The sequence below is a fragment of the Pseudomonas petroselini genome (assembly GCF_045037875.1).
In the GTDB taxonomy this organism is placed as follows: domain Bacteria; phylum Pseudomonadota; class Gammaproteobacteria; order Pseudomonadales; family Pseudomonadaceae; genus Aquipseudomonas; species Aquipseudomonas petroselini.
The window spans coordinates 4,027,017-4,081,425 of record NZ_CP173614.1; the positions used below are offsets into that span (position 1 = coordinate 4,027,017).

Annotated in this window: 63 protein-coding genes and 5 pseudogenes (2 of these 68 only partly in view); 36 read left to right on the forward strand and 32 right to left on the reverse strand. The window is 58.2% G+C overall.

The window, feature by feature from the left end:
• Both ACI512_RS18460 and ACI512_RS18465 read left to right on the forward strand, forming a co-directional pair.
• Positions 1-317: the final stretch of an EAL domain-containing protein gene (locus ACI512_RS18460; RefSeq protein ID WP_236381522.1), read on the forward strand. The gene continues 1,225 nt to the left of window position 1, outside the view; 317 of the gene's 1,542 nt are visible here — the last part of the coding sequence; its start codon lies beyond the left edge, outside the window; the stop codon is at positions 315-317.
• Positions 318-515: 198 nt separating this feature from the next.
• A complete protein-coding gene (locus ACI512_RS18465) occupies positions 516-881 on the forward strand; it encodes a histone-like nucleoid-structuring protein, MvaT/MvaU family (RefSeq protein ID WP_012724173.1) in 366 nt (121 codons plus the stop codon).
• Between the two features lie 123 nt (positions 882-1,004).
• On the opposite strand, the gene ACI512_RS18470 is transcribed toward ACI512_RS18465, so the two are convergent.
• Complete coding sequence (locus ACI512_RS18470) at positions 1,005-1,541, reverse strand: DUF4946 domain-containing protein (protein ID WP_236381486.1); 537 nt, start codon at positions 1,539-1,541, stop codon at positions 1,005-1,007.
• A 195-nt stretch (positions 1,542-1,736) separates the two neighbouring features.
• Between ACI512_RS18470 and gloA the strand changes: the two genes are divergently transcribed.
• Positions 1,737-2,258: a lactoylglutathione lyase gene (gene gloA, locus ACI512_RS18475; RefSeq protein WP_012724171.1), complete on the forward strand. Its 522-nt coding sequence runs from the start codon at positions 1,737-1,739 to the stop codon at positions 2,256-2,258.
• A gap of 50 nt (positions 2,259-2,308) precedes the next feature.
• Here the strand turns inward: gloA and ahpF are convergent, their stop codons facing one another.
• The 3 genes from ahpF to ACI512_RS18490 all read right to left on the reverse strand — a co-directional run bounded on the left by ahpF (position 2,309) and on the right by ACI512_RS18490 (position 5,642).
• On the reverse strand, positions 2,309-3,874 hold the full coding sequence (gene ahpF, locus ACI512_RS18480; RefSeq protein WP_012724170.1) for an alkyl hydroperoxide reductase subunit F: 1,566 nt from the start codon (positions 3,872-3,874) through the stop codon (positions 2,309-2,311).
• A 127-nt stretch (positions 3,875-4,001) separates the two neighbouring features.
• Complete coding sequence (gene ahpC / locus ACI512_RS18485) at positions 4,002-4,565, reverse strand: alkyl hydroperoxide reductase subunit C (protein WP_010210361.1); 564 nt, start codon at positions 4,563-4,565, stop codon at positions 4,002-4,004.
• Positions 4,566-4,709: 144 nt separating this feature from the next.
• A complete protein-coding gene (locus ACI512_RS18490) occupies positions 4,710-5,642 on the reverse strand; it encodes a site-specific integrase (protein WP_064052082.1) in 933 nt (310 codons plus the stop codon).
• Positions 5,643-5,812: 170 nt separating this feature from the next.
• Between ACI512_RS18490 and ACI512_RS18495 the strand changes: the two genes are divergently transcribed.
• Entirely contained in the window at positions 5,813-6,820 is a 1,008-nt protein-coding gene (locus tag ACI512_RS18495) for a DNA-binding protein (RefSeq protein ID WP_236382952.1), read from the forward strand.
• On the opposite strand, the gene gorA is transcribed toward ACI512_RS18495, so the two are convergent.
• Both gorA and galU read right to left on the reverse strand, forming a co-directional pair.
• Positions 6,821-8,179 (reverse strand): glutathione-disulfide reductase, encoded by a 1,359-nt coding sequence (gene gorA, locus ACI512_RS18500; RefSeq protein ID WP_236382953.1) that lies wholly within the window; start codon positions 8,177-8,179, stop codon positions 6,821-6,823. It abuts the gene before it with no gap.
• 105 nt (positions 8,180-8,284) lie between these two features.
• Complete coding sequence (gene galU, locus ACI512_RS18505; RefSeq protein WP_003173830.1) at positions 8,285-9,124, reverse strand: UTP--glucose-1-phosphate uridylyltransferase GalU; 840 nt, start codon at positions 9,122-9,124, stop codon at positions 8,285-8,287.
• Positions 9,125-9,434: 310 nt separating this feature from the next.
• Here galU and ACI512_RS18510 point away from each other — a divergent pair, with 310 nt between their 5' ends.
• Positions 9,435-9,620, forward strand: coding sequence for a hypothetical protein (locus ACI512_RS18510; RefSeq protein ID WP_012724166.1), 186 nt, complete (start codon positions 9,435-9,437; stop codon positions 9,618-9,620).
• A 142-nt stretch (positions 9,621-9,762) separates the two neighbouring features.
• A complete protein-coding gene (locus ACI512_RS18515; RefSeq protein WP_012724165.1) occupies positions 9,763-10,044 on the forward strand; it encodes a hypothetical protein in 282 nt (93 codons plus the stop codon).
• Positions 10,045-10,053: 9 nt separating this feature from the next.
• Here the strand turns inward: ACI512_RS18515 and ACI512_RS18520 are convergent, their stop codons facing one another.
• The 4 genes from ACI512_RS18520 to ACI512_RS18535 all read right to left on the reverse strand — a co-directional run bounded on the left by ACI512_RS18520 (position 10,054) and on the right by ACI512_RS18535 (position 12,456).
• Positions 10,054-10,284 (reverse strand): hypothetical protein, encoded by a 231-nt coding sequence (locus ACI512_RS18520; protein ID WP_012724164.1) that lies wholly within the window; start codon positions 10,282-10,284, stop codon positions 10,054-10,056.
• A 77-nt stretch (positions 10,285-10,361) separates the two neighbouring features.
• A complete protein-coding gene (locus ACI512_RS18525; RefSeq protein WP_064052079.1) occupies positions 10,362-11,285 on the reverse strand; it encodes a c-type cytochrome in 924 nt (307 codons plus the stop codon).
• Positions 11,282-11,929, reverse strand: coding sequence for a c-type cytochrome (locus tag ACI512_RS18530; RefSeq protein WP_064052078.1), 648 nt, complete (start codon positions 11,927-11,929; stop codon positions 11,282-11,284). Before ACI512_RS18530 ends, ACI512_RS18525 begins: the two co-directional genes overlap by 4 nt.
• Positions 11,930-12,102: 173 nt before the next feature.
• Positions 12,103-12,456 (reverse strand): hypothetical protein, encoded by a 354-nt coding sequence (locus ACI512_RS18535; RefSeq protein WP_012724161.1) that lies wholly within the window; start codon positions 12,454-12,456, stop codon positions 12,103-12,105.
• Between the two features lie 213 nt (positions 12,457-12,669).
• Here ACI512_RS18535 and ACI512_RS18540 point away from each other — a divergent pair, with 213 nt between their 5' ends.
• From ACI512_RS18540 to ada, 4 genes are all read left to right on the forward strand, one after another.
• Positions 12,670-12,972, forward strand: coding sequence for a DUF1883 domain-containing protein (locus ACI512_RS18540; RefSeq protein ID WP_003191319.1), 303 nt, complete (start codon positions 12,670-12,672; stop codon positions 12,970-12,972).
• A 23-nt stretch (positions 12,973-12,995) separates the two neighbouring features.
• The gene (locus ACI512_RS18545) at positions 12,996-13,163 is read left to right on the forward strand and encodes a hypothetical protein (protein ID WP_012724160.1); all 168 of its coding nucleotides are present in this window, start codon (positions 12,996-12,998) and stop codon (positions 13,161-13,163) included.
• 4 nt (positions 13,164-13,167) lie between these two features.
• Complete coding sequence (gene alkB, locus ACI512_RS18550; RefSeq protein WP_012724159.1) at positions 13,168-13,833, forward strand: DNA oxidative demethylase AlkB; 666 nt, start codon at positions 13,168-13,170, stop codon at positions 13,831-13,833.
• 75 nt (positions 13,834-13,908) lie between these two features.
• A complete protein-coding gene (gene ada, locus ACI512_RS18555; RefSeq protein ID WP_064052077.1) occupies positions 13,909-14,955 on the forward strand; it encodes a bifunctional DNA-binding transcriptional regulator/O6-methylguanine-DNA methyltransferase Ada in 1,047 nt (348 codons plus the stop codon).
• Here the strand turns inward: ada and ACI512_RS18560 are convergent.
• Complete coding sequence (locus ACI512_RS18560) at positions 14,952-15,530, reverse strand: CGNR zinc finger domain-containing protein (protein WP_405121260.1); 579 nt, start codon at positions 15,528-15,530, stop codon at positions 14,952-14,954. The genes ada and ACI512_RS18560 overlap by 4 nt on opposite strands.
• A gap of 173 nt (positions 15,531-15,703) precedes the next feature.
• Here ACI512_RS18560 and ACI512_RS18565 point away from each other — a divergent pair, with 173 nt between their 5' ends.
• From ACI512_RS18565 to ACI512_RS18600, 8 genes are all read left to right on the forward strand, one after another.
• A complete protein-coding gene (locus ACI512_RS18565) occupies positions 15,704-16,582 on the forward strand; it encodes an alpha/beta fold hydrolase (protein WP_122256045.1) in 879 nt (292 codons plus the stop codon).
• 109 nt (positions 16,583-16,691) lie between these two features.
• Entirely contained in the window at positions 16,692-17,750 is a 1,059-nt protein-coding gene (locus ACI512_RS18570) for a nitronate monooxygenase family protein (protein WP_236383455.1), read from the forward strand.
• 119 nt (positions 17,751-17,869) lie between these two features.
• Entirely contained in the window at positions 17,870-18,628 is a 759-nt protein-coding gene (gene modA / locus ACI512_RS18575; RefSeq protein ID WP_405121261.1) for a molybdate ABC transporter substrate-binding protein, read from the forward strand.
• The gene (gene modB / locus ACI512_RS18580) at positions 18,629-19,309 is read left to right on the forward strand and encodes a molybdate ABC transporter permease subunit (protein WP_046034197.1); all 681 of its coding nucleotides are present in this window, start codon (positions 18,629-18,631) and stop codon (positions 19,307-19,309) included.
• A gap of 5 nt (positions 19,310-19,314) precedes the next feature.
• A complete protein-coding gene (gene modC / locus ACI512_RS18585; protein ID WP_236383462.1) occupies positions 19,315-20,394 on the forward strand; it encodes a molybdenum ABC transporter ATP-binding protein in 1,080 nt (359 codons plus the stop codon).
• Positions 20,395-20,472: 78 nt separating this feature from the next.
• Complete coding sequence (locus ACI512_RS18590; RefSeq protein WP_012724151.1) at positions 20,473-21,510, forward strand: DNA topoisomerase IB; 1,038 nt, start codon at positions 20,473-20,475, stop codon at positions 21,508-21,510.
• Between the two features lie 124 nt (positions 21,511-21,634).
• A complete protein-coding gene (locus tag ACI512_RS18595; protein ID WP_405121262.1) occupies positions 21,635-23,257 on the forward strand; it encodes an ABC-F family ATP-binding cassette domain-containing protein in 1,623 nt (540 codons plus the stop codon).
• A gap of 69 nt (positions 23,258-23,326) precedes the next feature.
• A complete protein-coding gene (locus ACI512_RS18600; protein WP_012724149.1) occupies positions 23,327-24,031 on the forward strand; it encodes a YoaK family protein in 705 nt (234 codons plus the stop codon).
• Between the two features lie 143 nt (positions 24,032-24,174).
• Here ACI512_RS18600 and ACI512_RS18605 read toward each other — a convergent pair whose 3' ends face one another.
• From ACI512_RS18605 to ACI512_RS18620, 4 genes are all read right to left on the reverse strand, one after another.
• Positions 24,175-24,528, reverse strand: a complete 354-nt coding sequence (locus ACI512_RS18605) for a hypothetical protein (protein ID WP_043205334.1) — start codon at positions 24,526-24,528, stop codon at positions 24,175-24,177.
• 174 nt (positions 24,529-24,702) lie between these two features.
• Complete coding sequence (locus tag ACI512_RS18610) at positions 24,703-25,014, reverse strand: AzlD domain-containing protein (RefSeq protein WP_012724147.1); 312 nt, start codon at positions 25,012-25,014, stop codon at positions 24,703-24,705.
• On the reverse strand, positions 25,011-25,706 hold the full coding sequence (locus tag ACI512_RS18615; protein WP_012724146.1) for an AzlC family ABC transporter permease: 696 nt from the start codon (positions 25,704-25,706) through the stop codon (positions 25,011-25,013). Before ACI512_RS18615 ends, ACI512_RS18610 begins: the two co-directional genes overlap by 4 nt.
• Positions 25,707-25,777: 71 nt before the next feature.
• Entirely contained in the window at positions 25,778-25,993 is a 216-nt protein-coding gene (locus ACI512_RS18620; protein WP_043205333.1) for a hypothetical protein, read from the reverse strand.
• 250 nt (positions 25,994-26,243) lie between these two features.
• On the opposite strand from ACI512_RS18620, the gene ACI512_RS18625 reads away from it, so the two are divergent.
• The 7 genes from ACI512_RS18625 to ACI512_RS18655 all read left to right on the forward strand — a co-directional run bounded on the left by ACI512_RS18625 (position 26,244) and on the right by ACI512_RS18655 (position 34,223).
• A complete protein-coding gene (locus tag ACI512_RS18625) occupies positions 26,244-27,527 on the forward strand; it encodes an arsenic transporter (protein WP_012724144.1) in 1,284 nt (427 codons plus the stop codon).
• 13 nt (positions 27,528-27,540) lie between these two features.
• Complete coding sequence (locus tag ACI512_RS18630) at positions 27,541-28,011, forward strand: arsenate reductase ArsC (RefSeq protein ID WP_250948840.1); 471 nt, start codon at positions 27,541-27,543, stop codon at positions 28,009-28,011.
• Between the two features lie 43 nt (positions 28,012-28,054).
• Positions 28,055-28,846 (forward strand): AraC family transcriptional regulator, encoded by a 792-nt coding sequence (locus tag ACI512_RS18635; protein ID WP_405121263.1) that lies wholly within the window; start codon positions 28,055-28,057, stop codon positions 28,844-28,846.
• Positions 28,847-28,918: 72 nt separating this feature from the next.
• Entirely contained in the window at positions 28,919-29,530 is a 612-nt protein-coding gene (locus ACI512_RS18640) for a LysE family transporter (RefSeq protein ID WP_064052032.1), read from the forward strand.
• A 725-nt stretch (positions 29,531-30,255) separates the two neighbouring features.
• A complete protein-coding gene (mgtA, locus tag ACI512_RS18645) occupies positions 30,256-32,970 on the forward strand; it encodes a magnesium-translocating P-type ATPase (protein WP_405121264.1) in 2,715 nt (904 codons plus the stop codon).
• 65 nt (positions 32,971-33,035) lie between these two features.
• Positions 33,036-33,383 carry a DUF2493 domain-containing protein gene (locus ACI512_RS18650; protein ID WP_236383141.1) on the forward strand — a complete coding sequence of 116 codons (348 nt, stop codon included), beginning with the start codon at positions 33,036-33,038 and terminating at the stop codon, positions 33,381-33,383.
• 18 nt (positions 33,384-33,401) lie between these two features.
• Positions 33,402-34,223 carry a hypothetical protein gene (locus ACI512_RS18655; RefSeq protein ID WP_236383133.1) on the forward strand — a complete coding sequence of 274 codons (822 nt, stop codon included), beginning with the start codon at positions 33,402-33,404 and terminating at the stop codon, positions 34,221-34,223.
• Positions 34,224-35,510: 1,287 nt separating this feature from the next.
• Here the strand turns inward: ACI512_RS18655 and ACI512_RS18660 are convergent.
• Positions 35,511-36,200 (reverse strand): tellurite resistance TerB family protein, encoded by a 690-nt coding sequence (locus ACI512_RS18660; protein ID WP_236379541.1) that lies wholly within the window; start codon positions 36,198-36,200, stop codon positions 35,511-35,513.
• Positions 36,201-36,325: 125 nt separating this feature from the next.
• On the opposite strand from ACI512_RS18660, the gene ACI512_RS18665 reads away from it, so the two are divergent.
• From ACI512_RS18665 to ACI512_RS18675, 3 genes are all read left to right on the forward strand, one after another.
• Positions 36,326-36,853: a DinB family protein gene (locus ACI512_RS18665; RefSeq protein ID WP_236379540.1), complete on the forward strand. Its 528-nt coding sequence runs from the start codon at positions 36,326-36,328 to the stop codon at positions 36,851-36,853.
• A gap of 205 nt (positions 36,854-37,058) precedes the next feature.
• Entirely contained in the window at positions 37,059-37,340 is a 282-nt protein-coding gene (locus ACI512_RS18670) for a hypothetical protein (protein ID WP_043205329.1), read from the forward strand.
• 214 nt (positions 37,341-37,554) lie between these two features.
• Positions 37,555-37,773 (forward strand): hypothetical protein, encoded by a 219-nt coding sequence (locus ACI512_RS18675; protein WP_231808870.1) that lies wholly within the window; start codon positions 37,555-37,557, stop codon positions 37,771-37,773.
• A 135-nt stretch (positions 37,774-37,908) separates the two neighbouring features.
• Here ACI512_RS18675 and ACI512_RS18680 read toward each other — a convergent pair whose 3' ends face one another.
• The 3 genes from ACI512_RS18680 to ACI512_RS18690 form a co-directional block, all read right to left on the reverse strand.
• Positions 37,909-38,295, reverse strand: a complete 387-nt coding sequence (locus tag ACI512_RS18680) for a hypothetical protein (protein ID WP_236379539.1) — start codon at positions 38,293-38,295, stop codon at positions 37,909-37,911.
• A 46-nt stretch (positions 38,296-38,341) separates the two neighbouring features.
• Entirely contained in the window at positions 38,342-38,764 is a 423-nt protein-coding gene (locus ACI512_RS18685) for an RDD family protein (RefSeq protein WP_236379538.1), read from the reverse strand.
• 72 nt (positions 38,765-38,836) lie between these two features.
• Positions 38,837-39,262: a hypothetical protein gene (locus tag ACI512_RS18690; protein WP_236379537.1), complete on the reverse strand. Its 426-nt coding sequence runs from the start codon at positions 39,260-39,262 to the stop codon at positions 38,837-38,839.
• Positions 39,263-39,711: 449 nt separating this feature from the next.
• On the opposite strand from ACI512_RS18690, the gene ACI512_RS18695 reads away from it, so the two are divergent.
• A complete protein-coding gene (locus ACI512_RS18695) occupies positions 39,712-40,038 on the forward strand; it encodes a DUF2388 domain-containing protein (RefSeq protein ID WP_231808874.1) in 327 nt (108 codons plus the stop codon).
• Between the two features lie 147 nt (positions 40,039-40,185).
• Here the strand turns inward: ACI512_RS18695 and ACI512_RS18700 are convergent.
• Positions 40,186-40,602: pseudogene (locus tag ACI512_RS18700) on the reverse strand (putative metallopeptidase); the annotation flags it as partial.
• A gap of 76 nt (positions 40,603-40,678) precedes the next feature.
• Between ACI512_RS18700 and ACI512_RS18705 the strand changes: the two are divergent.
• On the forward strand, positions 40,679-41,125 hold the full coding sequence (locus ACI512_RS18705) for a hypothetical protein (RefSeq protein WP_064052395.1): 447 nt from the start codon (positions 40,679-40,681) through the stop codon (positions 41,123-41,125).
• Positions 41,126-41,185: 60 nt separating this feature from the next.
• On the forward strand, positions 41,186-41,533 hold the full coding sequence (locus ACI512_RS18710) for a hypothetical protein (RefSeq protein ID WP_064052396.1): 348 nt from the start codon (positions 41,186-41,188) through the stop codon (positions 41,531-41,533).
• Here ACI512_RS18710 and ACI512_RS18715 read toward each other — a convergent pair.
• A complete protein-coding gene (locus ACI512_RS18715; RefSeq protein ID WP_236379535.1) occupies positions 41,526-41,936 on the reverse strand; it encodes a proteasome subunit beta in 411 nt (136 codons plus the stop codon). The two genes, ACI512_RS18710 and ACI512_RS18715, sit on opposite strands and share 8 nt — an antisense overlap.
• Positions 41,937-42,009: 73 nt before the next feature.
• Here ACI512_RS18715 and ACI512_RS18720 point away from each other — a divergent pair, with 73 nt between their 5' ends.
• Positions 42,010-42,450: a hypothetical protein gene (locus tag ACI512_RS18720; RefSeq protein ID WP_064052398.1), complete on the forward strand. Its 441-nt coding sequence runs from the start codon at positions 42,010-42,012 to the stop codon at positions 42,448-42,450.
• Positions 42,451-42,494: 44 nt separating this feature from the next.
• Here the strand turns inward: ACI512_RS18720 and ACI512_RS18725 are convergent, their stop codons facing one another.
• The 7 genes from ACI512_RS18725 to ACI512_RS18755 form a co-directional block, all read right to left on the reverse strand.
• Entirely contained in the window at positions 42,495-42,674 is a 180-nt protein-coding gene (locus ACI512_RS18725) for a hypothetical protein (protein ID WP_082893868.1), read from the reverse strand.
• A gap of 115 nt (positions 42,675-42,789) precedes the next feature.
• Positions 42,790-42,987 carry a hypothetical protein gene (locus ACI512_RS18730; RefSeq protein WP_043205324.1) on the reverse strand — a complete coding sequence of 66 codons (198 nt, stop codon included), beginning with the start codon at positions 42,985-42,987 and terminating at the stop codon, positions 42,790-42,792.
• 186 nt (positions 42,988-43,173) lie between these two features.
• On the reverse strand, positions 43,174-43,794 hold the full coding sequence (locus ACI512_RS18735) for a hypothetical protein (RefSeq protein ID WP_405121265.1): 621 nt from the start codon (positions 43,792-43,794) through the stop codon (positions 43,174-43,176).
• Between the two features lie 494 nt (positions 43,795-44,288).
• On the reverse strand, positions 44,289-45,545 hold the full coding sequence (locus ACI512_RS18740; RefSeq protein ID WP_231808880.1) for an NADH:flavin oxidoreductase/NADH oxidase family protein: 1,257 nt from the start codon (positions 45,543-45,545) through the stop codon (positions 44,289-44,291).
• Positions 45,535-46,248 carry a winged helix-turn-helix transcriptional regulator gene (locus tag ACI512_RS18745; protein WP_231808881.1) on the reverse strand — a complete coding sequence of 238 codons (714 nt, stop codon included), beginning with the start codon at positions 46,246-46,248 and terminating at the stop codon, positions 45,535-45,537. Before ACI512_RS18745 ends, ACI512_RS18740 begins: the two co-directional genes overlap by 11 nt.
• 20 nt (positions 46,249-46,268) lie before the next feature.
• Entirely contained in the window at positions 46,269-46,667 is a 399-nt protein-coding gene (locus ACI512_RS18750) for a helicase (RefSeq protein ID WP_231808882.1), read from the reverse strand.
• A gap of 36 nt (positions 46,668-46,703) precedes the next feature.
• Positions 46,704-47,549 (reverse strand): alpha/beta fold hydrolase, encoded by an 846-nt coding sequence (locus ACI512_RS18755; protein ID WP_231808883.1) that lies wholly within the window; start codon positions 47,547-47,549, stop codon positions 46,704-46,706.
• Between the two features lie 184 nt (positions 47,550-47,733).
• Between ACI512_RS18755 and ACI512_RS18760 the strand changes: the two genes are divergently transcribed.
• From ACI512_RS18760 to ACI512_RS18775, 4 genes and pseudogenes are all read left to right on the forward strand, one after another.
• Positions 47,734-49,377: a GMC oxidoreductase gene (locus ACI512_RS18760; protein ID WP_231808884.1), complete on the forward strand. Its 1,644-nt coding sequence runs from the start codon at positions 47,734-47,736 to the stop codon at positions 49,375-49,377.
• 248 nt (positions 49,378-49,625) lie between these two features.
• Positions 49,626-50,996, forward strand: coding sequence for an outer membrane protein transport protein (locus tag ACI512_RS18765; RefSeq protein WP_231808885.1), 1,371 nt, complete (start codon positions 49,626-49,628; stop codon positions 50,994-50,996).
• 515 nt (positions 50,997-51,511) lie between these two features.
• Positions 51,512-51,988 carry a TetR/AcrR family transcriptional regulator gene (locus tag ACI512_RS18770; protein WP_405121266.1) on the forward strand — a complete coding sequence of 159 codons (477 nt, stop codon included), beginning with the start codon at positions 51,512-51,514 and terminating at the stop codon, positions 51,986-51,988.
• Between the two features lie 250 nt (positions 51,989-52,238).
• Positions 52,239-52,448 (forward strand): annotated as a pseudogene (locus ACI512_RS18775) (hypothetical protein).
• Positions 52,449-53,208: 760 nt separating this feature from the next.
• Here ACI512_RS18775 and ACI512_RS18780 read toward each other — a convergent pair.
• The 4 genes and pseudogenes from ACI512_RS18780 to ACI512_RS18795 all read right to left on the reverse strand — a co-directional run.
• A pseudogene (locus ACI512_RS18780) lies at positions 53,209-53,367 on the reverse strand (cupin domain-containing protein); the annotation flags it as partial.
• A gap of 26 nt (positions 53,368-53,393) precedes the next feature.
• A pseudogene (locus ACI512_RS18785) lies at positions 53,394-53,603 on the reverse strand (hypothetical protein); the annotation flags it as partial.
• An 18-nt stretch (positions 53,604-53,621) separates the two neighbouring features.
• A pseudogene (locus ACI512_RS18790) lies at positions 53,622-53,768 on the reverse strand (carboxymuconolactone decarboxylase family protein); the annotation flags it as partial.
• An 18-nt stretch (positions 53,769-53,786) separates the two neighbouring features.
• Positions 53,787-54,409, reverse strand: partial view of an NADP-dependent oxidoreductase gene (locus ACI512_RS18795; protein ID WP_231808887.1) — the 3' portion only. Its footprint extends 379 nt past the window's final position; only the last 623 of its 1,002 coding nucleotides appear in the window; the start codon falls outside the window, past its right edge; its stop codon occupies positions 53,787-53,789.

Consider the following 54,409-nt stretch of genomic DNA (forward strand, 5'->3'; position numbering starts at 1 on the left):
TGGGGGTTATGATTGCCATTGATGACTTCGGCACCGGGCATTCCAGCCTCGGTTACTTGCGTAATTTCAATGTGGACTATTTGAAGATCGACCAGAGTTTTGTCGCCATGATCGGCGCAGATGCACTATCAGGGCATATTCTTGACAGCATCATAGAACTGTCCGGGAAGCTCGACTTGGGTATCGTCGCCGAAGGTGTGGAAACCGCTGAACAGTGTGAATACCTGGCGGCCCAGGGCGTGGATTTCCTGCAGGGCTACCTGTTCGGGAAGCCATTACCCTGCAATGAATTTATTAAATCCCTGGTCGGCCATTGAATAGCCATGCACTACCGGTGTTGAAATAATTCTATTTAGACAAAAGACATGATTTACTCGTAGCGGATTAACTACTACAATTTTTCCTGCCTGTGCAGAACTCGCGGGACGACTTCTTTCTTGAGTCGCCTTAAAGCGCTTGGCTTATAGCTTTGTCTGCAGTTGATATCAGCCAAATACACTATTGGAGTACAGATTTTGTCCAGACTCGCCGAATTTCGCGCAGCAGAAAAAGCCCTTCAAGAACAGCTTGCCCAGCTGGAATCCCTGAAGAACGACGCCGGCCTGAAGAAAGAAATCGAATTCGAAGAAAAGCTTCAAGCCCTGATGAAGACCTATGGCAAAGGCCTGCGCGACATCATTTCCATCCTTGATCCAAACCCGGGCAAGTCCAGTGCTGCTGCCGTTGCCGCACCAAAACAGCGCCGCGCTCGCGTGGTCAAGGTTTACCAGAACCCGCACACTGGTGAACTGATCGAAACCAAAGGTGGCAACCATCGCGGCCTCAAGGCCTGGAAAGAACAGTACGGCGCCGCCACTGTAGACTCCTGGCTTCGCGGCTGATTGCACTGCACTAACAAAGAGCCCCGCCTAAGCGGGGCTTTTTCATTTCTTTTTCATTTCAATGGTTCGAAACCGAACTTAAATAACGTTTCATCATGTTCAGAACCCACGGGCATTACATACTTAAAGTTTCAGGCTATCGCGCACCGAACTGACTTCGTCCTTGCTGGCGTCGTACGCTTGCGCCTGACCGGCGTATGAAAAAACATAGGCGTTATCGGTATCGACCGCACACACCAATGTTTGTGAAAGCACGTGACGGCCGTTTTCGGTAATCACACAAGTAGTTTCCAGTGCTTCAAGGCGACTCAAGGTTGTAGGGTGCATCTTGCTGCACACACTTTGATAACCCCCCTGGGCAAAATCTTTCTGGATGGACTTGCGCATCTCCAGCAATACACCTGGGAGATTAACCTTATGGCCCGGCTCAATGGGCGTGCCGGTCAATTCGATGACCATCAAGGTCGCACCATTTTCATCATTCTTGATCGCGCGCTGCCGGGACACGGGCCGTGGTGTGGCCGGCGCTTCTCCATCCGCCACGACTTCTTCGACTTGCCAGCCGCTGGGCCAATGAATTTCAGGGTCGGCCGCCATGACGAAGGGGGCGGCCAACAGCAAACACACAGCACTCAACAGCGGTTTACGAGGTTCGATCATGACAAAAAACACCCAAGGTTCAAGCGCCAAAGTTTGAGCCCCAGGCCCATGGGTCGCAAGGCCTGCGTGGGCTTTTTCATTTGGCGCCGGGCGCGCGCCTTGCGTATCATGGCCCGGCTGCACGGATGCCAGCCGCAAGCCAAGGAACCGCTCACGTCTTAGAGCCGCGTTTGCCCCATTTTTTCTGGAGGGCCCATGAGCCTGCACGAACTGAACACTTTCCCGGGCGTCACTGCCCAACCTGACACCGCCACCGCCAACTTCGTGTTCAACCACACCATGCTGCGGGTCAAGGACATCACTAAGTCGCTGGACTTCTACACGCGCGTCCTGGGCTTTTCCCTGGTTGAAAAGCGTGACTTCCCGGAAGCCGAATTCAGCCTGTATTTCCTGGCCCTGGTGGACAAATCCCAGATCCCGGCCGACGCCGCCGAGCGCACCCAGTGGATGAAGTCGATCCCGGGCATCCTGGAACTGACCCACAACCACGGCACCGAAAACGACGCCGACTTCGCCTACCACAACGGTAATACCGACCCCCGTGGCTTTGGCCATATCTGCATCTCGGTGCCGGATATTGTCGCGGCCTGTGAACGTTTCGAAGCCCTGGGCTGCGATTTCCAGAAGCGCCTGAGCGATGGCCGCATGAAGAGCCTGGCGTTCATCAAGGACCCGGATGCCTACTGGGTCGAGATTATCCAGCCCGCACCGCTGTAACGAAAAAACCCCATGATCGCTCATGGGGTTTTTCATTTCCGGGCTCGGTATTACGCCGGAGCGGAGGTGCGGATCAAATGGTCGAACGCACTCAAGGAAGCCTTGGCGCCCTCGCCCACCGCAATCACGATCTGTTTGTACGGCACCGTTGTTACGTCACCGGCAGCGAACACACCGGGCAGTGACGTTTCGCCACGCGCATCGACAATGATCTCGCCGCGAGGGGTCAGTTCCACGGTGCCTTTGAGCCAGTCGGTGTTGGGCAGCAAACCGATCTGCACAAAGATCCCTTCCAGGTCGATGGTCTTGAACTCGCCGCTGTCGCGATCCTTGTAGGCCAGGCCGGTAACTTTCTGGCCATCACCTTTGACTTCACTGGTCAGCGCGCTGGTGATCACGTCAACGTTCGGCAGGCTGTAGAGCTTGCGCTGCAACACGGCGTCGGCGCGCAATTTACTGTCGAACTCAAGCAAGGTGACGTGGCTGACGATACCGGCCAGGTCGATGGCCGCTTCAACGCCGGAGTTACCGCCGCCGATCACCGCCACACGCTTGCCCTTGAACAACGGACCGTCGCAGTGCGGGCAGAAGCACACGCCCTTGGCTTTGTATTCCTGCTCACCCGGCACCCCCATTTCGCGCCAGCGGGCACCGGTGGCGAGGATCACGGTTTTGGACTTGAGGGTCGCACCGCTTTCGAAACGAATTTCGTGCAGGTCACCGGCGTTTTTCGCCGGGATCAGGCTACTGGCGCGCTGCAGGTTCATGATGTCCACGTCGTACTGGCGCACGTGGGCTTCCAGGGCGCTGGCCAGTTTCGGGCCTTCGGTTTCCTGTACCGAGATGAAGTTCTCGATGGACATGGTGTCCAGCACTTGACCACCAAAGCGCTCGGCAGCGACGCCGGTACGAATACCTTTACGTGCGGCGTAGATCGCCGCCGCCGAACCGGCGGGGCCACCGCCGACGACGAGCACATCAAAGGCGTCTTTGGCGCTGATTTTTTCGGCGGCTTTTTCAATGCCGCTGGTGTCGAGCTTGGCGAGGATTTCTTCCAGGCCCATGCGGCCCTGGCCGAAGTTCACACCGTTCAGGTAAACGCTGGGCACTGCCATGATCTGGCGTTCGTCGACTTCTGCCTGGAACAGCGCGCCGTCGATGGCGACGTGGCGGATGTTCGGGTTGAGCACGGCCATCAGGTTCAGCGCCTGGACCACGTCCGGGCAGTTCTGGCAGGACAGCGAGAAGTACGTCTCGAAGCTGAACTCGCCTTTAAGGGCGCGGATCTGTTCAATCACTTCGACACTGGCCTTCGACGGGTGGCCACCGACTTGCAGCAGGGCCAACACCAGCGAAGTGAATTCATGGCCCATGGGGATGCCGGCAAAACGCAGGCTGATATCGGCACCCGGGCGGTTGATGGAGAACGAAGGCTTGCGCGCATCATCACCATCGGTTTTCAGGGTAATCAGCGTAGTGAGGCTGACAACATCCTGCAAAAGGGCAAGCATTTCCTGGGATTTCGCGCCGTCGTCGAGGGAGGCGACGATCTCGATCGGCTGGGTGACCCGTTCCAGGTATGACTTCAACTGAGCTTTAAGATTGGCGTCCAACATACGGGCGATTTCCTGTTCATTCGGTTTATTGCAGACAAAAAAACGCCCGAGCGAATCTCGCCCGGGCGTTTTGAGGGCGGATGCAGCTTACTTAAGTGCGGATTCCCGCCCTTGAGACTTCACAGACTTAGATCTTGCCGACCAGGTCCAGGGACGGAGCCAGGGTGGCTTCGCCTTCTTTCCACTTGGCTGGGCACACTTCGCCTGGGTGGGCAGCGACGTACTGGGCAGCCTTGATTTTGCGCAGCAGCTCGGAAGCGTCACGGCCAACACCGCCGTCGTTCAGCTCAACGATCTTGATCTGACCTTCTGGGTTGATCACGAAAGTGCCGCGGTCTGCCAGGCCAGCTTCTTCGATCAATACGTCGAAGTTGCGGGAGATGGTCAGGGTTGGGTCGCCGATCATGGTGTACTGGATTTTTCCGATGGCTGGCGAAGTGTTGTGCCAGGCAGCGTGGGCAAAGTGAGTGTCGGTGGACACGCTGTAGATTTCGACGCCCAGCTTCTGGAATTCGGCGTAGTTGTCAGCCAGGTCTTCCAGCTCGGTTGGGCAAACGAAGGTGAAGTCGGCTGGGTAGAAGAACACAACGGACCACTTGCCTTTCAGGTCGGCGTCGGACACATCTACGAAGTTGCCGTTTTTGTAGGCGGTCGCTTTGAACGGTTTTACTTGGCTGTTGATGATAGGCATCGTTGACTCTCCGTCAGGTTTGTAAAAGGGGTGAAGAAGTTGATGAAGTGAATCCTACCCACTCTCTCGGCGGATGGCTCATTGGCAAACCTGATGCTGACGATTGGTTTTCCCTATCAGGTGACTGTATTAATAGAAGAAATCTCAAAGCAGCGGCTGGGTCGCCAAGGTCATGCCAATAAAGGGCGTGGATTCAACATAGCGCATGGCGGATTTCATGTCGCTCCAGCCGACGTAACTCATCAACGACTTCAAATCCCAGCCACTGCGATGCGCCCAAGTCGCAAAGCCACGGCGCAATGAGTGGCTGGTGTATTGCTCGGCAGGGATGCCGGCGCGCTCCAGCGCCTGACGCAGCAGCGGGATCACACTGTTGGGGTGCAAGCCCTCCTCCCCCAGGTTGCCCCAGCGATCGATGCCGCGAAACACCGGGCCGCGTACCAGGGCCGAGGCGCTGAGCCATTCGCTGTAGGCCTGCACCGGACACAACCGCAACAGTGCCGGGGTGTGGTAGGTCTTGCCGAGGTTGTCGCGGTCGCTTTTGCTGCGCGGCAGATACAGGCTGATCCCGGCGCCGGGCGTCGCCTGCACGTGTTCGATGTCGAGGCGGCACAGCTCATCGCTACGGAAGCCGCGCCAGAAGCCCAGCAGGATCAGCGCCGTGTCGCGCTTGGCGCGCAGCAATCGAGGCTGATCCTGCGCCTGCGTTGCCGCTGTCGCCTCAACCTCAAGAGACGCCACCACCTGCTCCAGATGCTTGAGCTGCAAAGGCTCGGCTTGCTTCTCCTGCGCCGGGTGCACGGCGCGGATGCCCTTTAAGACCTTGCGCACCACGGGCGCTTTAGTCGGGTCGGGAAAGCCCTGGCTTGTATGCCACTGCGCCAAGGCCGAGAGCCGCAACTTTAAGGTATTCACCGCCAATACCCCCGCGTAAGCGACCAGATAGCGCGCCACGCTATCGCTGGTCGCCGGCAGGAACCCGCCCCAACTCACTTCGAAGTGCTCGATCGCCGCGCGATAGCTACGGCGGGTGTTATCGCGGGTGGCGGCGTTGAGGTAACGATCCAGATCGCTCATGGGAGGCCTTTGTGTACTGCTGGCAGGTGTATGTGCCGCTTAAATGCGCATGACACGGGATAATACGCCAATATCCCATCTGTTAATTGATGAATTTCAACAGGTTTTTATTCGTGATATAGTATGTATATACATACCATGTACCACACTACGAAATCGACGGAGACCCCATGGCTCGCGGCGGCATCAATAAAGCAGTAGTTCAAACGGCACGCCTGGCGATCCTCGCCCGCGGCGAGAACCCCAGCATCGACGCTGTACGCATCGAGATGGGCAACACAGGCTCGAAAACCACGATTCATCGCTATTTGAAGGAGTTGGATGAGAGCGAAACCCGCGTCACCATCACCGAAGCACCGATCGACGACGAGCTTGGCGAACTGGTGGCGCGACTGGCTCAACGCCTGAAAGAGAAAGCCCAGGAGCCAATCGACTTGGCCTTGGCACAGTTCGAGCAACAAAAGAACGCCCTGCTCGCCCAAGTAGAGGCGCTGGAAGCCGCCCAAAGCCAACTCCAGCAACAACTCGATATCCAGGCCGCTGCCCTGGCAGAAGAAAGCGCCGCCCTGCAAACCGCCACTACCAGCCTGCAGACCGAACAAACCCGTAACGCCGGGCTTAACCAGGCGTGCAGTGATTACGAGTTACGGATCAACGACAAGGACGAACAGATTCGTTCGCTGGAAGAAAAGCACCTGCATGCCCGCGACGCCCTGGAGCATTACCGCAATGCGATCAAGGAACAGCGCGAACAGGAACAGCGCCGCCACGAAGGCCAATTGCAGCAGGTACAGGCCGAGCTGCGCCAGGCACAGCAGAGCGCCATGGTGCGTCAGGATGAAATCACCCAACTGCATCGCGACAATGAGCGACTGTTGATCGAGCATCGGGTGACGGCGAAGGAATTGACGGCGCTGCAGGAGCAATCCCGCAAGGATCAGGCCCAACAGCTCAAGCTAAGCGAACAGGTCAGCCTGATTGATAACGAACGCACCCTGCTTCAGGAACGCCTGCGGGTGGCAGTGCTGGAGAGCCAGTCACGCCAGGAAGCGCTGACCGAACACCAGCACACCACCAAGACCTTGGAGCTTGAGCTGATCAAGGCCCAGGCAAGTATCGAGGCGTTGCGCCTGGCAGCCACCGTTGCGGCGGCGCCAGAGGCAACCCCCAACGCCTGATCAGCCCGCCACAGCCGTGCGCAGGGTGACGAACTCTTCCGCCGCCGTGGGGTGCACGCCGATGGTTTCATCGAAATGCCGTTTGGTCGCGCCGGCCTTGAGCGCGATCGCCAGGCCCTGCACGATCTCACCCGCGTCCGGGCCGACCATGTGGCAACCCAGCACTTTGTCGGTGTCGGCGTCGACGACCAGCTTCATCAGGGTCTTTTCCTGGCACTCGGTCAGGGTCAGCTTCATTGGCCGGAAACGGCTTTCAAAGATCTGTACCTTATGGCCCTGCTCTTTCGCTTCTTCTTCGGTCAGGCCCACGGTGCCGATGTTCGGCAGGCTGAACACCGCCGTCGGAATCATCGCGTAATCCACCGGGCGATACTGCTCAGGTTTGAACAGACGACGCGCCACAGCCATGCCTTCGGCCAGGGCAACCGGTGTCAGTTGCACACGACCGATCACGTCGCCGATGGCCAGGATCGATGCCTCGGCGGTCTGGTACTGGTCATCCACCTCAACGAAGCCGCGCTTGTCGAGTTTGACGCCAGTGTTCTCCAACCCCAGGTTGTCCAGCATCGGACGACGCCCGGTGGCGTAGAACACACAGTCGGCTTCCAGCACGCGGCCGTCTTTCAACGTCGCCTTGAGGCTGCCGTCGGCCTGCTTGTCGATGCGTTCGATATCGGCATTGAACTGCAGGTCCAGGCCGCGCTTGGTCAGCTCTTCCTTCAGGTGCGTGCGCACCGCACCGTCGAAGCCGCGCAGGAACAGGTCGCCGCGATACAGCAGGGTTGTCTGGGCACCCAGGCCATGGAAGATCCCCGCGAACTCGACGGCAATGTAACCCCCACCGACGACCAGCACGCGCTTGGGCAACGCCTTGAGAAAGAACGCTTCGTTGGAGCCAATGGCGTGCTCACGCCCCGGAATCTCAGGAATCTGCGGCCAGCCACCGGTAGCGATCAGAATGTGCTTGGCGGTGAAACGTTCGCCGTTGATCTCGACCTGGTGCGGATCAACCAGGCGCGCATGCCCTTCATGCAGGGTTACGCCGCTGTTCACCAGCAGGTTGCGGTAGATGCCATTGAGACGGTTGATCTCACGATCCTTGTTGGCGATCAGGGTCGCCCAATCAAAGTTCGCTTCGCCCAGGGACCAGCCAAACCCGCTGGCCTGTTCGAAATCTTCGGCAAAATGTGCGCCGTACACCAGCAGCTTTTTCGGCACGCAGCCGACGTTCACGCAGGTGCCACCCAGGTAGCGGCTTTCCGCCACTGCCACTTTAGCGCCAAAGCCTGCGGCAAAGCGCGCCGCGCGAACACCGCCGGAACCGGCGCCAATTACATACAGGTCAAAATCGTAGGCCATTTCACTCTCCTCGGCAGGACATCAGCATACCGACTTAGATGGGGCTGAAAAACGAAAAAGCCACCCGAAGGTGGCTTTTTCAGAGCAGGCGACGTTTACCGTGAATCAGTAAGCCTTGCCAGTCTTGTAGAAGTGCTCGTAGCAGAAGTTGGTCGCTTCGATGTAGCCTTCAGCGCCGCCGCAGTCGAAACGCTGGCCCTTGAACTTGTAGGCAATCACGCAACCGTCTTTGGCTTGCTTGAGCAGGGCGTCGGTGATCTGGATCTCGCCGCCTTTGCCTGGCTCGGTTTCTTCGATCAGCTTGAAGATATCCGGGGTCAGGATGTAACGGCCGATGATCGCCAGGTTCGAAGGCGCGTCTTCCGGTGCTGGTTTTTCAACCATGTCACGTACGCGGATCAGGCCATCGCCAATGTCGTCACCGGCGATAACGCCGTACTTGTTGGTTTCGGTCGGGTTCACTTCCATCACTGCAACGATGGTGCAACGGTATTTCTGGTAGAGCTTGACCATCTGGGTCAGCACACCGTCGCCTTCCAGGTTCACACACAGGTCGTCCGCCAGTACCACGGCGAACGGCTCGTCGCCGATCAGTGGACGGCCGGTGAGGATGGCGTGGCCAAGGCCTTTCATCTGAGTCTGACGGGTGTAGGAGAACGAGCACTCGTCGAGCAGTTTGCGGATACCGACCAGGTATTTTTCCTTGTCGGTGCCCTTGATCTGGTTTTCCAGCTCATAGCTGATGTCAAAGTGGTCTTCCAGTGCGCGCTTACCACGACCGGTCACGATGGAGATTTCGTTCAGGCCGGCATCCAGTGCCTCTTCGACGCCGTACTGAATCAGTGGCTTGTTCACCACCGGCAGCATCTCTTTGGGCATGGCCTTGGTCGCTGGCAAGAAGCGAGTGCCGTAACCGGCTGCTGGGAACAAGCATTTCTTGATCATATGAGTCCTTACAAAGGGCTGTGCGTACGGAATTCGGCGCAGTCTAATCAGGCCGCAGTCACCTTACAATGGGTCCTGCTGGCGTTGCGATGTCATCATAGAGAAAAAATGTCGGCGTAAGTTCCGCTCACGTTGTTGAGGGAATTTTCACCGGCACGGCAAAAAATGCCTGCACCTCGTGTTTTCAGAGGGCTGCAACCTTTTTAGCATGCTTTCAGGCTCAGAACACTGACCGAGAATAACTTGCGCGGCCCCGCGACATTTGGCGCTATCATTACGCCCTTGAACCAGACCACGAGATACTTGATAGATGTCAGAACCAAAAGGCGTGAACGGCTACCTGATCACCAAGCGAGCGGACGGCTGGCACCTGATCAACTTCCACGGCGACAGCGTCGCTGGCGCATTCGCGAGCGAAAGCCAGGCTATTGCCGTAGCCGAAGTGTTTGTGGATGAAGCGGGCCACGCATCGAGCAAACGGCCCAAGGGCAAGTAAGCGTCAACGCCCTGCGAAAAAAGCCCCGATGAACGGGGCTTTTTTGTGTTTGTCTGTACGTAGATGGCAGTTCGCTATAATCTCGCCGGAACGCCCCACGACAGTGTCAGCGCCCCTCCAACACCCTCGATGATGAACCTATATGAACAAGATTCTGGCACTGACCGCGGTACTGACCCTGGCCGGGTGCACCACCACTTCCGACGTCTTCCTGAAAAACGGCGAACAAGGCCTGACCATCGACTGCTCGGGCGAAGCCAATTCCTGGGCCAGTTGCTACGAAAAGGCTGACGCTTCGTGTGCGGGCACCGGCTACCGTATCGTCGGCACCGAAGGCACACCCTCGCTCAAGGAAAGTGAAAAGACCCTCGGCCAGGACGTGGGCAACTTCAAAAGCCGCAGCGTGGTGGTGGTCTGCAAGTAAGCGTTACGCCTACAGCTGAATATCGGCAAACTTGATTCCCAGGCCACGGATAGTCTCCACCAGCTCATCCAGACGCGGGAAAGACTCGACTTCATCCTGATCGTCCACCAGGAAAAAACTGCGGCCGCCGCTTTTCTTGAAGAAAACGATCCACTCCCCCAGGTCGGCTGGGTTCTGGATGATGTGAGTGGCCGATATCTGGCCTTCGGCCTGGCGCGCCCTGACGTGTTCACGCTTCATGAAAGACTTCCCTAAAAAGACAAATGCCGCACAAACCGAGAGTTTGCGCGGCATTTTTGCATTGATTGACCGAGAGTTTAACGGATGCCCTGCCCAATCAGCACGCCTTCTACGGTTTGGCCGTAAAGATTGATCCCGTCATTGGCATGGAATTTAACCCGGGTTTTCTCCACGGAACCCTCCACCAGTCGCGGATCCTGCGGCCGTTCGCGGCTGTTTATGTAGGCGGCCACATCCCAGGCTTGCTGATCACTCAGGCTGCCGCCCTTGCCCAGCGGCATGTTGTGCTTGATGAAAGAAGCCGCCGTATTGATACGGTGCATCCCCGCCCCCCAATTGTAGGAATCCTTACCCCAGAGCGGTGGCATTACGTAGCTGTCACCCACTTTCTGGCCTTGCCCCTCGGCACCGTGGCAGACGGCGCATTGCTCTTTGTACACCTGCCCACCTTGGGACAGGTCATAACCCTTGGCCGGCTGGACCACGTCCGGGTAACCACGGCCCGGTAACTCCACGCCCAAAGGTGCCTTGCTCGCCAGCCAGTAGGCATACACGGAGAGTGCGGTAATTTCGGGGCTATCAGCAGCCGGCGGGGTGCCACCGTTCATGCTGAACTGGAAACAGCCCTGCAACCGCTCGGCGAAGGTATTGACCTTGTCATTCTTCTTTCGATAGGCCGGGTACATCGGGTAGGCCGCCCACAGCGGCGCCGAATGGGCCAACCGGCCCTGGTCCAGATGGCAATTGCTGCAATTGAGTCCGTTACCGACAAATGTCGGCGCCAGGCGCTTGGTATCCACGAACAGCGCGTAGCCTTGCTTGACCAGCTTGCCGTAGGCGTTGTCAGGCAGCTCGCGCTCTTGAGGCGGTTGGAATTGAGCGACCGCCGCGTGGCTGGCGGATGGCGGCAACTGCGACTGATCTTCCATGGCAATCGTGGCGGCATACGCTGACGACAGACCGTACGCCGCCAGCGCCAAGCCATACATAAACGGGCTCATGGCTTGGCCTCCTGTTTAAGCGACGCGAAATATTCGGCCACGCCCTGTACTTCCTCCGGCGTGAGGGATTTGGCGATGTGACCCATCAAGTCATTCGGGTCATTGTGACGAGTTCCGTTTTGCCACGCCGTCAACTGGGCGGCCAGGTAGGCTGCGGGCTGGCCCACCAGCGGTGGAAACGCGTCGCCTACCCCCGTACCGGCGGGGCCATGGCAACTGGCGCATGGCGGAATCTGTCGCTCCCACGCGCCCTGCTGTGCAAGCTTTTGCGCAGCACCGAGGGGCATCTCGCTGCGCTGGATCGGTTCGGGGACAAAGGCCGGCATCGCCGCCAGTGCCTCGCTGACGGCTTCGACTTCAGCGTCGGTGAGGGCGTTCGCCAGCGGCTGCATCACCGGATTGACGCGACTGCCGTGCTTGAAGTCCTCCAGTTGTTTACGCACATACGCCGCCGGCAGCCCCGCAAGCCTGGGGAAACCCGCTGCGGCAAGCCCCGCGCCATCGGCACCATGGCAGGCGACGCAGGGCATGGCGCCCGGTTGCGAGCCGCCCTCGGCAAAGATCTTCTTCCCCTCCAGCGCGTGAGCGTTGCCCAACAGCAACATCAGCGTACTGCCCATCAGCACTCGTCCCAGAGACATCATCCCCCCTCCATTTTATAGTTATAAGCTTAGGCGTTTATGGCATAAGCCTACAAATGGTAGGGGAATGAGCCCGTCGCGACAACACTCAAAACGTGTCATGAAAAAAGCCCGGCCCCACGCGTGCGGGGCCAGGCTCTTTTATCGGATTCGAATCGCGGGTGAAGCGCGCTGTATCAGCCGGAAATGCACTCTTCGCCAGCCTTTTTAACGTCACCCGGACGGATCGGCACATTGGACATGCTCTCGTAGAGCTTGATGCTGCTACCGCTGGAACGTTCATCAATTTCAAAAATCGCCGAAGGGTCGGCTGAAAACTTCTGCGGTACGATCACCTGCACGCCACCGTCCTTATGCGGTTCGATCTGCGGCGGCCGGCGGGTCGCCGACAGTTTCTGTACCACACACGCGGCGTATTCCTGAGGTTTCTTCCCGGAAATGACCGCCAAGGTCGGCGGGGTCTGCTTGATATCTGCAACCGAAGCACACCCACCAATCGCCAGGGCCAGAACCAACACACTCCACTTCATATAAAACCTCCGATAAAGACCCTACGACAGCGGGGATGGTATTTTTCTCCCGCCCACGTAGGATTTATCCCTGATAACTCGGTAAATAACTGTTTTAAATTGTCGACGTCGTTGAAGACGGGCCGATAATAAACGCGCTGGGGCTGATAAACTCCATCTTAACCTACGTATCGTTCTGATTTTTCAGAAAAAGCCCTTCTGGAGACACCCCCAATGAAATTCATCCACCAGCGCGAGCACCTCAACGAGGGAGACATTGTTGTCATCGAATGCTCGCAGACTTGTAATATTCGTCTGATGAGCGATGCGAATTTTCGCAGCTTCAAGAACGGCGGCCGCCACACTTACCACGGTGGCGCATTTGACAAATTCCCAGCCAAAATCACCGCGCCGAGCACCGGGTTCTGGAACATCACCCTGGACGTCGTCACGCGCCGCGCCATTAGCGTGACCCGCAAACCCGCGCTGTCCCACAAGATCCGCATTGTGCGTCGTACCAGCTCCAAGCTGAGCTGATCCGCCATTTAAAGGAAATAGCCGTGACTGCCACCACCAAATACGTGATCAAGTACAAGCTCAACGGCGAACGCCGCTTTGAGTTCGCTCAACTGCAGACCAACAGCGTCGAAGAAGCCAAGCAAGCCCTGGCGAAGATTCACGATGCCAGTGATGAAATCACCGACATCAATGTGAGCAAGGCGCTGTAAGCCTATGCCCGGCCCCACCGCTGACCTGTTCGCCGATGACGCCTTGCAGCAACCCGCTGGGCGCGAACAAATTGGCGAACAGTCCTACGTGCTCAGGGGCTACGCCCTGCCCTGGATTGAGCGCCTTCTGCCGGAGTTACGGCAGGTGCTGGCTCAATCACCGTTCCGGCAAATGGTCACACCCGGTGGCTTCACTATGTCGGCCGCATTAAGCAGCTGCGGCGATCTGGGCTGGACCACCGACACTTCCGGTTACCGCTACTCACCACTCGACCCGCGTACCCAGCAGCCCTGGCCGCACATGCCGGACACCTTGCGGCAATTGGCTGTGCTGGCGGCGGCAGACGCCGGCTTTGTCGACTTTGCCCCCGACGCCTGCCTGATCAACCGTTATGTACCGGGTGCAAAGATGTCCCTGCACCAGGACAAGAACGAGCGCCGCTACAGCGAACCGGTGGTGTCGGTGTCGCTGGGGTTACCGGCGATTTTTCTGTTTGGCGGGCATGAGCGCAGTGCCAAGGCTCAGAAAGTCTCGCTGTTCCATGGCGACGTGGTGGTCTGGGGCGGTGTGGACCGCCTGCGTTTTCACGGCGTGATGCCGATCAAGGACGGCGTGCACCCAGTCATGGGGCCGCAACGCATCAACCTGACCTTTCGCACCGCCGGCTGATTTGACCGCAAGCTTCAGAGTGCCATGGGCTCACGGCACGACTAATCTGGCCAGGAACCGTCAAGAGTGCCGACCATGAGTATCGAACAAGATCCGCGCTGGGCAGCCATTCTCGCCCGCGACCCCAAGGCCGATGCGCTGTTCGTCTACGGCGTGAAGACCACCGGCGTGTACTGCCGCCCCAGCAGCGCTTCACGCTTGCCGCGCCCGGAAAATATCGAATTCTTCGACACCCCGGCACAGGCCGAAGCTGCGGGTTATCGCGCCAGCAAGCGCGCGGCCGGGGACCAGACCCAGCTTGCGGCGCACCATGCGCAACTGGTGGCCAACGCCTGCCGCCATATCGAACAGGCCGACACCCCGCCCAGCCTGAACACGCTGGCCACGCACGCCAAGCTGAGCCCCTTCCATTTCCATCGCGTGTTCAAAGCCATCACCGGCCTGACCCCCAAGGGCTACGCCAGTGCCCATCGCTCACGCAAAGTACGCGATGGCCTCAAGGGCTCGCACTCGGTGACGGATGCGCTGTATGACGCAGGCTTCAATTCCAACAGCCGTTTTTATGAATCGGCCAATCAATTGCTCGGCATGACGCCCAGTGACTACAAGGCCGGAGGCACTAACAACGCGATTCTGTTTGCCGTCGGGCAGTGCTCGCTGGGTGCGATCCTGGTGGCACAAAGCGCCCGTGGCGTGTGTGCGATTCTGCTGGGGGATGACCCGGACCAACTGGTGCGCGACCTGCAGGATCAGTTTCCCAAGGCCGAGCTGGTCGGCGCCGACCCGCGCTTCGAACAGTTGGTCGCACAGGTCGTGGGGTTTATCGAAGCGCCCGCGCTCGGCCTGGACCTGCCGCTGGACCTGCGCGGCACGGCGTTTCAGGAGCGGGTGTGGCAAGCCTTGCGTGAGATTCCTCCGGGGAGCACAGCCAGCTACGCGCAGATCGCTGAGCGCATCGGCGCACCAAAGTCCTTCCGCGCCGTGGCCCAGGCCTGTGGTGCAAACAGCATCGCGGTGGCAATCCCCTGTCACCGCGTAGTACGCAGTAATGGCGAGCTCTCCGGCTACCGCTGGGGCGTGGAGCGCAAGCAGCAATTGCTGGCGCGTGAAAGCGAGGCCTAACCCAGCTTGCGCTTGCGAAACTCGGCGACTTTATGACGGTTGCCACACAACGCCATGCTGCACCAACGACGCTTATGCGCCTTGGTACGGTCGTAGAACCACAACACGCAGTCGGGATGCTCGCAGGTGCGAATCAAGTTGAAATCTGCGTCCACCAGCAAGGCGGCAGCCGCTTCGGCAATCGGTGAAAGAAACTGCTCCGGCGTCTGCCGTTTGCGTTGACGCACCAGGTGCACTTCACCCGGCGCCGGCCAGTTGAGCTGCGGATGACTGACCGCCTTGCGCAAAAAACCATTGAGCGCGGCGGGGTCGGCCTGCTCGCCCGCCTTGCGTGCCTCAAGCAACACTCGAATCACTTCCCGCAGCGTCCTGGCCGTCGCCAGTAAAGCCCCCGCGTCAAACGCCGGCACCTCGCCCTCTCCCACCCAGCCCAAGCGCACCAGCCAGTGCTCGACATCGGCGTCGGCCTGCCAGAACTCAACGGGCTCACCGTCGACATTGGCGCGGGTATTGAGCATGTCCAGTACCGGGTCATCGGCAAGGACGTAGGGTTCCAGAAGTACGTGGGTGGTCATGTCTGATCCTCTTGAGCGTCTGCGGATCGTAACCTGTATTTCTTCTGAAGGGTAGTTACAGAAAATGATTTTATAACCTGAATAAAACGTTTGACAGGTTACCTATTCAGGCGCAGCTTTTAAAAACGGTAACCCGTAAATCAATCCAATCAAGTTACTAAGGTACAAACCTCATGACCACTCCAGCCCCCGTCATCCATTACCGTCACGTTGATGTCGACGGCGTACGCATGTTCTACCGTGAGGCCGGTGCTCCGTCGGCCCCGGTCATGTTGTTGCTGCATGGCTTCCCCAGTTCGTCGCATATGTTCCGCGACCTGATCCCTTTACTCGCCACACGATTCCGGGTGATCGCCCCGGATTTGCCGGGTTTCGGGTTTACCGAGGTGCCGGCCGAACGCGATTACCTCTACAGTTTCGATAACCTGGCGATCACGGTGGGGCATTTTGTCGAGGCGTTGGCGTTGAGCCGCTACGCCCTGTACGTGTTCGATTACGGTGCGCCGGTCGGTCTGCGCCTGGCGGTGGCGCACCCGGAACGGGTCAGCGCGTTGGTGTCGCAAAACGGCAACGCCTACCTGGAAGGCCTGGGCGATGCCTGGGCGCCGATTCGTACCTACTGGGCCGAGCCGAGCCAAGCCAACCGTGAAGTGATCCGCAACGCCGTGATCAGCCTCGAAGGCACGCGCTACCAGTACCTGCATGGCGTGAATCAGCCCGAACGGGTGGCGCCGGAAGCCTACATGCTCGACGTACTGCTCATGCAGCGCCCCGGCAACGACGAGATCCAGCTGGACCTGTTCCTCGACTACCGTAACAACCTGACGCTCTACCCGGCATTCCAGGCCTTCTTCAACGCCACGCAAGTGCCGACACTGGTGATCTGGGGCCAGAACGATCCGTTCTTCATCCCGCCAGGTGCGCACGCCTATAAAACCGACAACCCCAACGCGGTGGTGGAACTGCTGGACACCGGCCACTTCGCCCTGGAAACCCATGCGGCGCATATCGCCGAGCGGATTCACGCGGTACTGGGCAACGCCATCAACTGATGGCGCACCACGAACGCACACGTTCGTCCAGTGAATAAAACAGACTGGCCGGGTGCCAATGGCCCTGTTACAACAGCGAAAAGCCTCACTGACGCTGGAGACGCATCCCATGAGCACCTGGCCAGACACCCGAATTCTCGACCTGCTGGGCATCGACGTGCCGATCATCCAGGCCCCCATGGCCGTCGGCACCACCACGGCCATGGTCATCGCCGCCAACGCTGCGGGTGCGCTGGGTTCATTACCGGCCGCCGCGCTGAGCATCGAGCAACTGCGCGACGCGCTGAGCACTATCCGCCAGGCCGGCGCACGGCCGATCAACGTCAATTTCTTCTGCCACCAACCGCCCGCGCCCGATGCAGCGCGTGATCAACGCTGGAAGGCGTTGCTGGAGCCCTACTACCGCGAATTGGGTGCCGACTATGACGCGCCAACCCCGGTCTCCAACCGCGAACCGTTCAACGAGGCGGCTTGCCAAGTGGTTGAGGAGTTTCGCCCGGAGGTGGTCAGTTTCCACTTTGGCCTGCCGGAAAAATCCCTGTTGGACCGAGTAAAAGCCACGGGTGCGAAAGTGCTGTCCTCGGCCACCACCGTCGAAGAAGCCCTCTGGCTGGAACAGCACGGCTGCGATGCAATCATCGCCATGGGCAGTGAAGCGGGTGGGCATCGTGGCTTGTTTCTCAGCGATGACATCAACACCCAGATCGGCTTGTTCGCCCTGGTGCCGCAAGTGGTCGACGCCGTCAGCGTGCCGGTGATTGCCGCCGGCGGCATCGGTGATGCACGTGGGATTGTCGCGGCATTCGCCCTGGGCGCCTCGGCGGTGCAGATCGGTACGGCGTACCTGTTTACCCCCGAAGCCCATGTCACCGCGTCCCACCATCACGCACTGCGCCACGCCCAGGCCAGCGAAACCGCGCTGACCAACCTGTTCACCGGTCGCCCGGCACGCGGCATCGTCAACCGGGTCATGCGTGAGCTCGGTGCAATCAACCCGGCCGCGCCGGCCTTCCCTACCTCCGGCGGTGCGCTGATACCGCTCAAGGCCAAGGATGAGGCCGGCTTCAGTAACCTGTGGTCCGGCCAGGCCCTGCGCCTGGGCAAAGACATCACCACGTATGAGCTGACCCGCGAACTGGCGGAGCAGGCGTTGGCCAAGTTCAACTAGAACCTTCACCTGTGGCAACTTTGCACTGTACCGGCAATGGCCAACCGCTATATATTCCCATACATAGCGGTAAGGCCTTCTCCCTATAACAAGCCGTACAGACTCAAAGGAGCTGCTTCATGAAGATTCACGCCCCACGCTTGGCCGTCCTGGTCGCTGCCCTCGCCTTCGGTTCGGCGCAGGCCGATGAAGTCCAGGTGGCCGTGGCCGCCAACTTCACCGCACCGATCCAGGCGATTGCCGCCGACTTCGAGAAAGACACCGGCCACAAGTTGGTCGCCGCCTACGGTGCCACCGGCCAGTTCTACACCCAGATCAAGAACGGCGCGCCCTTCGAAGTGTTCCTGAGCGCCGACGACACCACGCCGCAAAAACTCGAAACCGAAGGCGACACCGTCAAGGGCTCACGCTTCACCTACGCCGTCGGCACCCTCGCGCTGTGGTCGGCCAAAGAAGGCTACGTGGACGCCAAAGGTGACGTGCTGAAGAAAAACGAATTCCAGCACCTCTCCATCGCCAACCCCAAAGCCGCACCCTACGGCCTCGCCGCCACCCAGGTGTTGGCCAAGGAAGGTCTGACCGAGAAGGTCAAAGACAAGCTCGTCGAAGGCCAGAACATCACCCAGGCCTATCAGTTCGTGTCCACCGGCAACGCCGAGCTGGGTTTTGTCGCCTTGTCGCAGATCTACAAAGACGGCAAAGTCACCAGCGGGTCGGCCTGGATTGTTCCAGCCGCGATGCATGACCCGATCAAACAGGACGCAGTGATCCTCACCAAGGGCAAGGACAGTGCGGCTGCCAAGGCACTGGTTGAGTACCTCAAAGGGCCTAAAGCCGCTGCCGTCATCAAGTCCTACGGTTACGAGCTGGCCAAGTAAATGCCGTTATCGAGTGCCGATTTTTCCGCTATCTGGCTGACCATCAAGCTGGCGTCACTGACCACCGTGATCCTGCTGGTCATCGGCACTCCGATTGCCCTGTGGCTGTCGCGCACCCGCTCCTGGTGGCGCGGCCCTATCGGCGCCGTCGTCGCCTTGCCGTTGGTGTTGCCGCCGACGGTGATCGGCTTCTACCTGCTGTTGACCATGGGGCCCAATGGTTATTTCGGCCAGTTCACCCAGTGGCTGGGCCTGGGCACTCTCACCTTCAGCTTCGCCGGGCTGGTCATCGGTTCGGTGATCTATTCCATGCCGTTTGTGGTGCAGCCGTTGCAAAACGCCTTCTCCGCCATCGGCACGCGCCCGCTGGAAGTGGCGGCGACCTTGCGCGCCAATCCCTGGGATACGTTTTTTAGCGTGATCCTGCCCCTGGCGCGTCCAGGCTTCATCACCGCTTCGATCCTCGGTTTCGCGCACACCGTCGGTGAATTCGGCGTGGTGCTGATGATCGGCGGCAATATCCCGGACAAGACCCGGGTGGTGTCCGTACAGATCTACGACCACGTGGAAGCCATGGAATATGCCCAGGCCCATTGGCTGGCCGGTGCCATGGTGGTGTTCGCGTTCCTGGTGTTGCTGGCGCTTTACTCCAGCCGTAAAACCAAGATGGGCTGGAGCTGATGTCGATGATCGATGTACGCCTGCACCTCCAATATTCGGGCTTTGCCCTCGACGTCGACCTGCACCTGCCCGGCCGCGGGGTGACCGCGTTGTATGGGCATTCCGGCTCCGGCAAGACCACGTGCCTGCGCTGTATAGCCGGGCTGGAGCGCGCCGAAGACGGTTTTATCCAGATCAACGATGAAGTCTGGCAAGACAGCCGCAACGGGCGGTTTGTACCCCCGCATAAGCGCGCGCTGGGTTACGTGTTTCAGGAGGCCAGCCTGTTTGCGCATCTGTCGGTGCGGGACAACTTGGCGTTCGGCCTCAAGCGCATTCCTCGGCAGCAGCGCCGTGTGGACATGGCCCAGGCCACCGAGCTGCTGGGTATCGGTCACCTGCTTGACCGCCATCCCCAGCACCTCTCCGGCGGTGAACGCCAACGCATCGGCATCGCCCGCGCGCTGCTCACCAGCCCAAACCTGCTGTTGATGGACGAGCCGCTGGCCGCCCTCGACAGCCAGCGCAAAGGCGAGATCCTGCCGTACCTCGAACGCCTCCACGATGAGCTGGATATCCCGGTACTGTATGTCAGCCATGCTCAGGATGAGGTGGCGCGCCTGGCCGATCACATCGTGTTGCTCAGCGACGGCAAGGCCTTGGCCAGCGGCCCCATCGGCGAAACCCTGGCGCGGCTGGACCTGCCCCTGGCGTTGGGCGACGACGCAGGTGTGGTGATCAACGGCACGGTCAACGCCTACGACGATCACTACCAGTTGCTCACCCTGCAACTGCCCGCCAGCGACCTGCACATGCGTGTGGCCCATGCACCGCTGGCCGTGGGCAAAGCGCTGCGCATCAAGGTGCAGGCGCGTGATGTCAGCCTGAGCCTGCAGGCCGAGGAACACAGCAGCATCCTCAACCGCTTGCCGGTGACGGTCATTCAGGAGATCTCGGCGGACAACAGCGCGCACGTGCTGGTGCGCCTGGACGCGGGGGGCACGCCGTTGCTGGCGCGCATCACGCGCTTCTCCCGCGACCAACTGCAATTGCACCCCGGCCAGACGCTGTGGGCGCAGATCAAGGCGGTCGCCGTGCTGGCGTGAACAACCTTTTGGCACGACCGCATACGGCTGCGGTCAATCAGACATACCGGCCTGATTTGTTGCCAAGGAACCCGTCCCATGTCCGACTCTGCGCTGCCCCGCGACCTGCATTACGTTGACGACACCCAGCCTGGCATCCGTCGCAAGACGGTGCGCGGCAAGTTCCAGTATTTCGACCCCAAGGGCGTACGCATCACCGACGCCGATGAGATCAAGCGCCTCAACGCCCTGGCGGTCCCACCGGCCTACACCGACGTGTGGATCTGCGCCGACCCGCGCGGCCACCTGCAAGCCACCGGCCGCGATGCACGTGGGCGCAAGCAGTACCGCTATCATGCGCGTTGGCGTGAAGTGCGCGACAGCGACAAGTACGCCCGGTTGCAGGAATTCGGCAACGCCCTGCCGACATTACGCAAACAGTTGGAAGCGAAAATCGCCGAGCCTGGCTTCACTCGCGAAAAAGTCTTGGCCACCGTGGTGATGCTGTTGGACGCCACGCTGATCCGCGTCGGCAATACCCAATATGCGCGGGACAACAAATCCTACGGGCTGACCACCCTGCGCACCCGCCATGTGGATGTGAAAGGCAGCGAGATCCAGTTCCAGTTTCGCGGCAAGAGTGGCGTGGAGCATCAGATCAGCGTCAAGGACCGGCGCCTGGCCACGGTGGTCAAGCGCTGCCTGGAATTGCCGGGGCAGAACCTGTTCCAGTACCTGGACGAAGACGGCGAGCGGCACACTGTCAGCTCCCAGGACGTGAATGAATACCTGCACAGCCTCACTGGTGCGGACTTCACCGCCAAGGACTACCGCACCTGGGCCGGCACGGCCATGGCGCTGGCGGTGTTGCGGGAATTGGAGTGGCAGCCTGAGTCCGATGCCAAGCGACACGTCGTGGCGATGGTCAAGGACGTCGCCAAGCAGTTGGGCAACACCCCGGCGGTGTGCCGCAAGTGCTACATCCACCCCGCCGTACTGGAGCATTTCAGCCTGGGCGAACTCTCCAAGCTGCCTAAGCCGCGACTGCGCAAAGGGCTCAAGGCCGAAGAGGTTGCCTTGGCGATGTTCCTTGAACAACTGGCGGCGGACTTGCCGAAAAAAGCCAAGGCGGGTTAGGCTTTGCCTCTCTTCTGATTCGCAGGACGATCGCCGACGTGAACCACTAAGCCTTCCAAAATGTATCTGCAACAAGCCGCCTGGCGCGCTTGTTGGCCTGTCCGACATTTTTTTGGAGGTGCTGATGACTGACGTCAACCGGCTGCCCGCGCTTGTTTCCCTGCAACACCTGAGTGTCCAGTTCGCCAGTGGCGAGACCTTGCTGGACGACCTGAGCCTGTCCATCGATCACACCCCCACCGGCATTGTGGGGCGTAACGGATGCGGTAAAAGTCTCCTGGCCCACGTGATCGCCGGGCTGCTATCGCCCTCCTCCGGCACCCGCAATGGTACGGCCACTGTGGTCTATGTGGCGCAGAACCCCGTGGTTGCGCCAGGCGCGAGCATTGCCGACCTCACCGGCACCGCCGCGATCTTGTCAGCCCTTGGGCGCATGGCCCAAGGCACGGCGCAGGTCGATGATCTTGAGTTGATCGACGACCGTTGGGACCTGGCCGAGCGCTTGCGCAACGCCCTGGATGCAGCGGGCCTGGAAGCGCTTGGTGTCGACACCCCGGCCGACACACTCAGCGGCGGTCAGTTGGCGCGGATTGCCGTTATCGGCGCGCTATTGGCTGCGCCACACCTGCTGGTGCTCGACGAGCCCACCAACCACCTCGACAGCGATGGCCGTGTATGGCTGCTGCGCCAGCTCAGTGAGTGGCGCGGCGGCCTGGTGGTGGTCAGTCATGATCGACAATTGCTCAACACCATGGCACGCATCGTTGAACTGTCGCCCCTCGGCGTCCACGTGTATGGCGGCAACTACGATGCCTATCGGCACCAGCGCAATGCCGAACAACAGGCCGCCGTCTGCGCACTGGAACACGCCCGCCTGGCGCGCAGCCGCGAACGTCGGCGCCTGCAAAAAGATCATGACAGCCTGCAGCGCAACGCCGCTCGCTCACGCAAACACGCCGAGACCGCCAACGTCGACCGATTCACCCAGGCACGCTGGAAAGGCGCCGCCACGGAAATCGTCAACACCCTGCGCAGCGCGCACGGGCAGCGCAAACATGACCTGGATGCCCAGGTGCGCGAGGCCTACGAACGGGTCATGGAGGAAACGCCGACGCTGTTGGCGTTGCCCGCTTGCGCAGTGCCCGGCGGTCGCCAGGTGGTGTCCCTGATAGACGTAGAATTGCCTTGGCTGCCGTCGAGCCGCCTCAACGTCCAACTCGCCGGCCCGGTGCGCGTCGCGGTACGTGGGCCCAACGGCTGTGGCAAGTCCACACTGCTCAAGGTATTGGCGGGAAAATGGCGGGCGGTGAACGGGGAATGCCGGGTGACGGTGCCCACTGCCTACATTGATCAACACCTCGCACTGCTGGACGATCGACGCTCCATCGTTGAACAGCTCAACCTGCTCGCCACGCCACTGGCCGAAGCCCCATTGCGCACGCGCCTGGCTTTGCTGCAACTGGATGCCTTGCGGGTGACCCAGCCGGTCGGGCAGCTCAGTGGTGGCGAACGGTTAAAGGCAGCCATGGCCATTGCCCTGTGGCGCGAGGAGCCCGCGCAGCTGCTGTTGCTGGACGAGCCGACCAACCACCTGGACTTGGAATCGGTGACGGCGGTTGAGCAGGCGCTGCAGGGGTTTACCGGGGCAATCATTGTGGTATCCCATGACCCGGCGTTTGTGCAAACGATCAGGCCGACGCATTACCTCGACTGGCATCGCACGGGTTGGTCCCTGCAGTGTGTTTGAGGTCATTGCATACGCGCTGAAAGCGTCCTACGGTAGTGGCCGTATAATCTCACCGAGGAACCCGGTCCTATGCTGCCTTCGCCCCGCAAGCCCTACGCCAACGCTGCACTTGCCCATCGACAGCGCTGGCGTGGTCGGGTCGGGCTGATGCTGGTGGCCAGCCTGTCGGTACTGGCGGGCATGACCGATGCCATCGGTTTCATGGCAAGCGGCGACTTTGTTTCGTTCATGAGCGGCAATACCACGCGCCTGGCGGTGGCGATCAGCGCGGGAGAGCTTGGCCTGACCGGGCGCCTGTTGTTGCTGGTTGCGACATTTATCGTCGGCAACGCCTTGGGGGTAGTGGTCAGCCGGCTGAGCCGCCGCCATGCGTTGCCCTTGCTGTTGTGTATTGCCGCCCTGTTATGCGGTGCGGCATTCCTGCCGTTCGCCGATACGTTGCCCGCGCTGCTGGCGGCGATCGTCGCGATGGGCATGCTCAATGCCGCTGTGGAAGAGGTCAACGGGCTGCCGGTAGGGCTGACTTACGTCACCGGCGCGCTTTCCCGCTTTGGTCGCGGGCTGGGACGCTGGCTGCTGGGGGAGCGCCGCAGTGGCTGGCGTGTGCAGTTGATCCCGTGGGGCGGGATGTTCGTGGGGGCAGTCATTGGCGCGCTGTTGGAGCAGCAGCTGGGCCTGAAGGCGCTGCTGGTCAGCGGCGTACTGGCGGGGTTGCTAGGGCTGATCTCGCTGAAAATCCCGCGCCGTTGGCACCTGGGTTACATGCCGCGCTGAAAAAAGAAGAGGCTCGCCCGACGTTTAGGCCTCGACGTCCGTGTACTGGTAAAGAGCCATCATGTCGGGCGAGCCGGTGAATCATAAGCTAATGCCTCGCGGCTGTCGTGCCAGGCATTTCCTAAAACGACTAAGGCATTCGCCTACAGGCAGGTCGCGAGTGCGGCCAAACGACGCTTGGCCGGCATGTTGTCTTGTGCGGCGTAGTAGTTGATGGTCGAACCGGTACCCGCGCTTTGCACATCGGCGAAGTAATCACCCGCGGTGGTGTAGACGGTAAAACCGCCCGCGCCGATCGGCTCCTTGAAGCCGCCGGCGTCAACGCCGAAGACGCTTTCGTCCTGCCAGCCGAACTGGACGCATTCGGCAACTACCAGGGTGGCCTTGTCCGAAGCCAGGGTCTTGTAGGGCGTGCCTGCACGCGCCTCTTTCATCTTCGAACCCGCGCAACCGGCCAGGGCCGCCAGTACCAGTGCGCCAATTACCACCTTGTGCATGCCATTGCTCCGTTGGAAAAAACGCGACTGTACCATTGCCGCGCGCCGGACTGCCGGATGCATGAACTTTGTTTCACTGTAAAGACGGAAAACGCGGCCTATAGTGGCCACGCTCATTTTTAGAAGTATCCCTTCTGCCCGCTCTCCCGCGGGCTTTTTTTCGCTGGGTGGTTGTCAGAGCAACCAGCGGAACAGGTAGAACAACGTCATGCTCAGCAGCACGGTCATCAGCACGTTACGCGTCCAGAACATCAACGCCACCGCGCTGATACCCGCCAGCAAATAAGGGTTGGCCGGGCTCAGGTTAAGCTGGTGGTCGGCGAGAAAGATGATCGGCCCGCAAATCGCCGTGAGCATGCCCGGCACCGCAAACCCGAGAAACTCCCGCGCACCGCGGTTGAGGCGCACCGGCAGACGCGGTTCGATAAACAGATAACGGTTGAGGAAGACCACCAGGCCCATCGCCACAATCATGATGTAGATCATCGCTGCCCCACTCCCAGTCGCTTGCAGGCATACCCTGCGCTCATGCCCAGCACGCCGGACACCACCACCGCCGATTCCCACTGCAGGAAACTCAGCCACACCGAAAACAGCAGCGACACCGCCACGCAGACCACCGTGGGGATGTCACGCACCACCGGCGTAATCAACGCGATAAACGTCGCAGCGATGGAAAACTCCAGGCCCAGTTGATCGAGGCCGGGAATGCTTTTACCGAGCACGATGCCGGCCAGGGTGAACAGGTTCCAGGCGATATAAAACGTCAGGCCCACGCCCAGGGCGTACCAGCGATTGAACGTCTCGCGGTCGTAGTGACTGACCAGGGCGAAGAATTCATCGGTGAGCAGAAAGCCCAGGCTCATGCGCCAGCGGGTGTTGAGGGGCGACAGGATCGGGCGCAAGTGCATGCCGTAGAGCAAATGCTGGGAGGTGAGCAGCAAGGTGGTCAGCACAATGGAAATCAGGCTGGCGCCGCTCTTGACCATGCCGATAGCGACCAGTTGCGCAGCGCCGGCAAACACGATGGCGGACAAGCCCTGGGCTTCCAATGGGCTGAACTGCGCATCAATGGCCATGGAACCGGCGAGCAGCCCCCATGGCGCACAGGCCAGGGACAGCGGAATCACGGCGATTGCGCCGCGAGCGAAGGCGTAATGAGGTAAGGCGGTAGGCATGGAAACGGCTCATCGACAGACAGTCGACAAGCATGCCAGCGCAACAAGGGACTTGTCTTGAACGATCTTGCTCAGGCGAGCCTGACAGACACTTGCTCCACCGAGTCGCGTGCTTCGCGCAATTCGTGGGCGTCCTGGTTGAGCCGGTGAATGGTATTGAGCAGGCGCTGGCGCAGCACTTCATCACCGAGTTTTTCGACCGCGCGCATCAGGTCGAATGCCGCGGTTTCGTTATTATCCGCGACGGAATCCAGGGTCTTGCGCAGGTTGCGAGTGGCACGGGTCACGCGGGGTCTTCCTTCATCAGCAATGGGGAGGCACTTTAGGACATTCATGTTTCATTTTAATTTCAAACACTTGTGGCGGATTTCAAGGGATTTGATCCATATCAATTGATACAGCATTTGACCGATACTTCAGCCATGCCGCTATCGACCCCACTGGCATGCGAACTTTGCGTCCGCGAACTGATCCATGCTCTGCACCACCTACCACAGCGCGCCAGCAGCACCTGCTGAGCCATCGGAGCGTTAACCCATGCTTGTCGCAATTGGCATTTTCATCTTCACCATCGTACTGGTCATCTGGCAGCCCAAGGGCTTGGGCGTCGGCTGGAGTGCAACAATGGGCGCCATCCTGGCCCTGGCCTCTGGCGTGATCAGCCTGGCCGACATCCCGGTGGTGTGGCACATCATCTGGAATGCCACCGGGACCTTTGTCGCGTTGATCATCATCAGCCTGTTGCTGGACGAGGCCGGCTTCTTTGCCTGGACCGCCTTGCACGTCGCGCGCTGGGGCCGTGGCCGCGGCCGACGCCTGTTTGCTTATATGGTGTTGCTCGGCGCGCTGGTGTCGGCCCTGTTCGCCAACGACGGCGCGGCGCTGATCCTTACGCCGATCGTGATGTCGATGCTGTTGGCCCTGCGCTTCTCCCCGGCGGCGACCCTGGCATTCGTCATGGGAGCAGGCTTTATCGCCGACACCGCGAGCCTGCCGCTGGTGGTGTCGAACCTGGTCAATATCGTCTCGGCGGACTATTTCAAGATCGGCTTCAACGAATACGCGGCGGTGATGGTGCCGGTCAACTTTGTCAGCGTCGCAGCTACGCTGGCGGTGTTGCTGTGGTTCTTCCGTCGCGATATCCCCCAGACCTACGACCCAGCCGACCTCGAAGACCCCGCCAGCGCCGTCCACGACCGCGCCACCTTCCGCGCCGGCTGGTGGGTGCTGGGCATCCTGCTGGTCGGTTGCTTCGCCCTGGAGCCGCTGGGCATTCCCATCAGCGCGATTTCCGCCGTCTGCGCCGTGCTCCTGCTGGTGATCGCCGCCAAGGGCCACAAGATATCCACACGCAAAGTGCTGAAGGAAGCACCGTGGCAGATCGTAATCTTTTCGCTCGGGATGTACCTGGTGGTGTACGGCTTGCGTAACGCCGGCCTCACCACCTACCTGGCGACCTGGCTCGACACCTTCGCCACTTACGGCGTTTGGGGCGCAGCCATGGGCACGGGGGTGCTGACGGCGCTGTTGTCCTCGGCGATGAACAACTTGCCGACGGTGTTGATCGGCGCGCTGTCCATCGAGTCCAGCCATGCCGTGGGCGTGGTCAAGGACGCGATGATCTACGCCAACGTCATCGGCAGTGACCTGGGCCCGAAAATCACCCCGATCGGCAGCCTGGCCACGTTGCTGTGGCTGCATATCCTTGCGCGCAAGGGCATCACCATCACCTGGGGCTACTACTTCAAGGTCGGCATCGTACTGACGTTGCCGGTGTTGTTGATCACCCTTGCCGCCCTCGCCGTGCGCCTGAGTGTCTGACGGAGATACCGCAATGAAAGTCCTGTTCATGTGCACCGCCAACAGTTGCCGCAGCATCTTGTCCGAAGCGGTATTCAACCACCTGGCGCCGCCGGGTTTTGAGGCGATCAGTTCCGGCAGCTTTCCCAAGGGCCAGGTCCTGCCGCGCAGCCTGAGTACGCTACAGGCCGCGGGCATCAGCACCAAGGGTCTTTACAGCAAGGGTAACGAGGCCTTTGCAGACAGCCCGCCGGATGTGGTGATCACCGTGTGCGACAAGGCGGCCGGCGAAGCCTGCCCGGTGTACTTCGGGCCCGCCATGAAGGCGCATTGGGGCTTGGCAGACCCTTCGGATGTGCTCGGTGATGAGGCGAGTGTGCAAGCTGCATTCGACGCCACCCTGGCGATCATTGCCACGCGCTGCCGGGCGTTTTTTGCCGTGCCATTTGACCGCCTCAGCCCTGCGGAACGCAACGCTGAACTCGCGCGCATTGCACTGCTGTAACCGGAGGAACCATGACCACCCTGCCCTTGCCCGAGTCGAATCGATGAGCGCCGTGCAACACGCCTGGCTGGGGCCCTACGAAATCAGCAGCACCATCTGCACCGGCCTGACCTTTGCCCGCCACAGCCATGATGAATGCGTGATCGGCGTGAACCTGGTCGGCGAGGAAAAGGTCTGGCTGGACCGCCGGGAATTCGACGCCGGGCCGGGCTCGATTACCTTGTACAACCCTGGGCAGATCCAGGGCGGGGGTGCGGCGAATGGCGCGCCGTGGCAGTTTGTGAGCCTGTACGTCAGCGCCGACCAATTGGCCGCCGACCTCGGGCTGGCACACGTGGAGTTTGATCGCTCGCTGTGTGTTCAGCCGGACCTCGCCCGGCGACTGGCGCAGACCGTACGAAGCGCATTGAGCGATGAGGCGCGTGCCCGCGAACTGAACGAAGACGCCTTGGTCCTGCTGCTCGGTGAGGTGGTCAGCCTCAGTGGCGTACGCCTCGCGGGCAGCGCCGCCCCAGGCAAACACCTGATCAGCCGCGCCCAGGAATTGCTCGCCGAACACCTGCATCAGACATTGCCCTTGGAGCAGCTTAGCAATGAACTGGGGTTGACCAAGTTCCACCTGCTGCGCACGTTCCAGAAAGAAACCGGGCTGAGCCCGCGTCAGTGGGCCATGCAGTTACGCACCCGTCGGGCCAAGGGCCTGTTGCGGGCAGGCGTGGCGGTATCCGACATCGCCCACGACCTCGGGTTTGCCGACCAAAGCCATCTCAATCGGCACTTCCGCGCCGCCTACGGCATCACACCCGGTCGCTATCAAAGCGTGTTGAAGCGCTGACAGCGCAATCTGGTCCAAGACAGCGTCCCTGCTTATCGCCAAACTGCCCCCCTCTCTTGAAGGAATGCGGGCATGCTGACGATCTTTTTCTACGCGCTGATATTCGGTTTTGTGTTTTGCCTGTCGCCCGGCGCGGTGCTGGCGGAGACTTTGCGCCGTGGCTTACTCCACGGGTTCACCCCGGCGCTGCTGGTGCAGTTCGGCTCCCTGGTCGGCGACGCAGTGTGGGCGGTGATCGGCCTGACCGGAATCGCCCTGCTGATCCAGCATGACGCGGTGCGCGTGCCGTTGACCGTTGTCTGCGCGCTGTACCTGGCCTGGCTGGGCGTGCGTAGCCTGATCGATGCGTGGAAACTGCCAGAACCAGACGATGCCCCCACCACCACCCGGCAAAATGCGCTGGCCGTGGGCGCGGCGATTTCCCTGGCCAACCCGAAGAATATTGTCTACTGGGGCGCGCTGGGCAGTGCGCTGTCGGGCATCGTCGGTGCCACGCCGAGCCACGGGCAGACGCTGATGTTTTTCGCCGGGTTCATGCTGGCGTCGGTGCTGTCGTGTTTTCTGATCGCAGCGCTGGTCAACCTGCTGCGCAAGAACGCATCACCGTTGTGGCAACGCATCAGTTATGGCACGTGCGGGATAGTACTGATCTATCTGGCAGTTCTCGCGGCACTGGGTATATGAAGTTATATATGCACTCACTTTCGAACGCCTCTTGTCTGAATGAACTCTGAACAGCGGATCATTTAATTAATCATGCGTTGACATTTTGTAACCGTCTGAGTAGATTGCCCGTGCCCGCAACTTGGGCCTTTTTTAAACCTCACAAAAGAAGCCAATGGACACAGTATCTAGTCGCTGTCCGAGCACCGCATCAGCGGGCATCGGGCGCCAAACCCAGAATATGACAGGACTCGCTTCCCGGTCCGGTAAGCTGCGCTAGAGCTCGATGCTCCACCGTAACTGCCTCGCCGGTCGCCCGTCCGGTCCCGAGGTGTGTTATGACCTTCAAAACCCATGCTTTGCCCGATCCATCTACACTGGCCGCAGCCCTGCGCGCCAAGCGTTGTGTTACCTGCGTGGTGTTTCTCCCGCAGCGCACGACCGGTGTCGCACCCTCCCCCCCAAGACCCACAGAGACCGAAGGTTTTCAGCCTGGGTTTTTGCTGAGCGCTCGCGCCATTCAACCCCACTGAAACAGCCGTTTCCTGATTAAACCCTGGAGGTCTTTATGAACCATTCCAGTTGTAGTCCGCTGCGCGCTCGTTAACTAACGCGCCAGTAGAAGTTATGTAAGCACCTCATTTAAACCGATCGCGAAGTTAGCGACTCGGCATGCTTTCGCTCGCCTGTATTCAGGTAAGTACCGGGTATGTTTTGTCGAAAAGTTGGCGACAGGAGCACACACCATGAGCGCTATAAAAAACGTCCCATTGAACAAAAAAACCAGCACCGCCGCTGACATCAAACTGTCGATGCGTGCCGCGCGCGAAGCCCACAACGGGCTGTCGGCCACCCTGGCGAACGTGCGTGCCACCCAGGACGGCTTGACCGAGTTGGATGCAAGCGCCCGCTTGCAACGGGAAGGCTACAACGAAGTCGCCCACGACAAGCCGCCTCACGCCATCGTCCAGTTCCTGCAGGCACTGAACAACCCGTTCATCTACGTACTGCTGACCCTGGGTGGCATCAGCTTCTTCACCGATTGCTGGCTGCCGATGCAGGAAGGCGAAGACGCGGACCCCACCAAAGTCATCATTATCATGACCATGGTGCTGCTCAGCAGCCTGCTGCGCTTCTGGCAGGAACACCGCTCGGCCAAATCCGCCGAAGCCCTGAAAGCCATGGTGCGCACCACAGCCACCGTGCTGCGCCGTGAGCAAGTGGGCGCCCAACCGACCCTGCGCGAGATACCAATGCGCGAGCTGGTGGCTGGCGATATCGTGCAACTGTCGGCCGGCGACATGATCCCGGCCGATATCCGCTTGATCGAATCCCGCGACCTGTTCATCAGCCAGGCCGTGTTGACCGGCGAAGCCTTGCCGGTGGAGAAGTACGACACCCTTGGCGATGTCACGCAGAAATCCGCCGGGCCGGTGACCGCCGACCAAGGCAACCTGCTGGACCTGCCCAACATCTGCTTCATGGGCACCAACGTGGTCAGCGGCCGCGCCAAAGCCGTGGTGGTCGCGACCGGGCCGCGCACCTACTTTGGCTCCCTGGCCAAGGCGATTGTGGGCTCGCGGGTGCAAACCGCCTTCGACCGTGGGGTGAACAGCGTCAGCTGGTTACTGATCCGCTTCATGTTGGTAATGGTGCCGATCGTGTTCTTCCTCAACGGTTTCTCCAAGGGCGACTGGGGCGATGCCTTTCTGTTTGCCTTGGCGGTTGCGGTCGGCCTTACCCCGGAAATGCTGCCGATGATCGTCAGCGCCAACCTGGCCAAGGGCGCCACCGCCATGGCCAAGCGCAAAGTGGTGGTCAAGCGCCTCAACGCGATCCAGAACTTTGGTTCGATGGACGTGCTGTGCACCGACAAGACCGGCACCCTGACCCAGGACAAGATCATCCTCGAACATCACGTCAACGCTTTCGGCCAGCGAGATGAGGCGGTGCTGTCCCTGGCCTGGCTCAACAGCTATCACCAGAGCGGCATGAAGAACCTGATGGACCAGGCGGTGGTGCAGTTTGCCGAGCAGAACCCGAAGTTCCAGGTGCCGTTCGCGTACAGCAAGGTCGATGAATTGCCCTTCGACTTCGTCCGCCGTCGCCTGTCGATCGTGGTCAAGGATGCCGCCGACGACCAACTGTTGGTGTGCAAAGGCGCCGTGGAAGAGATGCTGAGCATTTCCACGCATGTGATGGAAGCCGGTAAAGCCGTGCCGCTGGATGAGCGTCGCCGTGAAGTGTTATTGGCGCTTGCCAACGACTACAACGAAGACGGTTTCCGTGTGCTGGTGGTGGCCAGCCGTCACATCCCTAAATCAATGGCACGCCAGCAATACACCACCGCCGATGAGCGCAACCTGGTGATCCAGGGCTTCCTGACCTTCCTCGATCCACCGAAGGAAACCGCTGGCCCGGCGATTGCGGCACTGCAACAGATCGGTGTGGCGGTCAAGGTACTGACCGGCGACAACGCCGTGGTCACCAGCAAGATCTGCCGCCAGGTCGGCCTGGAACCCGGCCAACCGCTGCTGGGGGCTGAAATCGAAGCGATGGACGACGCCACCCTGCTGCGCCGCGTGGAAGAACGCACCGTATTCGCCAAGCTCACGCCGCTGCAGAAGTCGCGGGTGCTCAAGGCGCTGCAAGCCAACGGCCACACCGTGGGCTTCCTCGGTGACGGCATCAACGATGCGCCAGCGCTGCGCGATGCCGACGTGGGTATCTCGGTCGACAGCGGGACGGACATTGCCAAGGAATCGGCCGACATCATCCTGCTGGAAAAGAGCCTCATGGTGCTGGAAGAAGGTGTGCTCAAGGGCCGCGAAACCTTCGGCAATATCATGAAGTACCTGAACATGACCGCCAGCTCCAACTTCGGCAACGTGTTCTCGGTGCTGGTGGCCAGTGCGTTCATTCCGTTCCTGCCGATGCTGTCGATCCACCTGCTGCTGCAGAACCTGATGTACGACATCTCCCAACTGGCCCTGCCGTGGGACAAGATGGACAAGGAATACCTGGCCAAGCCGCGCAAGTGGGATGCGAAAAACATCGGTCGCTTCATGATCTGGATCGGGCCGACCTCGTCGATCTTCGACATCACCACCTTTGCGCTGATGTGGTACGTGTTCGCGGCCAATAGCGTGGAAATGCAGACCCTGTTCCAGTCCGGCTGGTTTATCGAGGGCCTGCTCTCGCAAACCCTGGTGGTGCACATGCTGCGCACCCGCAAGATCCCGTTCTTCCAGAGCACCGCCGCGTGGCCGGTGTTGATGATGACCTGCGTGGTGATCGTGCTGGGGATCTACGTGCCGTTCTCGCCGCTGGGCACCCTGGTGGGCCTGCAACCGCTGCCGCTGGCGTACTTCCCATGGCTGGCAGGCACCCTGGTCAGCTACTGCTGCGTGGCCCAACTGATGAAGACGATCTACATCCGCCGCTTCAAGCAGTGGTACTGATCGCCCCCGCCGTTTAAACGGTGGCGGTCGCCCGGCCGCCACCGCGCACTACAAGGAAATACCTTATGCGCGTCTTGATCTGTGCAGGTCGTCATTACGCCGACACCAAAATGTCCCGCCAAGTGCTGGACGCTTACCACCGCCTGCGCCCGGTGCAGGTACTGATCCACGGCGGCAACCAATTCCTCGGCAGCGACGTCGAGGAGTGGGCGCGGGAACTGGGCATCGACGTGGTGCGCTACCCGCCCAACTGGCAACGCCACGGCAAGCAGGCGGAACGCCAGCGCAACCATTTCATGCTGACCGACAGCCGCCCTGACGTGGTCATCGCCCTGCCAGGCGGGGAAGACACCTGCGAGCTGGTTTGCCAGGCCAAAGCCAACGGCATTTCGGTGCTGACCGTAGAAAGCTGAATTCAAGCGAGGTGCATCATGCACAAAAAACACCTTCCACTGCGCAAGGACGGGTTTGCCAAATACCGTGCGCGTCAGGCCCGAGGCGCACGCCACACCTTACTGCTACTGCCGCCGGCCAAGCGTCGCGCATTGCAGCGCAACCTGATCTTTATCGGGCTGACCCTGGGCACGTTGTTGACGCTTGCCGTTCTGTCAAAAGCCAACGCGGCCGGTGGTGCTTATGGGGTCGACGACGGCGCAATCAATGCGCCAGGCGAATGCAACATCGACGCCTGGTCCACCGCGAACCGGCACAACGGCAGTACCCATAATGAAACGCTGTCACCGGCCTGCACCTTCGCCGCGATGCCGTCGGTGCAGTGGGGCGCGGCGCTGTCACGCGCCAGCAGCACAGACACGCGCGAAACCCAGGTGAGCCCGCAGCTCAAGGCACAGGTCTGGTCACGGGATGACCTGGGGCTGCAAATGGCCGTGGCAGCCGGCGCGCACTTTGCGCTGGATCGCCGGCACGGGTTTGATGGTGCCGACGTCAACATCCCGTTGACGTGGCAGCCGCTGGAGGCACTGCGACTTAACCTGAATGCCGGTTGGTCCCATGCCTACAACGACGGTGATCAGCAACACCGCCTGACCTGGGGCACGGGTTTTGAGTACCAGGCAGCGCCCTTGCTGACGCTGATCGCCGAGCGTTACGGCCAGGAAGGCGGTGATCAGGCCTGGCAGGCCGGGCCGAGGTTCCATTTGGGCGAATATGTCGACATCGACTTGGTGGTCGGGCGCAGCCTGATCGGCGAGCGTGCGCAATGGCTGACCACCGGCGCCACGCTGCGTTTCTAGCGGCCACCCGTACTTCGGTGGCGCCCACAGACACCGTTTTTCATCGAAGACGAAGATCAAGTGTGGGAGCTGTCGAGCCCCGGCGAGGCTGCGAAGGCGGCGGCACTGCAGGCATCTTCAGCGTCTGACACACCGCTATCGCAGCCTCGCTAAAGCTCGACAGCTCCCACAAGGGATCGGCTGTGTGGGTGGGATTTCGGTCGTAGCGGCGAGCGCAATTTGAGCCACGACGAAGATCAACTGTGGGAGCTGTCGAGTCCCAGCGAGGCTGCGAAGGCGGCGGTACTGCAGGCATCTTCAGCGTCTGACACACCGCTATCGCAGCCTCGCTAAAGCTCGACAACTCCCACAAGGGATCGGCTGTGTAAGTGGGATTTCGGTCGTAGCGGCGAGCGCAATTTGAGCCACGACGAAGATCAACTGTGGGAGCTGTCGAGTCCCAGCGAGGCTGCGAAGGCGGCGGTACTGCAGGCATCTTCAGCGTCTGACACACCGCTATCGCAGCCTCGCTAAAGCTCGACAACTCCCACAAGGGATCGGCTGTGTAAGTGGGATTTCGGTCGTAGCGGCGAGCGCAATTTGAGCCAAGACGAAGATCAACTGTGGGAGCTGTCGAGCCCCAGCGAGGCTGCGATGGCGGCGGTACTGCGGGCATTTTTTTTGCGCCTGACACACCGCTATCGCCGCCTCGCCAAAGCTCGACAGCTCCCACAAGGGATCGGCTGTGTAAGTGGGATTTCGGTCGTAGCGGCGAGCGCAATTTGAGCCAAGACGAAGATCAACTGTGGGAGCTGTCGAGCCCCAGCGAGGCTGCGAAGGCGGCGGTACTGCGGGCATCTTCAGCGTCTGACACACCGCTATCGCAGCCTCGCTAAAGCTCGACAACTCCCACAAGGGATCGGCTGTGTAAGTGGGATTTCGGTCGCAACTGCTAGCACAATTTGAGCCACGATGAAGATCAACTGTGGGAGCTGTCGAGCCCCGGCGAGGCTGCGAAGGCGGCGGCACTGCGGGCATCTTCAGCGTCTGACACACCGCTATCGCAGCCTCGCTAAAGCTCGACAACTCCCACAAGGGATCGGCTGTGTAAGTGGGATTTCGGTCGTAGCGGCGAGCGCAATTTGAGCCACGACGAAGATCAACTGTGGGAGCTGTCGAGCCCCAGCGAGGCTGCGAAGGCGGCGGTACTGCGGGCATCTTCAGCGCCTGACACACCGCTATCGCAGACTGGCTAAAGCTCGACAGCTCCCACAGGGGATTTGCTTTAGCCTGGAATTCTGTTTTACCTCAGGCCTTGGCCTGTTGTTCCAGGCGCAGTTGTAATTGCGGGTCGATCTGCAGTTGCCCCGCCAGGTCGTCCAGGTAGTTGCGTTCGGCGTCCTGCTGATCATCCACCATCATCACACTGGCCAAGTAAACCTCTGCCGCAACAGCCGGGTCGCTGGCGAATTCGGCGAAGTCCGCCGCGTCCAGAGGCTTGGCAACCTCAGCATCAAGCCACTGCTTCAATTGCGGGTCGTCGGTATGCCGGCCCAGTTCACTGGAAATCAGTTGCTGCTCTTTTTCATCAATGCGGCCGTCGGCTTTGGCGGCAGCAATCAAGGCACGCAACACCGCATGGCTATGGGCCTCAGCTTCGGCGCCGTCAAGCTGGTCCACAGTCTGCAAGGCTTGCTGCGGGGCATTGGCTTGCTGGCGCTGCCAGGCTTGGTAGGCCTGGAATGCCGCCATGCCCAGGGAAGCCAGCGCTGCATAGTTCATCCCGCCAGAGCGTCCTTGAGCCGGACGCGCGCCAGTGGCACCTCCCAACAGACCGCCCAGGCCGCCCAACAGACCACCCAAACCACCACCGGCCGAAGCATTGCCAGTGCTGGTACCTTTCAATAAACCGCCGAGCAGCCCACCCAGGCCGCCCGAGGAAGCACTCCCCCCTTGCCCGGCGCGCAAGAGTTGCTCCAGTAAGTCGCTGCTGTTCATGGTGTCACCCTCCCAGGGCGCAGTGTTGACGTCTACCAACCATAGCCCGCCGCTGTCGGAACACCATGACCGCCGGGCGGGCACGGCCTATCATGGCGTCACCGTGCCTGTGAGAGAAAACCCAAGTGAACCGGATTGAGCACCTCGCATTGATGGCGAGCTACAACCAGTGGATGAACCGCAAGCTCTATGACGCGGCCGGCACGCTGTCGGACGCGGCGTTACTCATGGACCGCAAGGCGTTTTTCGGCTCGATCCTCGGCACGCTGAACCATCTGGCCTTGGGCGACACGGTCTGGCTCAAGCGTTTTGCCGAGCATCCCGCAGGCTACGCGGCATTGGCTCCGTTGAGTGCGATCACAGCCCCTGCCGATCTCAAGCAACTGGCCTTTGCCGATATCCGTGAGCTGTCAGCCCATCGCGCCTGGCTGGATCAACTGATCGTCGACTGGGCTCACACGGTGCAGGACCCCGATCTGGACCATCGCCTGCATTACCACAACATGCGAGGTGTCGCCGCCGATAAAGACTTCTTCAGCCTGCTGGTGCATTTCTTCAATCACCAGACCCACCACCGGGGCCAGGCAACCACCCTGTTGAGCCAAGCAGGGCTGGATGTGGGCACTACGGACTTGCTGGCGCTGATCGACTGAATTCAGCGTACGCCTGCATCAAACGCGGGAACGCACACGTTCACCGCGGCAGCGGCCCTGGGGTTGAACAGGCCCGCAAACAAAACCGAACGCTGCCTCGCCAATGGGGTCGAAATCCCAGGTGCCGGGATTTTTTACCGCCCCGCCCTCCCCGCGTGCATTGTGGGTCTACCGATGCGCGTACCCCCAAGAAGGAGACGCTTACATGGTCATTCACTTCAAGGTCGCAGGTCACTTAGCCTGTGGCCACCACGGCACCAACCTCCCTTCCAGCACCGAGCTGAACCGAGTCAAATGCCGTACCTGCCGCAATACCGAAGCCTACAAGGACGCGCGCCGCACCCAGCGCAACGCCGCCCGCCGCGCCAACCGCAAGGCCAAGACCCCTACCGCCGTTGATTGGCGCAGTGCATGGACACAACGCCTCACCGACCTGCCCGGTTTGCAGCGTTTGCCACGCGGTTTCAGTGGTCAGCCTTTCGTTTAAGCCACCGATGTAAAAAAGCCCTGGATGTTCCGGGGCTTTTTTGCACCCTCCATTAACTTGCTAACGCACCTTTCCTACATCCTATAATTCGTGCCTTAGGGGGCGAGCCTGGAGCCTCTTACGACGAAACCTACTCCAAGGCCAGAGCCCTTCAACGCCGAGCGACCGCGATGAAGTGCAATTAACGTGAATCAACGGACTGCGGGATAGCCCCATGACTGCATGGAGAGAACAGAGCTTCTGGAGCAAGGTTGGAGTGTGGGCTTGGGTGATTTTTGTAACGACGCTCTCCGGCTATGGCGGATCGACGGGATTGGACGCAGATCCACACGGCCGCAAGCGGGTCTTCAGCCCTGGCTTCGTGGTTCTGTGCTTTTTCGTGGGTGTGATTGAGCTGATAGCCCTGAGCTATTTCTATGGTCGGCGCGAATGACATAAGGCGGGATAACTCACAACGCCGTCATCCTCCCTAAAAACATTCATTTACTGTTGGTATTGGCAACTGAACCTCCCACTCACCTTATGCAGCGCATTGGCGGTTGCCAAGACAGTCCCGCACACGCCTTTCTTATCGTGTTGGGTCATAAGCATTGACTGCTGCGTCCCACTGCATTTCATGGTCTTCGACCTGAACATTCCACTCACAACCAGACACCGCGATACGAATTTCCGATAAACATTTACACCAATGCTGTACGCCAATCCATGTCGCGTCTTCTTGGTTATCGGGGAGCTTGGTAGAGCCCGAAAACACGAGGCCCTTCTTTAGAAAACGGCCCGGCTCTACGTTTATTGAAAAATCGAATGACTCCCAGTTCAGGCCGGAGCCGAAAGAAATAAATCGTTCGATTTGATCGTCTACGCAGTGGCGATGGACAATCGACTCAACGACAGTTATCTCGCTCAAGCTGAGCGGTGCTTTTCGCCGAGCAGTGTAATAGATGGATAGTGCCAAGGTGCGCCCTCAGAGCTGTAACGTTGCGCCGATGTAGCGGTTACAGCTACTTGAATCGGACCACTACCGTGGATGCGAGCATGTCTCCTAGCCGTTTCCGTGAACCAAAGAAAATAAATATCCAGTCAAAAATGCTCAGGATGGGCGTCGTGATGTTTCGCATGAAAGATTGATATAGATTGCAATTCAGGTGGCTGCGCTCGTCAATTACTGACATCCCCAGCAGCTTTTTACCCACGCTTTGACCGTTGGGCATTGCGTCTGAAAATAGGTAATACGCCGCGGCGGAGCCAAAAGCCAGAATACCGACCGCGTCTGGAGACACACCCACAAACTCAGCCGTTCTTCCTACGGCAAATAAAACAAAAAGGGTGATCAAGGAGTCAATCCATTGCCCTCCCAGCCGCCGCCCCAGTCCAGCCAGGTTGGCTGGCTTGCGGTACTCAGTTTGAGTAGTACTCACTTCCATGCGTTGACGCTCCAATTGTATTAAATTTCAAACAAAGCCTAGCGCGGCTCCCGGGGTCTGAACTTGTTTGGATTACTTGAGGTAGCCCGTTTTACGCATCTGCAGGCTATAGATCCAAATGGCAACCAGCAGGACTGCTTGCAGGGTTGCCGGCAGCACGAACCAGGCAACCTTCAGGTATAGGCTGGACGTTATCAGGAAAGTTTCCGGCAGCATCAGCGGAATCAGCGCCGGCCCGAACAGCAATGAACTCAATAGAAACCAAGAGGATTTCGCACTGCGCCGACACAGCAGCACGCCACTTACGGCCAACAGGATGCAGGTCAATGCCGCGGGGAGCATCAGGATTATCGGGATATCACCCATTCTGGCCTTATCCCAGCCATCGCCGACGAGCCAGTAGCCAATTTTAAGTGTCAGAAAAAAGCAATAGACCGCCGATAACGTAACCACTGCCGGGCTTGAGGGGTTTCGTACCTGAGATGTACTTCTGGCCATAACTGCTAGATCTAGCGAAAGGCCGGACAATCCAGCCAACCATCGCAGTCTACAGGACGCTCAGCGGATCATGAAGTTACCGGTAAACAACTAAATGAACGTGATTCAGCACACGGAAGCATTCAGCGAGCCCTTTGCGAAGCTCAGGGGAAAACAGAGGTTTTATTGCGGACCGAAAAAACAAGGGCTTCCCTTTTATATGTCCAGCCATCAAGCCTCGCGTCATTAAACCGGCGACCACTTATGCGGCAGCAATTGATCGATTTCACTCGCCCAACTGGCTTTTATTCGCAACGCCGTCATGCACTAGCACCTTCGTGCGGTTGGCCCGCTGGTTGGCAAAAAGGTAGGTGTATTCGCCATCCACTTACTCTAGCTCCTCCTCCCCGTGCGGGAACTCACTCTGCTAAGGTATCGCCCCAATCGACAGCAAATGGAATCAACGAAGAATGGACTCATGGAAGATTCTGGCGTTAGCCCTACTGGCATCGGTCAACACTCAGGCCGTATCAGGTGACAACGTCAACCCTGTCGCTGCAGGACTATTTATCACAATTTCCTTCCCAACCATCTTAATTGGAGCAACCACATCGCTCACAACCGAGCCTCCAAAGATTTTCAAGTCAGCCAAGACCGATGCTCTGGCATTCATCGGTTCGGACAGCGAGATTCGTGGTGCAGAGTTTGAGCAGGCGGTGCGCTTTTATCGTACGACTTACACGCCACCGTTGATGACTGACCAGCAACTGGCCCAGGCAATCGCGGCTTCATTCTGAGGTCGGCCGTCAAGCTGTCAGCAGTGCCGAGCTTCTTGGCTTGACGCCCCCACAAAACTAATCTCGGGACCCGCCCACAATGCCGTCCCTAATCCACGCGAATGAGTTCGATATATGCGTATCAATGTCCGATTTAGTGTCTTGGATATCATTGGCGTGAGCGATGTGGTAAAGCTCATGCTGTACCAAGGCGCAGAAGTCGGTGTCACTGCACTGAGTGCAGCAGTCAGCAGCAAAAGTGTTGATGTAGGCCGGCACCTCGCCGAACCAATCACGCATCTGTTGCTCCATACGGGCCTTCTGCCAACCCCCAGCGCGAAACGCTGCCTGTTCGGCCTGGCCCAAAACTGTGCGCCCCTTCTTCTCGAAGCTCGACGACGCCCACATGATCCGGATGTCTGCATCCGGTAGGTAGCCGTGGTCTTCGTTGTGAATGCTGCCGGTGTCGGCAAGGATCTCGGCTTGGAGCCATTCCCACAATTCGGTGGCTGGTGTCAGGCGGACACCGAAATCGGAGAGGTCAGACAGCTCAAGAAGTGACGATGGAGGGTTTGGCCTATCCATAAGTTACCTTGAGCTTGAAATAGTGGCGCGTTGCCGGTATTGATGGCGACTTCCCTAAGTAAGGAAGCTCACCTTCATGTCTTTTGCTCTTGTTCGCGCTGCTGCAACCTGCCTATTGGCAGCTACAACTCTCCTCGGATGCGCCTCTGCCCCGAAGGAAACCTGGACCAATAAAGGTCCATCCGAAATTGCCACAGAGCGTGGGCAAAGAGCCTGCTACGCAGACGCCAACATCATTGGCGGCGAACGGGTTTTCGGAATGCTATGTGCGGCGCCAATCAATGGACTTCTTACTGATGGCGATCCAGTGATCATGGCTGGCCCCGCTTATCACCGCCTCTTCAAAGTGCACCTAAGTGAGACGACAAAAGGGATTAATGTGCCGCTCGGCGACAAGACTGGGCTACTTCAATGCGACCCCCTCAAGACCCACGCCGATAAGTCAGCCCCTGAGACCGCCTGCAAAATTACCGTTGATGGGAAGATGGTCGTCAGCACAAAGATTACCTTCGCCGACAAATAATTAAGGCCGTGCCGCACCCACCTGCGGCACACCCTACATAACAACGGCTGGAGATCGGAAATGAGTAATCACCATCTTCCCCACCACCTCTGGGTGGGAGCAATGCACTATGTCGCTGCAAAGCTCGTTCTTTCAGCTCCGGAGTTCAGCCAAGCAGATAAAGACAAGGCGTCAATCGTTGTCGAATACACCGACGACAAGCTGTCTTCGGCTGGCTTTGCACCTAACGAGGGGGCCTGGCTCCCGCCGGAAGAACTGGCCGTAGAGAACGTGAGCGGACCAGTCTACGGAATCCCAATGGCTGATGGTGACCCTGTGGTCCGTGTTACCAGTGACTCGTATCGCAAGGCGATCCAGATTGCGTACAGCTGCCCTCTGATCTCCGACCCATCGAAAACTATCACGTAGCCCGGACAGCCATTGCAGTCTGGCTATACACATCCGACAGGACTACCAGCATTCGAACCTGCCCGCCAGTGCATGTGTCGCGCTTCTGGGCCATCTCAATAACTTCGACAGCGGTTGCCCCCATGTCCATTGCCGTAAGCGCAAACGGCGACCCATTGCCAATGGCGTCGACACGATCAAGCCTGATTCTGTTCTTCCAGAAGCCCGTCTTATCGTCGTGAGCGATCAGCCAGAGCGTGCCGCCATCTACCGCGTATCCGGATGCCTCGACGGGCGCCGACGCAGTAGTACCGAAATAGGCTGCGATCAATGCGTCGAAATCGCACGTCCCACCGGTACGAAAGAAATGCATACCCTTCACCGTCTCCAACTTTTCGCAGTCGTCATCAGTAATGGTCGTCATCGATGTGCTACCCCGCCTTGAATGGGTGAATGGTTCCCGGTATTGATAGTTGTCAAATCACAAGGACGTCCACATGAGTGAAACGCAACAAGCTGGCCCTCTCCGCCCCAAACTAACAATTGCATTTTGGTCATTCGCATTGGGGGTCGCTACAACGATAGCTGGAGCAGCCGCTCACTACGGTCGTCAGGACAGCGACCTAACAAACGTAAGGGAGCGAGTCGAAGACTTCAGAAAGGCAAACGACAGCCTAAATACTTCACTCAACCAATGGATAGGGGCGTACAACAAACAGGCCGCGACCCTCGCAGCTTCAGAAGAGAGAGTGCGTCAGTTGGAAAACGATCGGTGCACGCCCATCAAATCGGATGTCGACGATATAAGGTCCGATATCAGCTCGGCAATGAAGTACTACCCCGAGAGGGTTGGCTCCCTTAAAGAAATGATGGACCAATATCAACAGACTTTGCGCGCTTGCTATGCCGCGTCATCTAGTCCCACTCATACACCGTAAAAATCCAGCGCTGCGATTTTGCACATTCTAAACCGTGGCGTGGATCACTTGACCCGGCGCTCGACGCCACCAGGCGCCTTGTCACAGTGCAGGCAGTGCTCGCAGTGCAGCGTCCGGCACAGCCAGACCTTTACCCCGTCCCTCACCTTCCCGCTCAGTACGCACAAGGTCGCCCAAAACGCGATAAGGCCGCAGGCGATGGAGTTGATCAGCTCAAGATTCAGGGTGGGTTACCGCATCTGAATTCTTTCAACATCCGCACATTCCTTTTGCTGAATCGACCTTTCCATGGGCAATAAAAAACCCGACTCAAAGGACGGGTTTGCAGGCTGATTTTACTCAGTTGTCAGGATGCTCGCTTGCTACCGAATCAGCGGCGTCTACATCCGACATGTCCTCTTCGAGCGGCGCGTCATCGTCTGGCGGCAACGGGATACCGTCCTCATCGCGCTTCGGGTCGTGCCCTGTCTCGTTGTCAGTGCCGCGAGTTACATCCTGCTGGGAAATATTCCCTGGTGCATTTTCATTGATTTCCATGCTGGCTCTCCGTTCTAACGCTCGGGATATCCGCGCTTAAACATGGGAGTCGGCAGGTCACAGCGAGTGCCGAGCACTGGACGAACGGCAGAAAACGAAAACGCCCCGCACAAGGCGAGGCTTTCATAATTCCTTTCGCTCTACTTTGGGATCAGTAGTGCGGATCAAGACTGGCTTACGCTGCTTTCATTTGTCGAGATCTAGCAGCTCGCCCATTCGCCCTCCTAACATTCCACGCAACCACGCACCATGAAACTCAATATTTTCGAGAGAAGTACCGTCCCCTAGACGATGCTCAAAAACCTTGCCCTTCGCTGCGCGATACACGACGCGAAAATGTCCATCATGAGCAGACGATGTCATCACATAAGGGCGGATGGAGATGATTTCGCTAAACGGTACGTGTACTTCAACGGGGCTTCGACAACGACGAGTTAGGGTGAGGGTCAACAGCTGCTGGTTTTCGTCGAACGTGAAGGCCTGCACTTGAGGCTCAGAGACAACCCAAGCAAAGAACGCACCAATGAACACTGCACTGGCCAGCATTATCAGAATGAAGGATGACGCTGTGAGGCTCTCACCCTGGTTAGGCTGCACACCCTGAATGACGTCCGGCCCTGTGAAAAGGAACGTCGCAAGCCCGTAGCCCGGTAAAAGCAGAAGCAGCGCAAGAGAGAAGCCAAAAACACCCATACCATTGCTTCCGATAATTGGTATTTCGGGGCCGTAATACCAAATAGGCGGGTGGGCAGTACTTAGCCCGCCAGCATTGGTTGCTGCGGCGCTAGCGGGTCTTTGATGATTCATCTGGCCGTCTCGAGGGATTGCAGCGCAGACGTTATCACTACTACCGGACAGTCTGGAAACGGATCACAGGGCTTTCTCTGGGCATACCACTGTCGTGATGACCGAGCAGTACATCCGCAACCGCAAAGGCAAGAAAGTCTCACCAACGAAGTGAATTGCGGACCCGTTGTTTTATTGCGGACCGGAAACAAACAAGGGCTTGCATCAGCTTTCGCCCGCAAACCCTTGATTTTAGATGGTGCCGAAGCCGGAATCGAACCGTTCTCTATGTCATTGAAAGTAAAGAAATTTTTCAGTTCTAAATTTTCTCTACCTCTATGCATACCCTCAACATGCGAGCTGCCTCGGTTTTGAGAACCCCAGGGGCTTTGTTGTCAATTGAGTCTATCGACGAGACAAAGGACGACCCGAGTAAGAGGTCAACGCCAGTGCTGCAATAAAGCGGCCGAGTGGTGCGGAGGGCAGCGTCTCGGGACTCGCAGCTGATGCCGGTTTCAGGAGCGGGCACGCAAGCGGCGAGTGCGGAATGCCCCCCACCCGCTGCCGAACGCAGCTTTAAGGAACGCCCAGAATCCACTTTCGTTGGGGCGAGGTTCGCCACCTTTGGCAATGCGTTTGAGTTGTCCGGTGTACCAGAGGACTTCCATAATCCCCATGCGATCCACGGCCTTGATACCGGTATTGATGGGGCGCACCTGTTGATCGCTGTCGCTCCCTTTCAGCAACGCCGCCGGCGCATCCGGATCAATGGCCAGCAGTCGTGCCAGACCGACCACATCCAGCGATCCAGAGCGCAGTGCCTCGTTCATCCCTGCAGCAGTGCGAAAACCGCCTGTGACCATCAAGGGCACTTGCACATTAGCTCGAACCTTCGCGGCGAACTCTAAGAAGTAGGCTTCGCGCGCTACGGTAGAGCCTTTTTTCGGCTCATGCATTGCACCATTCATGGCGGGAGCCTCGTAGGTGCCACCGGATATCTCGATTAGATCAATACCAGCGTCGACCAGCGCGCGGATCGTTTCCATCGACTCCTCTTCAGTGAAGCCACCGCGCTGGAAATCAGCCGAGTTGAGTTTAATCCCCACCGGGAAGTCCGCTCCGACCTGGCGTCGAATTTCGGCGTAGACGGCCAGCACAAAACGACGGCGTTTTTCCGGTGTGCCACCCCATTCGTCTTCGCGCCGATTGTGATGGGGTGAGAGGAACTGATTGATCAGGTAGCCGTGTGCTCCGTGGATTTCCACACCACTGAATCCGGCTTTTTTGCAGATGGCGGCACTGCGCCCGAAGCGCTCGATGATGTCTTGGATCTCGGCAACAGTGGCTTCACGCGGGGTTTCGAAAAAGGCAGCCATATCCTCTCGGAACGGAACAGCCGACGGAGCAAGGTTGCTGGCGTTCAGACCCTTTGTCGATTGTTTGCCAGGGTGGTTGAGTTGCACCCAGATCGCCGCCCCTTGGTCGGTAGCAGCCTTCGCCCACTGTTGCAGTACCGGCAGATCCTCCTCATCTTCAATGACGACATTGCCTGGTTCGCCAAGGGCTCGACGGTCAATCATCACATTGCCCGTAATGATAAGTCCCAGACCGGAAGCTGCCCAGCGTCGGTACAGTTCGACCAGCCCTAGGGTAGGCCGGTTATTGTAAGTGCCCAGCGTCTCGCTCATCGATGCCTTGGCCAGTCGATTGCGCAGTACACTTCCGTTGGGCAGTTGCAGGGATCGGTTCAGCAGATTTGTCTCAGTTTTCATTTGGTGTTCCCGCAAGGCTGGAATGAGGAAGAGCCGCAAGCAATGTGTCCGGTAAGTTTTCCGGATTGAACTCGAGCACTTGAAACAGTTGCTCGAAGGTTTCGAGCTGTGTGTGCGGTAGATGAACCCGACCTTCGCGCAACGCGTCTGCCGGCAAAATTTGTCGCAGGACCAGCGCCATAAAGGTATTCAGATCGCAGTGGATGACCACATCGGCCAACGGGGCATTGCCTGAGCGCGCGAGCATCTCGCTGTCATCAACCCGTATATGGAAGACTTCCTCTCCCACGTGAAACTCGTATGTGGCGCACAATTCAGCGCTTGCATCGGAGCGACCAATGCCCGTGAGGCTGAGGGCTATGAGTTCAGCGCGTGCAGTCGCAGGATCGATGCGTTCGTCCACTGGCAAGCTCAGCCCCCAGAGTCCTAGAGCGAGCAGTGGTTTGCGCAACTGCTCCCCCAACTCTGTTAGTTCGTAGGCGGCCATTGGCGCTGTAGCAGGCTTGGCGATTCCGTTGTCTACCAGTACCTTCAGGCGTGCGGACAACCGGTTAGTCCCCATTGCGGGCAATACCGCCAGCAACTCTTTAAACCGCTTTGGACCCAATAGCAGTTCGCGGAGCACCAAAAGCGTCCAGCGCTCACCTAACACATCGAGGCTTCTGGCAATCGGACAAAGCTGCCCGTACGTTTTGTTTAGCATTTTGTCAGGCGCCATCGTCGTTAGAAGGCAGTGCGGTCATAGGGAGCGATCACTTTGGGTGGCTGCAGGTAAGCAGTCAGTCCCTGGAAAAACATTACCTTGAGGAAATCACCGCTGATAACCAACTCCTCGCTGCCCAGCCCCCGGAGGAACGCGGCCTGGCTGTCCTTGGCCGAGAGAATTGCAAAACCCTTATCGGCGTCTTTGAATTTCAAAGTGAAGCGCGGATTGTCGGCCAGGCCGGCAACGGAGCGGATGGCGCCGTTTTGGATGATGAAATAGCGGCCAATGCCCGCATCGGTACGGATCTGGAACACAAGATCCTCGCCTGCGATGTAACGAGCGCAATCGGGATTTATTCTGACCTGCCGTTTCAGCAGTTGAGTGAACATCCACAACAGAAACTTGAACTTGATCATAGTGACAACCTTGAGTCGGTGAGTCGGGGGTTGACGTTATTCGCTGAGAAACCTGGCGGCGTGATAGAGAAAGCGCTCCGGGCACTGAAACTGAGCGCCGTGCCCGGCATCCGGATAAATAAACAACTGCGCGTTCGGCAGATTGCGCGCCATGTAGAACGAGTTAATGGTCGGAATCATTACGTCGTGCACGCCATTGAGGATAAACGTCGGCTGCTTGATTTGACGCAAGTAGGCAAACGGATCGTCTTCGGACACCCTCGGCAAATACAGCATGTTTGCCTCGATCTGCGCTGATGCAACTTCCTGCGATGTAGGCGGATCCTGATCCTCGCGCAGATGCCGGCGATCCCAGAATTCGCTTGCAGCTCGCTTTGCCACCTCGGAACGGCCAAAAAACAAGTACTCAAAATCTTCGTAGATCGGAACTGGACGCGGCGCGGCCGTCAGTACCTGGGGTTCCATGTCCGGGTTACCTCCCCGAGGGCCTGTACCCAATAGCATTAGCTTACGAATAAGTGCGGGATGTCGCCATGTCAGATCCAGCGCCTGGAAGCCGCCAAGCGAGAAGCCCAATACATCTATTTTCTCCAGGCCCAGGACTCTTACGAAGGCGGCGGCATCATCAGCCATGTCTTCAATGCGACGACGTGGCTGGCCGGATGAAGAAGCCACGCCACGACCATTGAAAAGGATCACTTCCCGGCTCTGTGCCAGGCCGTCGGTCATCAGCGGATCCCAGTGATCCATGCCACCGCGAAAGTGCTGAAGCATCAGCAGCGGCGGTTGTTCGGTGGCCGTATTTCCCCACCTGCGGTAGGCGAAGCGGTCGCCGTCGATCTCGCAGAATCGGGTTGGGGCAGTCTGATGCGTATCGGTCATATCTTTCCTCACGAGCGGTTTCGGATTCTGAGGCTGGAGCAATTCTAGCCTGTGACCACCGATTTTTACTATACAAAAAATATAGCATTAATGAAATACGAATCGTATAGTGAATTCGTGACTGGGCCCGGCTTTGCTTTCGCAGGCCATGACCTCTACAAAAAAATAAAAATGGGAGCGTAACGTGGAACTGGCTTTCGACTTTGACTTCATCGTCATAGGCTCGGGCTTCGGCGGCAGCGTTTCGGCGCACCGGCTGACGGAGAAGGGCTACCGTGTTGGCGTGATGGAAATGGGGCGCCGTTGGCATGCCGAAGACTTTCCCAAAAGCAACTGGGATCTCCGTAGATGGATGTGGATGCCTGCACTGAAAATGTTCGGCTTCTACAGCATGCGGATGTTTCGACATGTAGTCGTCGCAAGCGGCAATGCGGTCGGCGGAGGCTCCATCACTTACGCCAACGCACTGCTGAGACCGTCGGATAAGGTATGGGACGAGGGCTCCTGGGCAGGTCTGGCAGATTGGAAGAGCATCATGCCAAGGCACTATGCAGAGGCCGAGAGAATGCTGGGAGTGACTGAAGGAAAAATCCTGGGAGAAGCGGATTTGCGTCTTAAAAGGATGGCAGAGCTAAATGGCGTCGCCCACACCTTTCACGCACCCAATGTCGGCACCTTCTTCGCTCCAGAGGGCGAGGTCGCAGGCAAAACCTATCCTGATCCGTACTTCGGCGGTGAAGGCCCGGAGCGAGGCAGTTGCGTGGGCTGCGGCGGCTGCATGATGGGCTGCCAACACAATGCCAAGAACACACTCGACAAGAACTACCTGTTTTTGGCCGAGAAGCACGGAGCTCAAGTCTTTGCGCAAACTCAAGTCGTAGACGTCCGCCCCTTGAATGGCAAGGTGGATGGCAGCGAAGGCTACGAGGTCCACACGCAATGTTCGACTTCCTGGTTCCGCAAGAATAAGCGGGTCTTCCGCGCCCGCGGCGTGGTACTCGCGGCATCTTCGTTAGGGACGATGGAGTTGTTGTTCCGGCTCAGGGAGAAAGGCTCTCTGCCTCGTATCAGTCAGGATCTGGGTAACCGGATACGCACCAACGCCGAATCACTTATCGGCGTCCGCTTCCCTTCCACAGACTCAAGTATGTCGCCAGGCTTGGCGGGCGGGGCCAGCATCTATCTGGACGAGCATACTCATATAGGTGTCGTACGCTATCCAGAAGGGTCAGATGCCATAGGGCTGATGATGACGCTGATGAGCGGTGGTCGCCCAGGCTGGAGGCGAATCGCTACTTGGATGTTGACATTACTCAGGCACCCGATACAGGCCCTTCGAGTGCACAACCCCAGAGGCTTCGCACGGGAAAACATGTTGTTGCTTGTGATGCAAACGGTCGATGCTCATATCAATATGCGCCTTAAACGTCGCTGGTACTGGCCGTTTGGAAGCCGTCTGGAGACAGAGGGTGGCCCTATTCCTACGTTCATCCCGCAAGCGAATGCCTTCGTCGAGAAGGGTGCCAAGGCGCTAGGTGGTATAGCGACGACCTTCCTCAGCGAAATCCTCTTCAACATTCCCACAACCGCGCATTGCATGGGCGGTTGCGCCATGGCGGAATCCGAAGGCCATGGTGTCATGGACGTGCAAAATAGAGTGTTTGGATATCGCAACCTGCTGATCTGCGACGGATCAATGCTCAGTGCCAACCTCGGCGTGAACCCCAGTCTGACGATCACTGCATTGGCGGAACACGCGATGTCGCACATACCAGTGAAAGGGAGTTCTCAAGTCGAAACTCGGATTGCGATGACCCAGTTGGAGTAACGGGTTGCTTCACGGGCTAACGCGCTCGGCAACAAGAGCAGAACCGTTGCGCCATATGGATGTGGCGACCAAGCCCCCTGATAAACGTCTCGAATTGCAGAGACCGATCAGCGACAGCGTTTGCCCTGGTTTACCGGGGGAACAACTATCCATGTCCACAATAAATACAGATGTCACATTAAATAACTGCCTTCCTTAGCAGGAAACGGCACCATCGCCTTAGACTAAAAATAAAAACGGGTCATCCAATGAATACAAGAAAAATAGTTGAACCATCAACTGGCGTGACACCTCATCCCTGCCCTGACGACCGATCAAAACTTAAAACAAACTCAGACCTTGCCCCGCGCAGCTCAATATTTTTCGGGGCAACTCTATTACTGACATTAGGGAGTCCATCCGCTTCATGGGCAAATGGACTTGCGCTCAACGAACAAAGTGCTAGTGCTGCGGGGACTGCTTATGCCGGCCGTTCCTCGTCAGCCATAGACGCAAGCACCGTCTATGGTAACCCGGCGGGTTTAAGTAAAATCAAACAAACAGAGATAAGCGGCGGGCTGGCACTAATTGACGCAAAAGTTAACATAAGCGAAGCAAAAAGCACGGCGTCAGGCACCACTGACGGCAATTCCGTACCTCTTACAGCTATCCCTTTTGGATATTTCTCCTCGCCTATCGATGATCGCTTTACCGCCGGCATTGGTCTATATGCGTCATACGGCCTCGTTAATGATTATGAGAGTTCCTTCCAAGGTCGCTACCACGGCTCCTACAGCAAGGTTCAGGTTAAAACACTACACCCCGCTATCTCGTATCGCTTAAACGATCGATTAGCTATTGGTATTGGCACCACATTCAATCGTATTGATAACACCCTCCAGTCTTATTTAGCCACCGGAGCTTTGAATGATGGAAAGGACACGCAGCTTACTGTAAAGGGCAATGACACTGCCATTGGCTATAACTTTGGCCTGATGGTTGACTTGAACGAATCAACCATCTGGGGATTGACTTATCACTCAAAACTCGACTTCCATGTTGATGGGCACACAAAAATAAGTGACAGCCCCATTGCACTTGGCCTCGATGGAAAATACAACAACAAGATGGATGTGACACTGCCAGAGTCATTGGATACATCATTTACCCATCACTTTGATGAGCGCTGGACTGTTTACGCAGGTGCTATCTGGACTCGCTGGAGTCGAATCCAGAGAATTGAAGCAACCAATAGTGGATTACCCTCCCTGGGGCAACAATTAGGATTCGGTACCGTTGGAGACGACTTTAAACTTCATGATACTGTGGCGACCGCTCTTGGCGTCTCGTACCAACTTTCTTCACAGTGGCTACTTCGCAGTGGCTTGGCTGTTGATCCTTCACCGGCCCGCAACTCCGACCGAAACGTGCGACTTCCAGTAGGAAACCGAAAAGCTCTGGCTTTTGGGGCCGCTTACTCACCCAACCCTGATCTGACTATCGATATCGCCTATACCTATCTATGGGAGTCAACCACATCCGTTAATCAAACCGATACAAACGGCTTGCAACCCGGATTTAGCGCTAAATACAACAATAGCGCACACATCATGGCAGCACAGCTAACACATCGATTTTGACGTCCTTTGGCGTGGCATCTTGAATGATGCCATCGCCATTCTTGCTGACTAAAACGGCGTTGCGCGTTTCTTATAAAATCAACATGAATCGCCCCAGTACTTAAGCCGCTCGGGTAACTCCGACTGGAAAAATCCTGATGATGCAATGCCAAACTCTTCGACTTAAACCCAAAGTCTTCAGAAACAAAAGGGAATCCACAGCCAGGAGGGCTTAAATCTACTATTAGACATATGAGCCAGCACTAAATCGCACACCTCAATAATTGAGATATAAAAGTCAACCCCCCCATCGACAAAATAATGAAAATTCCTGATTCGACACTCAGGTTAAGACGTCATCTCGGCACATAATCTATTCGATAGAAGTTTTCAATCTGGCGATAATGGCAAGGAGTCCCACAAACTCGACTAGAGCATAAAATAATATGCAATACCACCGGACGGCAAGTGATTGGATTTTGTTCACCTTTGCCCCCACTCAGCTAAGTAAAAAGATAATCAAATGAGGTCTGAAAATGAGAACAAGCAAAGCACAGGCGCGGAAAAACCGGACACGCGTTGTCGAATCAGCATCAGTGCTGTTCCGCGAGCGCGGCTATGACGGTGTCGGAGTTAAGGAATTGATGGCGGGGGTCGGACTCACCCATGGAGGGTTTTACAACCAATTCAGCTCAAAGTCGACACTGATGATCGAAGCTACGTCGTTCGCTCTTTCCCAAATGACTGCTGACTCCAATCCGAGTGATTTCATCAAATACTACGTGTCCCGTACTCACCGCGATTCAGTCGGCCAAGGGTGCGCGATCGCTGCACTCGGTGGCGATGCTGCTCGTCAACGTATAGAAATCAAGTCCGTATTTGAGACTGGCATAGAGAAGCTAATATCAGGTTTGAGTTACGGGCTATCCGCTAACGAGCAAAAGAAAGCCCGTGCCAAGGCCGTTTCATTATTGGCACAAGCGGTCGGAGCCATTGTACTGTCGCGGGCCTGACCAGATGATGCGCTGTTAGCTGACGAAATCCTAGACAGCTGTAAACTGTCGCTCGCCATTTAGTTAGCGCCTAGAAGCATGTGTTTCGCCCGCAAGAGCCCTAATTGTTGGCGTCGCTTAAATACTGACAAATTCGGATATGCTCGGATACCTGTTTTTCTATTAGGGAGCGGATTTCTCAAGCACAAAGCGGGTTGAATCGGAATAGCACTCGCCCTGCTACGCTGTCCTTTTTCATGAAGGAAACGCGATATCGAATGCTGACTTACTACCTTCCCCGCTCTTTAAGATTAATTAGAACCAGCTAGCCCTCGAAGCCGCGATCATGGAACTGACGTTGTAGATCGAAAAGCGTGCCGCTAGTGAGGTTAGAGGCAATGTGCATGGGGCACTGGCAACGATCAGCAAGAATGAAGAGTTCATCAACATGACGTTAGCGGCGCTAGTAACGCCTGAGTGAGTAGTCTCTTGCTAGGCTAGCCGGGCCTCATCGACCCGAAGGAGAGGCCTTCTCATTGATGTCACAACACCACAGCTTAGCTAGGGGCAAGCGGTGGCTCGGATGCAGAGCAATTTGAGCACAACTGCCCTTCTCACCGCCCCGAGGTCTGTCAAGTTCTGACGGACGTCGCTCTCGGCACACGCATCATGATGCGAAGCTCCATCGAGTATTAGATGAGATCTATCAACGAGTCTCGTCAGCTCGAACCGATCACCCCGGCCCAACTTTCGTCAGCGTTCGTCGAAGTGGGACAGGCCGTGAAGAAAAGCGACACCATCTGGCGAAGGCCGCAATTCAGGAGAGGATGGGAGATTCCCAGACTAATTCAGAAGCTGAGTTTGTCATAGCCCGCTGATGCCGCCACCGATGATCGCGAGGCGAGCCTGGTTCATGGTAATGCCTTGCTTGAGAGACCAATCAGGTACCCATCTCTGAAGTAGATAGTGCATCCCTCTGTCGACGCATGCTGCTGCGGGTATTCTCCCGGAGGAAAACGCAGCCAACTGCCAGCTTCGTAATGCCGTCCGGCTTCGAACAATCCTCCAGACAAGACCAGGACTTCGGCGTTCTCAACGGCAGCATTGAATATCAGAGCACCCTCAGATAAGCGCACCAGGCGAACGGACTTGGATTCACACCCATACAACGGACAGACCTCGCGGTCGCCTGCCTGCTGCCATGCCTCTGACCGTTGAGTGTCGATTCGCACCTTGCTCCGCTAATCCGTAGACATCTGCCCAAGCTTCACGAAAATGACCGCGCCGTTAGGGATGGAACGCGCATGGTTAGAACCTGGAGGACTGCGCAGATATCGGCCCGCTGGGTAGCTGCCGTGATCGTCCACAAAAGTGCCGGACAGGACGAGGATTTCCTCTCCACCAAGGTGTAGGTGGGGGGGGCAAAGCTGGAATCGGCTGAGAAACGAACGATACTCGTCGCACGAGCTTTTTCGCGGCCGACTTGATCTAACATGACTCGCTCAACGCCCGGCTGTGGCAATCCCACCCAGTGGTAGACATAAGCAGCGACAACAGCGCGCTGGATGAGGTCTGCATTAACGAACACAGCTGTTCTCCAGTTAATTAAATGCAGGAATTGGACGACGGAGATCACCGCCGCCGGTGTCGCTTCTCAAGCAGCGGACAGTTGAGCACGTGCTTCCAAGACTCTCGCCGAATACACCAGTGCAGCACCTGCATTGAGCGCGATAGCAACGCCTAGTGCTTCTGCAATCTCGCCTCGGGTTGCGCTATGCTCGACAGCCTTCTTGGTGTGCACGCCAAATCATCACCTCCCCTACTTTACCTTGACGACGACCTTGCCCTTTGCTCGACCCGCGTCAACATAAGCCAAAGCTTCCTGGGTCGATTCGAATGGAAAGACCTTGTCTATAACCGGGCGGATGAATCCAGAATCAATGAGTGCAGTGATGTTGCGTAACTGCTCGCCACTCGCGCGCATGAACAGAAATGAGTAGCTCGCTTGCTGACGTTTGGCTTTTTTCCTGATGCCAAAGCTCAACAGGCGCATGACCAGCTTCAGGAACCCGGACAAACCAGCACTTTTTGCGTAGTCGAGATCAGGTGGACCGGAAATCGAAATGAGCCTGCCACCCGGTTTCAGAACCCTTAAGGATTTTTCGAGCGTATCGGAGCCCAAGCTATTCAGCACTACATCATAACCACGCAGGGTTTTCTCGAAGTCATCCTTCTTATAGTCGATGACAATATCCGCGCCAAGACTTTTCACCAGTTCGATATTCGCGGTGCTGGTTGTCGTTGCAACGCTTGCCCCTAGATGCTTTGCCAACTGAATGGCAAATGTCCCCACACCGCCGGAGCCAGCATGGATCAGGACTTTTTGCTCTTTTTTCAGGTTGCCTTTTTCCACCAGGGCTTGCCAGGAAGTCAGACCAACCA

Coding starts and splice junctions, on each gene's coding strand:
- ACI512_RS18470 (WP_236381486.1), bottom strand. CDS start 1,541: ATGATCGAACCTCGTAAACCGCTGTTGAGTGCTGTGTGTTTGCTGTTG.
- gloA (WP_012724171.1), top strand. CDS start 1,737: ATGAGCCTGCACGAACTGAACACTTTCCCGGGCGTCACTGCCCAACCT.
- ahpF (WP_012724170.1), bottom strand. CDS start 3,874: ATGTTGGACGCCAATCTTAAAGCTCAGTTGAAGTCATACCTGGAACGG.
- ahpC (WP_010210361.1), bottom strand. CDS start 4,565: ATGCCTATCATCAACAGCCAAGTAAAACCGTTCAAAGCGACCGCCTAC.
- ACI512_RS18490 (WP_064052082.1), bottom strand. CDS start 5,642: ATGAGCGATCTGGATCGTTACCTCAACGCCGCCACCCGCGATAACACC.
- ACI512_RS18495 (WP_236382952.1), top strand. CDS start 5,813: ATGGCTCGCGGCGGCATCAATAAAGCAGTAGTTCAAACGGCACGCCTG.
- gorA (WP_236382953.1), bottom strand. CDS start 8,179: ATGGCCTACGATTTTGACCTGTATGTAATTGGCGCCGGTTCCGGCGGT.
- galU (WP_003173830.1), bottom strand. CDS start 9,124: ATGATCAAGAAATGCTTGTTCCCAGCAGCCGGTTACGGCACTCGCTTC.
- ACI512_RS18510 (WP_012724166.1), top strand. CDS start 9,435: ATGTCAGAACCAAAAGGCGTGAACGGCTACCTGATCACCAAGCGAGCG.
- ACI512_RS18515 (WP_012724165.1), top strand. CDS start 9,763: ATGAACAAGATTCTGGCACTGACCGCGGTACTGACCCTGGCCGGGTGC.
- ACI512_RS18520 (WP_012724164.1), bottom strand. CDS start 10,284: ATGAAGCGTGAACACGTCAGGGCGCGCCAGGCCGAAGGCCAGATATCG.
- ACI512_RS18525 (WP_064052079.1), bottom strand. CDS start 11,285: ATGAGCCCGTTTATGTATGGCTTGGCGCTGGCGGCGTACGGTCTGTCG.
- ACI512_RS18530 (WP_064052078.1), bottom strand. CDS start 11,929: ATGATGTCTCTGGGACGAGTGCTGATGGGCAGTACGCTGATGTTGCTG.
- ACI512_RS18535 (WP_012724161.1), bottom strand. CDS start 12,456: ATGAAGTGGAGTGTGTTGGTTCTGGCCCTGGCGATTGGTGGGTGTGCT.
- ACI512_RS18540 (WP_003191319.1), top strand. CDS start 12,670: ATGAAATTCATCCACCAGCGCGAGCACCTCAACGAGGGAGACATTGTT.
- alkB (WP_012724159.1), top strand. CDS start 13,168: ATGCCCGGCCCCACCGCTGACCTGTTCGCCGATGACGCCTTGCAGCAA.
- ada (WP_064052077.1), top strand. CDS start 13,909: ATGAGTATCGAACAAGATCCGCGCTGGGCAGCCATTCTCGCCCGCGAC.
- ACI512_RS18560 (WP_405121260.1), bottom strand. CDS start 15,530: ATGACCACCCACGTACTTCTGGAACCCTACGTCCTTGCCGATGACCCG.
- ACI512_RS18565 (WP_122256045.1), top strand. CDS start 15,704: ATGACCACTCCAGCCCCCGTCATCCATTACCGTCACGTTGATGTCGAC.
- ACI512_RS18570 (WP_236383455.1), top strand. CDS start 16,692: ATGAGCACCTGGCCAGACACCCGAATTCTCGACCTGCTGGGCATCGAC.
- modA (WP_405121261.1), top strand. CDS start 17,870: ATGAAGATTCACGCCCCACGCTTGGCCGTCCTGGTCGCTGCCCTCGCC.
- modB (WP_046034197.1), top strand. CDS start 18,629: ATGCCGTTATCGAGTGCCGATTTTTCCGCTATCTGGCTGACCATCAAG.
- modC (WP_236383462.1), top strand. CDS start 19,315: ATGATCGATGTACGCCTGCACCTCCAATATTCGGGCTTTGCCCTCGAC.
- ACI512_RS18590 (WP_012724151.1), top strand. CDS start 20,473: ATGTCCGACTCTGCGCTGCCCCGCGACCTGCATTACGTTGACGACACC.
- ACI512_RS18595 (WP_405121262.1), top strand. CDS start 21,635: ATGACTGACGTCAACCGGCTGCCCGCGCTTGTTTCCCTGCAACACCTG.
- ACI512_RS18600 (WP_012724149.1), top strand. CDS start 23,327: ATGCTGCCTTCGCCCCGCAAGCCCTACGCCAACGCTGCACTTGCCCAT.
- ACI512_RS18605 (WP_043205334.1), bottom strand. CDS start 24,528: ATGCACAAGGTGGTAATTGGCGCACTGGTACTGGCGGCCCTGGCCGGT.
- ACI512_RS18610 (WP_012724147.1), bottom strand. CDS start 25,014: ATGATCTACATCATGATTGTGGCGATGGGCCTGGTGGTCTTCCTCAAC.
- ACI512_RS18615 (WP_012724146.1), bottom strand. CDS start 25,706: ATGCCTACCGCCTTACCTCATTACGCCTTCGCTCGCGGCGCAATCGCC.
- ACI512_RS18625 (WP_012724144.1), top strand. CDS start 26,244: ATGCTTGTCGCAATTGGCATTTTCATCTTCACCATCGTACTGGTCATC.
- ACI512_RS18630 (WP_250948840.1), top strand. CDS start 27,541: ATGAAAGTCCTGTTCATGTGCACCGCCAACAGTTGCCGCAGCATCTTG.
- ACI512_RS18635 (WP_405121263.1), top strand. CDS start 28,055: ATGAGCGCCGTGCAACACGCCTGGCTGGGGCCCTACGAAATCAGCAGC.
- ACI512_RS18640 (WP_064052032.1), top strand. CDS start 28,919: ATGCTGACGATCTTTTTCTACGCGCTGATATTCGGTTTTGTGTTTTGC.
- mgtA (WP_405121264.1), top strand. CDS start 30,256: ATGAGCGCTATAAAAAACGTCCCATTGAACAAAAAAACCAGCACCGCC.
- ACI512_RS18650 (WP_236383141.1), top strand. CDS start 33,036: ATGCGCGTCTTGATCTGTGCAGGTCGTCATTACGCCGACACCAAAATG.
- ACI512_RS18655 (WP_236383133.1), top strand. CDS start 33,402: ATGCACAAAAAACACCTTCCACTGCGCAAGGACGGGTTTGCCAAATAC.
- ACI512_RS18660 (WP_236379541.1), bottom strand. CDS start 36,200: ATGAACAGCAGCGACTTACTGGAGCAACTCTTGCGCGCCGGGCAAGGG.
- ACI512_RS18670 (WP_043205329.1), top strand. CDS start 37,059: ATGGTCATTCACTTCAAGGTCGCAGGTCACTTAGCCTGTGGCCACCAC.
- ACI512_RS18675 (WP_231808870.1), top strand. CDS start 37,555: ATGACTGCATGGAGAGAACAGAGCTTCTGGAGCAAGGTTGGAGTGTGG.
- ACI512_RS18685 (WP_236379538.1), bottom strand. CDS start 38,764: ATGGAAGTGAGTACTACTCAAACTGAGTACCGCAAGCCAGCCAACCTG.
- ACI512_RS18690 (WP_236379537.1), bottom strand. CDS start 39,262: ATGGCCAGAAGTACATCTCAGGTACGAAACCCCTCAAGCCCGGCAGTG.
- ACI512_RS18695 (WP_231808874.1), top strand. CDS start 39,712: ATGGACTCATGGAAGATTCTGGCGTTAGCCCTACTGGCATCGGTCAAC.
- ACI512_RS18705 (WP_064052395.1), top strand. CDS start 40,679: ATGTCTTTTGCTCTTGTTCGCGCTGCTGCAACCTGCCTATTGGCAGCT.
- ACI512_RS18710 (WP_064052396.1), top strand. CDS start 41,186: ATGAGTAATCACCATCTTCCCCACCACCTCTGGGTGGGAGCAATGCAC.
- ACI512_RS18715 (WP_236379535.1), bottom strand. CDS start 41,936: ATGACGACCATTACTGATGACGACTGCGAAAAGTTGGAGACGGTGAAG.
- ACI512_RS18720 (WP_064052398.1), top strand. CDS start 42,010: ATGAGTGAAACGCAACAAGCTGGCCCTCTCCGCCCCAAACTAACAATT.
- ACI512_RS18730 (WP_043205324.1), bottom strand. CDS start 42,987: ATGGAAATCAATGAAAATGCACCAGGGAATATTTCCCAGCAGGATGTA.
- ACI512_RS18735 (WP_405121265.1), bottom strand. CDS start 43,794: ATGAATCATCAAAGACCCGCTAGCGCCGCAGCAACCAATGCTGGCGGG.
- ACI512_RS18740 (WP_231808880.1), bottom strand. CDS start 45,545: ATGAAAACTGAGACAAATCTGCTGAACCGATCCCTGCAACTGCCCAAC.
- ACI512_RS18745 (WP_231808881.1), bottom strand. CDS start 46,248: ATGCTAAACAAAACGTACGGGCAGCTTTGTCCGATTGCCAGAAGCCTC.
- ACI512_RS18750 (WP_231808882.1), bottom strand. CDS start 46,667: ATGATCAAGTTCAAGTTTCTGTTGTGGATGTTCACTCAACTGCTGAAA.
- ACI512_RS18755 (WP_231808883.1), bottom strand. CDS start 47,549: ATGACCGATACGCATCAGACTGCCCCAACCCGATTCTGCGAGATCGAC.
- ACI512_RS18765 (WP_231808885.1), top strand. CDS start 49,626: ATGAATACAAGAAAAATAGTTGAACCATCAACTGGCGTGACACCTCAT.
- ACI512_RS18770 (WP_405121266.1), top strand. CDS start 51,512: ATGAGAACAAGCAAAGCACAGGCGCGGAAAAACCGGACACGCGTTGTC.